The 55600-nt window shown below is 66.9% G+C and carries 58 protein-coding genes and 1 pseudogene (1 of these 59 only partly in view); 32 read left to right on the forward strand and 27 right to left on the reverse strand.

The window, feature by feature from the left end; translation table 11 throughout:
• Positions 1 to 350: the final stretch of a D-aminoacyl-tRNA deacylase gene (locus DU502_RS06800; protein ID WP_121920741.1), read on the forward strand. It extends 1000 nt beyond the left edge of the window; 350 of the gene's 1350 nt are visible here — the last part of the coding sequence; the start codon falls outside the window, past its left edge; its stop codon occupies positions 348 to 350.
• A 128-nt stretch (positions 351 to 478) separates the two neighbouring features.
• A complete protein-coding gene (gene ftsZ, locus DU502_RS06805; RefSeq protein WP_121920740.1) occupies positions 479 to 1636 on the forward strand; it encodes a cell division protein FtsZ in 1158 nt (385 codons plus the stop codon).
• A gap of 96 nt (positions 1637 to 1732) precedes the next feature.
• Here ftsZ and DU502_RS06810 read toward each other — a convergent pair whose 3' ends face one another.
• A complete protein-coding gene (locus DU502_RS06810; RefSeq protein ID WP_121920739.1) occupies positions 1733 to 3301 on the reverse strand; it encodes a pentapeptide repeat-containing protein in 1569 nt (522 codons plus the stop codon).
• Positions 3302 to 3447: 146 nt separating this feature from the next.
• On the opposite strand from DU502_RS06810, the gene DU502_RS06815 reads away from it, so the two are divergent.
• From DU502_RS06815 to DU502_RS06825, 3 genes are all read left to right on the forward strand, one after another.
• Positions 3448 to 3621: a protein translocase SEC61 complex subunit gamma gene (locus tag DU502_RS06815; RefSeq protein WP_121920738.1), complete on the forward strand. Its 174-nt coding sequence runs from the start codon at positions 3448 to 3450 to the stop codon at positions 3619 to 3621.
• 1 nt (position 3622) lies between these two features.
• Positions 3623 to 4060 (forward strand): transcription elongation factor Spt5, encoded by a 438-nt coding sequence (locus tag DU502_RS06820; RefSeq protein ID WP_121920737.1) that lies wholly within the window; start codon positions 3623 to 3625, stop codon positions 4058 to 4060.
• Between the two features lie 119 nt (positions 4061 to 4179).
• Positions 4180 to 4914, forward strand: coding sequence for a PHP-associated domain-containing protein (locus tag DU502_RS06825; protein WP_121920736.1), 735 nt, complete (start codon positions 4180 to 4182; stop codon positions 4912 to 4914).
• Here the strand turns inward: DU502_RS06825 and DU502_RS06830 are convergent.
• Positions 4911 to 5735, reverse strand: a complete 825-nt coding sequence (locus tag DU502_RS06830) for a hypothetical protein (RefSeq protein WP_121920735.1) — start codon at positions 5733 to 5735, stop codon at positions 4911 to 4913. The two genes, DU502_RS06825 and DU502_RS06830, sit on opposite strands and share 4 nt — an antisense overlap.
• A gap of 1 nt (position 5736) precedes the next feature.
• The gene (locus DU502_RS06835; protein WP_121920734.1) at positions 5737 to 6246 is read right to left on the reverse strand and encodes a metal-dependent hydrolase; all 510 of its coding nucleotides are present in this window, start codon (positions 6244 to 6246) and stop codon (positions 5737 to 5739) included.
• Positions 6247 to 6331: 85 nt separating this feature from the next.
• On the opposite strand from DU502_RS06835, the gene DU502_RS06840 reads away from it, so the two are divergent.
• Positions 6332 to 7429 (forward strand): pyridoxal phosphate-dependent aminotransferase, encoded by a 1098-nt coding sequence (locus DU502_RS06840; RefSeq protein ID WP_121920733.1) that lies wholly within the window; start codon positions 6332 to 6334, stop codon positions 7427 to 7429.
• Here DU502_RS06840 and DU502_RS06845 read toward each other — a convergent pair.
• Positions 7426 to 7785: a hypothetical protein gene (locus tag DU502_RS06845; RefSeq protein ID WP_121920732.1), complete on the reverse strand. Its 360-nt coding sequence runs from the start codon at positions 7783 to 7785 to the stop codon at positions 7426 to 7428. The two genes, DU502_RS06840 and DU502_RS06845, sit on opposite strands and share 4 nt — an antisense overlap.
• A 79-nt stretch (positions 7786 to 7864) precedes the next feature.
• On the opposite strand from DU502_RS06845, the gene DU502_RS06850 reads away from it, so the two are divergent.
• Positions 7865 to 9004, forward strand: a complete 1140-nt coding sequence (locus DU502_RS06850; RefSeq protein ID WP_121920731.1) for an ArsA family ATPase — start codon at positions 7865 to 7867, stop codon at positions 9002 to 9004.
• Positions 9005 to 9014: 10 nt separating this feature from the next.
• On the opposite strand, the gene DU502_RS06855 is transcribed toward DU502_RS06850, so the two are convergent.
• Complete coding sequence (locus DU502_RS06855) at positions 9015 to 9839, reverse strand: SDR family oxidoreductase (protein WP_121920730.1); 825 nt, start codon at positions 9837 to 9839, stop codon at positions 9015 to 9017.
• 25 nt (positions 9840 to 9864) lie between these two features.
• Entirely contained in the window at positions 9865 to 10350 is a 486-nt protein-coding gene (locus DU502_RS06860; protein WP_121920729.1) for a hypothetical protein, read from the reverse strand.
• Positions 10351 to 10603: 253 nt separating this feature from the next.
• On the opposite strand from DU502_RS06860, the gene DU502_RS06865 reads away from it, so the two are divergent.
• The gene (locus DU502_RS06865) at positions 10604 to 12529 is read left to right on the forward strand and encodes a beta-CASP ribonuclease aCPSF1 (protein WP_121920728.1); all 1926 of its coding nucleotides are present in this window, start codon (positions 10604 to 10606) and stop codon (positions 12527 to 12529) included.
• Positions 12530 to 12709: 180 nt separating this feature from the next.
• Positions 12710 to 13024: a HalOD1 output domain-containing protein gene (locus tag DU502_RS06870; protein WP_121920727.1), complete on the forward strand. Its 315-nt coding sequence runs from the start codon at positions 12710 to 12712 to the stop codon at positions 13022 to 13024.
• Positions 13025 to 13076: 52 nt separating this feature from the next.
• On the opposite strand, the gene DU502_RS06875 is transcribed toward DU502_RS06870, so the two are convergent.
• The 3 genes from DU502_RS06875 to DU502_RS18205 are packed head-to-tail and all read right to left on the reverse strand — an operon-like array spanning position 13077 to position 14592.
• A complete protein-coding gene (locus DU502_RS06875; protein WP_121920726.1) occupies positions 13077 to 13940 on the reverse strand; it encodes an endonuclease III domain-containing protein in 864 nt (287 codons plus the stop codon).
• 43 nt (positions 13941 to 13983) lie between these two features.
• Positions 13984 to 14397: a DUF371 domain-containing protein gene (locus DU502_RS06880; protein ID WP_121920725.1), complete on the reverse strand. Its 414-nt coding sequence runs from the start codon at positions 14395 to 14397 to the stop codon at positions 13984 to 13986.
• A 39-nt stretch (positions 14398 to 14436) separates the two neighbouring features.
• A complete protein-coding gene (locus DU502_RS18205; RefSeq protein ID WP_166033648.1) occupies positions 14437 to 14592 on the reverse strand; it encodes a hypothetical protein in 156 nt (51 codons plus the stop codon).
• Between the two features lie 348 nt (positions 14593 to 14940).
• Between DU502_RS18205 and DU502_RS06885 the strand changes: the two genes are divergently transcribed.
• From DU502_RS06885 to DU502_RS06895, 3 genes are all read left to right on the forward strand, one after another.
• Entirely contained in the window at positions 14941 to 15864 is a 924-nt protein-coding gene (locus tag DU502_RS06885; protein WP_121920724.1) for a coiled-coil protein, read from the forward strand.
• A 65-nt stretch (positions 15865 to 15929) separates the two neighbouring features.
• A complete protein-coding gene (gene sppA / locus DU502_RS06890) occupies positions 15930 to 16937 on the forward strand; it encodes a signal peptide peptidase SppA (protein ID WP_241966810.1) in 1008 nt (335 codons plus the stop codon).
• A gap of 82 nt (positions 16938 to 17019) precedes the next feature.
• Positions 17020 to 18147: a DUF373 family protein gene (locus tag DU502_RS06895; protein WP_121920723.1), complete on the forward strand. Its 1128-nt coding sequence runs from the start codon at positions 17020 to 17022 to the stop codon at positions 18145 to 18147.
• Positions 18148 to 18164: 17 nt separating this feature from the next.
• Here DU502_RS06895 and DU502_RS06900 read toward each other — a convergent pair whose 3' ends face one another.
• Both DU502_RS06900 and DU502_RS06905 read right to left on the reverse strand, forming a co-directional pair.
• Entirely contained in the window at positions 18165 to 18947 is a 783-nt protein-coding gene (locus DU502_RS06900) for an aldo/keto reductase (protein WP_121921011.1), read from the reverse strand.
• Positions 18948 to 19028: 81 nt separating this feature from the next.
• The gene (locus tag DU502_RS06905) at positions 19029 to 20267 is read right to left on the reverse strand and encodes a digeranylgeranylglycerophospholipid reductase (protein WP_121920722.1); all 1239 of its coding nucleotides are present in this window, start codon (positions 20265 to 20267) and stop codon (positions 19029 to 19031) included.
• A 94-nt stretch (positions 20268 to 20361) separates the two neighbouring features.
• On the opposite strand from DU502_RS06905, the gene DU502_RS06910 reads away from it, so the two are divergent.
• Positions 20362 to 21972: an SLC13 family permease gene (locus DU502_RS06910; protein WP_121920721.1), complete on the forward strand. Its 1611-nt coding sequence runs from the start codon at positions 20362 to 20364 to the stop codon at positions 21970 to 21972.
• Between the two features lie 3 nt (positions 21973 to 21975).
• Here the strand turns inward: DU502_RS06910 and DU502_RS06915 are convergent, their stop codons facing one another.
• Positions 21976 to 23376, reverse strand: a complete 1401-nt coding sequence (locus DU502_RS06915; protein WP_121920720.1) for an FAD-binding oxidoreductase — start codon at positions 23374 to 23376, stop codon at positions 21976 to 21978.
• Between the two features lie 146 nt (positions 23377 to 23522).
• Here DU502_RS06915 and DU502_RS06920 point away from each other — a divergent pair, with 146 nt between their 5' ends.
• On the forward strand, positions 23523 to 24404 hold the full coding sequence (locus tag DU502_RS06920; protein WP_121920719.1) for a helix-turn-helix transcriptional regulator: 882 nt from the start codon (positions 23523 to 23525) through the stop codon (positions 24402 to 24404).
• Here the strand turns inward: DU502_RS06920 and DU502_RS06925 are convergent.
• Complete coding sequence (locus DU502_RS06925) at positions 24401 to 25264, reverse strand: 2-oxoacid:ferredoxin oxidoreductase subunit beta (RefSeq protein WP_121920718.1); 864 nt, start codon at positions 25262 to 25264, stop codon at positions 24401 to 24403. The genes DU502_RS06920 and DU502_RS06925 overlap by 4 nt on opposite strands.
• On the reverse strand, positions 25261 to 27033 hold the full coding sequence (locus DU502_RS06930; RefSeq protein ID WP_121920717.1) for a 2-oxoacid:acceptor oxidoreductase subunit alpha: 1773 nt from the start codon (positions 27031 to 27033) through the stop codon (positions 25261 to 25263). The genes DU502_RS06925 and DU502_RS06930 overlap by 4 nt, the downstream gene beginning before the upstream one ends.
• 202 nt (positions 27034 to 27235) lie before the next feature.
• Between DU502_RS06930 and acs the strand changes: the two genes are divergently transcribed.
• A complete protein-coding gene (gene acs / locus DU502_RS06935; RefSeq protein ID WP_121920716.1) occupies positions 27236 to 29230 on the forward strand; it encodes an acetate--CoA ligase in 1995 nt (664 codons plus the stop codon).
• Positions 29231 to 29239: 9 nt separating this feature from the next.
• Here acs and DU502_RS18855 read toward each other — a convergent pair whose 3' ends face one another.
• From DU502_RS18855 to DU502_RS06945, 3 genes are all read right to left on the reverse strand, one after another.
• The gene (locus DU502_RS18855; protein WP_277872147.1) at positions 29240 to 29368 is read right to left on the reverse strand and encodes a hypothetical protein; all 129 of its coding nucleotides are present in this window, start codon (positions 29366 to 29368) and stop codon (positions 29240 to 29242) included.
• Positions 29365 to 30888 (reverse strand): sodium:solute symporter family transporter, encoded by a 1524-nt coding sequence (locus DU502_RS06940; RefSeq protein ID WP_121920715.1) that lies wholly within the window; start codon positions 30886 to 30888, stop codon positions 29365 to 29367. The genes DU502_RS18855 and DU502_RS06940 overlap by 4 nt, the downstream gene beginning before the upstream one ends.
• A gap of 97 nt (positions 30889 to 30985) precedes the next feature.
• Complete coding sequence (locus DU502_RS06945) at positions 30986 to 31741, reverse strand: GNAT family N-acetyltransferase (RefSeq protein ID WP_121920714.1); 756 nt, start codon at positions 31739 to 31741, stop codon at positions 30986 to 30988.
• A gap of 86 nt (positions 31742 to 31827) precedes the next feature.
• Here DU502_RS06945 and DU502_RS06950 point away from each other — a divergent pair, with 86 nt between their 5' ends.
• The 7 genes from DU502_RS06950 to DU502_RS06980 all read left to right on the forward strand — a co-directional run bounded on the left by DU502_RS06950 (position 31828) and on the right by DU502_RS06980 (position 38407).
• A complete protein-coding gene (locus DU502_RS06950; RefSeq protein WP_121920713.1) occupies positions 31828 to 32499 on the forward strand; it encodes a haloacid dehalogenase type II in 672 nt (223 codons plus the stop codon).
• Positions 32500 to 32657: 158 nt separating this feature from the next.
• Entirely contained in the window at positions 32658 to 33956 is a 1299-nt protein-coding gene (locus DU502_RS06955) for a substrate-binding protein (protein ID WP_241966817.1), read from the forward strand.
• 136 nt (positions 33957 to 34092) lie between these two features.
• On the forward strand, positions 34093 to 35034 hold the full coding sequence (locus DU502_RS06960) for a branched-chain amino acid ABC transporter permease (protein ID WP_121920711.1): 942 nt from the start codon (positions 34093 to 34095) through the stop codon (positions 35032 to 35034).
• The gene (locus DU502_RS06965) at positions 35031 to 36137 is read left to right on the forward strand and encodes a branched-chain amino acid ABC transporter permease (RefSeq protein ID WP_121920710.1); all 1107 of its coding nucleotides are present in this window, start codon (positions 35031 to 35033) and stop codon (positions 36135 to 36137) included. The genes DU502_RS06960 and DU502_RS06965 overlap by 4 nt, the downstream gene beginning before the upstream one ends.
• Complete coding sequence (locus tag DU502_RS06970) at positions 36137 to 36895, forward strand: ABC transporter ATP-binding protein (protein WP_121920709.1); 759 nt, start codon at positions 36137 to 36139, stop codon at positions 36893 to 36895. The genes DU502_RS06965 and DU502_RS06970 overlap by 1 nt, the downstream gene beginning before the upstream one ends.
• Entirely contained in the window at positions 36892 to 37635 is a 744-nt protein-coding gene (locus DU502_RS06975) for an ABC transporter ATP-binding protein (protein WP_121920708.1), read from the forward strand. The genes DU502_RS06970 and DU502_RS06975 overlap by 4 nt, the downstream gene beginning before the upstream one ends.
• A 1-nt stretch (position 37636) precedes the next feature.
• Positions 37637 to 38407: a thioredoxin family protein gene (locus DU502_RS06980; RefSeq protein ID WP_121920707.1), complete on the forward strand. Its 771-nt coding sequence runs from the start codon at positions 37637 to 37639 to the stop codon at positions 38405 to 38407.
• On the opposite strand, the gene DU502_RS06985 is transcribed toward DU502_RS06980, so the two are convergent.
• From DU502_RS06985 to DU502_RS07010, 6 genes are all read right to left on the reverse strand, one after another.
• Entirely contained in the window at positions 38404 to 38802 is a 399-nt protein-coding gene (locus DU502_RS06985; RefSeq protein ID WP_121920706.1) for a universal stress protein, read from the reverse strand. The two genes, DU502_RS06980 and DU502_RS06985, sit on opposite strands and share 4 nt — an antisense overlap.
• Positions 38803 to 38825: 23 nt before the next feature.
• Positions 38826 to 39092 carry a DUF7520 family protein gene (locus tag DU502_RS06990; RefSeq protein WP_199722714.1) on the reverse strand — a complete coding sequence of 89 codons (267 nt, stop codon included), beginning with the start codon at positions 39090 to 39092 and terminating at the stop codon, positions 38826 to 38828.
• Between the two features lie 202 nt (positions 39093 to 39294).
• Positions 39295 to 41016 (reverse strand): cbb3-type cytochrome c oxidase subunit I, encoded by a 1722-nt coding sequence (locus DU502_RS06995; RefSeq protein ID WP_121921009.1) that lies wholly within the window; start codon positions 41014 to 41016, stop codon positions 39295 to 39297.
• Positions 41017 to 41159: 143 nt separating this feature from the next.
• Entirely contained in the window at positions 41160 to 41456 is a 297-nt protein-coding gene (locus DU502_RS07000; protein WP_121920705.1) for a DUF6684 family protein, read from the reverse strand.
• Positions 41457 to 41503: 47 nt separating this feature from the next.
• Positions 41504 to 41863: a DUF7541 family protein gene (locus DU502_RS07005; protein WP_121920704.1), complete on the reverse strand. Its 360-nt coding sequence runs from the start codon at positions 41861 to 41863 to the stop codon at positions 41504 to 41506.
• Positions 41864 to 41944: 81 nt separating this feature from the next.
• Positions 41945 to 42148 carry a VNG_1110C family protein gene (locus DU502_RS07010; protein ID WP_121920703.1) on the reverse strand — a complete coding sequence of 68 codons (204 nt, stop codon included), beginning with the start codon at positions 42146 to 42148 and terminating at the stop codon, positions 41945 to 41947.
• A 116-nt stretch (positions 42149 to 42264) separates the two neighbouring features.
• Between DU502_RS07010 and DU502_RS07015 the strand changes: the two genes are divergently transcribed.
• The 4 genes from DU502_RS07015 to DU502_RS07030 all read left to right on the forward strand — a co-directional run bounded on the left by DU502_RS07015 (position 42265) and on the right by DU502_RS07030 (position 45578).
• Positions 42265 to 43377: an OBG GTPase family GTP-binding protein gene (locus tag DU502_RS07015; protein WP_121920702.1), complete on the forward strand. Its 1113-nt coding sequence runs from the start codon at positions 42265 to 42267 to the stop codon at positions 43375 to 43377.
• Complete coding sequence (locus tag DU502_RS07020; protein WP_121920701.1) at positions 43377 to 43805, forward strand: TIGR04206 family protein; 429 nt, start codon at positions 43377 to 43379, stop codon at positions 43803 to 43805. Before DU502_RS07015 ends, DU502_RS07020 begins: the two co-directional genes overlap by 1 nt.
• A gap of 80 nt (positions 43806 to 43885) precedes the next feature.
• A complete protein-coding gene (locus DU502_RS07025; protein WP_121920700.1) occupies positions 43886 to 44677 on the forward strand; it encodes a hypothetical protein in 792 nt (263 codons plus the stop codon).
• Positions 44678 to 44792: 115 nt separating this feature from the next.
• A complete protein-coding gene (locus DU502_RS07030) occupies positions 44793 to 45578 on the forward strand; it encodes a VOC family protein (RefSeq protein ID WP_121920699.1) in 786 nt (261 codons plus the stop codon).
• Here the strand turns inward: DU502_RS07030 and DU502_RS07035 are convergent, their stop codons facing one another.
• Positions 45579 to 46577: an NADP-dependent oxidoreductase gene (locus DU502_RS07035; protein ID WP_121920698.1), complete on the reverse strand. Its 999-nt coding sequence runs from the start codon at positions 46575 to 46577 to the stop codon at positions 45579 to 45581.
• 85 nt (positions 46578 to 46662) lie between these two features.
• Between DU502_RS07035 and DU502_RS07040 the strand changes: the two genes are divergently transcribed.
• A complete protein-coding gene (locus tag DU502_RS07040) occupies positions 46663 to 47214 on the forward strand; it encodes a helix-turn-helix domain-containing protein (protein ID WP_121920697.1) in 552 nt (183 codons plus the stop codon).
• 36 nt (positions 47215 to 47250) lie between these two features.
• Positions 47251 to 48438 (forward strand): alanyl-tRNA editing protein, encoded by a 1188-nt coding sequence (locus DU502_RS07045; protein WP_121920696.1) that lies wholly within the window; start codon positions 47251 to 47253, stop codon positions 48436 to 48438.
• Here DU502_RS07045 and DU502_RS07050 read toward each other — a convergent pair.
• Both DU502_RS07050 and cysE read right to left on the reverse strand, forming a co-directional pair.
• Positions 48435 to 49676 carry a carboxypeptidase-like regulatory domain-containing protein gene (locus tag DU502_RS07050; RefSeq protein WP_121920695.1) on the reverse strand — a complete coding sequence of 414 codons (1242 nt, stop codon included), beginning with the start codon at positions 49674 to 49676 and terminating at the stop codon, positions 48435 to 48437. The two genes, DU502_RS07045 and DU502_RS07050, sit on opposite strands and share 4 nt — an antisense overlap.
• 189 nt (positions 49677 to 49865) lie before the next feature.
• Positions 49866 to 50405, reverse strand: a pseudogene (gene cysE / locus DU502_RS07055) (serine O-acetyltransferase); the annotation flags it as partial.
• Positions 50406 to 50692: 287 nt separating this feature from the next.
• Here cysE and DU502_RS07060 point away from each other — a divergent pair.
• The 4 genes from DU502_RS07060 (at position 50693) to DU502_RS07075 (ending at position 54499) form a co-directional block, all read left to right on the forward strand.
• Complete coding sequence (locus tag DU502_RS07060; protein WP_394338932.1) at positions 50693 to 51244, forward strand: HAD family hydrolase; 552 nt, start codon at positions 50693 to 50695, stop codon at positions 51242 to 51244.
• A gap of 219 nt (positions 51245 to 51463) precedes the next feature.
• Positions 51464 to 52816 (forward strand): ribonuclease J, encoded by a 1353-nt coding sequence (locus DU502_RS07065; RefSeq protein WP_121920692.1) that lies wholly within the window; start codon positions 51464 to 51466, stop codon positions 52814 to 52816.
• Positions 52813 to 53859: a geranylfarnesyl diphosphate synthase gene (gene idsA3, locus DU502_RS07070; RefSeq protein WP_121920691.1), complete on the forward strand. Its 1047-nt coding sequence runs from the start codon at positions 52813 to 52815 to the stop codon at positions 53857 to 53859. Before DU502_RS07065 ends, idsA3 begins: the two co-directional genes overlap by 4 nt.
• A gap of 115 nt (positions 53860 to 53974) precedes the next feature.
• Positions 53975 to 54499, forward strand: coding sequence for a CHRD domain-containing protein (locus tag DU502_RS07075; protein WP_121920690.1), 525 nt, complete (start codon positions 53975 to 53977; stop codon positions 54497 to 54499).
• A 118-nt stretch (positions 54500 to 54617) separates the two neighbouring features.
• On the opposite strand, the gene DU502_RS07080 is transcribed toward DU502_RS07075, so the two are convergent.
• On the reverse strand, positions 54618 to 55571 hold the full coding sequence (locus tag DU502_RS07080; RefSeq protein ID WP_121920689.1) for a metal-dependent hydrolase: 954 nt from the start codon (positions 55569 to 55571) through the stop codon (positions 54618 to 54620).
• Positions 55572 to 55600 lie beyond the last annotated feature (29 nt).

The following is a 55600-nucleotide window of genomic DNA, read 5'->3' on the forward strand; positions in this document are numbered from 1 at the left end:
CCGTCGCCGGGGTGGCCGTCGCCTTCGAGACGACCGAGGGCGGCACCCGACCGCGCGGTCGGGTCGCCCTGCCGGCCGACGATCCGGTCGCCGCGGCTGACGCCCTGACCGACGGACTGGCGACCGTGCTCCGCGGCTCGTACGACGACGTGCGGCGCGAGGACGGCGAGGTGGTCGCCCGGACGGCGGCGTTCGACCCGGCGGCCGCCAGGGACCGCGGCGTGCCGGAGGGGCCGGCGTTCGGCCGTCTCGCCGAGGGGCAGGCGGTCGAGGTGGACGGCGAGCGAGTCGACCCCGAGTCGGTGCAGACGGAGCGGGTCGACCGGTTCCCGGCCACCACGACAGAATAGTCAAAAATAATATGATTGTCTGACGTGCGCATGACGCTGGCCAGCTCGCCATTCGCGAGGGCGTCAGACGCGCGCGTGACAACAGGCGGAAAGATAATGTGGTTGCCTTCGAAAGGCGTGGGCATACCATGGACTCCATCGTGGAGGATGCAATCGAGGATGCCGAGGAGCCGGGGGATGGGGCCGCGGCCGACATGGACGCTACCCGAGAACCTGCGCCCGACGCGTCGAACGACGGATCGAATCGCACCGGAAAGATGACCGACGAGGAACTTCAGGACGTACTGGAGGACCTCCAGACCGATATCACGGTCGTCGGCTGTGGGGGCGCCGGCGGCAACACGGTCAACCGCATGGCGGAAGAGGGGATCAAGGGGGCCAACCTCGTCGCCGCCAACACCGACGTGCAGCACTTGGTCGACGTGGAAGCGGACACCAAGATCCTGATGGGCGAGGAGAAGACCGGCGGCAGGGGAGCAGGTTCGCTCCCGCAAGTCGGTGAGGAAGCCGCCATCGAGAGTCAGGACGACATCTACGGCGCCATCGAGGGCTCGGACATGGTGTTCGTCACGGCCGGGCTGGGAGGAGGAACCGGCACCGGCTCCGCGCCCGTCGTCGCCGAGGCCGCTCGCGAGTCCGGCGCGCTCACCATCGCCATCGTAACCACGCCGTTCACCGCGGAGGGTGAAGTTCGGCGCACGAACGCGGAGGCCGGCCTCGAACGCCTGCGCGACGTGGCCGACACCGTCATCGTCGTGCCCAACGACCGCCTGCTCGACTCGGTCGGGAAACTCCCCGTCCGGCAGGCGTTCAAAGTGTCCGACGAGGTGCTGATGCGCTCGGTCAAAGGCATCACCGAACTCATCACCAAGCCTGGTCTCGTCAACCTCGACTTCGCCGACGTGAAGACGGTGATGGAGAAAGGCGGCGTGGCCATGATCGGCCTCGGCGAGAGCGACTCCGAGCAGAAGGCACAGGACTCGGTGCGCTCTGCCCTGCGGTCGCCCCTGCTCGACGTGGATATCTCCGGCGCCAACTCGGCGCTCGTCAACGTTACCGGCGGCACCGACATGGCCATCGAAGAGGCCGAGGGCGTCGTCGAGGAGATTTACGACCGGATCGACCCCGACGCCCGCATCATCTGGGGTACCTCCATCGACGAGGAACTCGACGGCACGATGCGGACGATGATCGTCGTCACGGGCGTCGAGTCGCCACAGATCTACGGCCGCGGCGAGGACGCCCCGGCGCCCGAACCGGCCGACGACATCGACTACGTCGAGTAGCGTCGTCGCTCACCAGTTTTTGCGGGACGCTCGTCACTCGTCGGTACGACCCCGGCGAGTTCGGGGTGTCGGACGTGTACGACGGTGGCCGATCACTCAGCGGTGGATGGACCGCGTGAGCGTGAAGACGAACAGCGCGATGAGGAAGGCGCCGACGAAGCCCTCTATCTGTGCGAGGAGTCTGATCCAGGGACTGCCCACGTCCTCGGCACCCCCGAGGACGAGCGTGATGAACGATTCGAGGCTGAGGATGAGATAGCCGATCGGCATCTCGTACGGGGGGATCGGCTGCGCGATCGCGAAGAGCCCGCTGAATACGAGGATCGTGCCCACGGACACCCCGATGACTCGGGAGGGACGTTCCCCGTACCCCGCCGTCAGGTTCAACAGCGTGTTGGCTCCCCATCGGCCCGCCGCGGCGATTCGCGCCGTGATCGGTTCCGACGGATCGAGCACGGTCGGCCAGTACTGTTCACGTCTGTAGAGCATTTCCCGCCGAAAGAACTCGGCTGCGGCTTTGGTGTCTCCAATCTCGTTGGCGCCGTTTTTCGCCTTGAGATACGTACTCTCCAGATCGCCATCGGACGGCGGCCGCGTGGCTTCGAGGCCCGGAATCTCGACTACGTCGTGGATACACCACTCGGCACTGTGGAGGGCCTCGCGGTAGCTCCCGAAATCGAACCCGTCGAAGGTCGTATGGAGCAGTCGGAAGTGATCGAAGAGAGCGGTTGGTGGCTCACCGTCGGCCAACTCCACATTTCCGAGGCGAGCGCTCGTGAGGTCGTACACGAGGGTTCCGTGCTCCGGGAGATAGAGTCGGCCGTCGGGGATCGCCGTCTCGCGCAGATCGATACAGCAACTGCCGTCAGCGAGGTCGAGGTCCTCGAACGACGCCGATGCTCCGATAACGGTTTTCTGGAGGTTCACGCGGTGGGGCACGGTCGCCTGATCGAAGTAGACACGATCCCCGAATCGGGACCCCGAGAACGTCGCGTGGGAAAACGTGGTGAGTTTGAATCTGACGACCGTCTCGAACTCCGCCTCGCGGAAGTGCGCCTTGTCGAAGGTGGCTTCGCTGAAGTCGACCGGGCCACCGAACCGGGCCATGTGGAAGTTCGCTTCGGCGAACGTCGTCTTGTACCCCCACACACCAGCCGCGAATTCGGCTTCGACGAACCGGACTGGCTCCGCGAACGTGGCCTTACTGAGATACACTTCGCCCTCGAACGTGACCTCGGTACAGATCGGCCGTTGCTGAAACAGCGCCCCTTCGAGCGAGAGGGGCTGGCGGACGATCGCGTACCGCAAGTTCGTCTCGCCCTCGAATCGCGCGTGCCGGAGGTCGATCTTGTGATTGTCTCCACACTCGATGATCCGGTGATCGAGGTCGAGCGTCCCGAACCGGGCACCGATGAACTGTTTCGGCTCTTTGCCGATCGTGTCTATCTTCGACAGCAACGCTTCCTCGACCGCCCGGTCGTCTTTGGCGTCGACCGGCTGGTGGAACAGACACCGGTCGGCTCCCTCCGGCGCGTCGTGCGGACAGCGCCACACCCCGTCCTCGTTCAGTAGCTTCCCATCGAGTGGGCTAGACTGTCCGTTTTCCGCTCGCCACTCCGCGGGGTCGAACGTGAACGGACACCGATCGCCGGACGCCTCGACCATTCGTTCTCTCGAACATTCTCGTCCCCCGCGTATTTAAACGTCCAGTACCCGGCCACCCCGGATGGGGTTGCTTGGACACCCGTCCACTTCCGCGTGGCTCATCTCCTTATCAATAGATAGAAAAAGCCGGCTGGTCTAGACCCCCTATGGACGTCAAGTACGACCTCGCAAGCTACGTCCGCGTGCTCAAGATGGCGAGCACGCCGTCGTGGAACGAGTTCTCGCAGATTGCCAAGGTCGCGGGGGCGGGTATCTTTCTCATCGGCCTCCTCGGCTTCGTCATCTTCGCTGTCATGACCTTCCTCCCCGGGGGCGCATAGCATGGGTATCTTCGCCGTCAAGACCACGGCCAGTCAGGAGCGCACCGTCGCGGACATGATCGCCAGCCGCGAGGAAGACGAGATTCACGCCGTCCTCGCGCCCGACTCGCTCACGAGTTACGTGATGGTCGAGGCCGACAACAGCGCCGTCCTCGAACGCGTGATGGACGAGATACCCCACGCTCGCTCGATCGTCCCCGGCACCTCCTCGCTGACCGAGGTGGAACACTTCCTCTCGCCGACGCCGGACGTGGAGGGCATCGCCGAGGGCGACATCGTCGAACTCATCGCCGGCCCGTTCAAGGGTGAGAAGGCCCGCGTCCAGCGCATCGACGAGGGGAAGGATCAGGTGACGGTCGAACTGTACGAGGCGACCGTCCCGATTCCCGTCACGGTCCGTGGCGATCAGATTCGCGTCCTCGACAGCGACGAACGGTAGGCTGTCGTCCCCGCGCGGTCTCTCTATTTCGCTGACAACAGTCCCTCGGAATAGCAACCCATAACTGCGCCGTCCGTGCAGAGTCGCCCGTGACGACGGGAGCATCGACCCGAGTGGACATGCACGTGAAAGTGCTCGACGAGCGTGTCGTCTCGCGGGCGAAGGCCCGCGGCCTCGACGCCCTCGTCTACGCCCCGCATTTCACGCGCTTACCGGACATCCGCGCCCGCGCCGCCCGCTTCTCGGACGACGACCTCCTCGTCGTACCCGCGCGCGAGGTGTTTACCGGGCCGTGGTACGACCGCCGCCACCTCCTCGCCATCGGCCTCTCCGATCCCGTCCCCGACTTCATCACGTTCCGCGGCGCGCTCTCGGCGTTCGACCGACAGGACGCGGCCGTCCTCGTCCCCCACCCGGAGATGCTGAACGTCAGCTGTTCCCGCGCCGACGTGGCGGCCGATTCCGACGCGTTCGACGCCGTCGAGACGTACAACGCGAAGTGTCTCCCCCACCAGAATCGCCGGGCGCGAGCGGTCGCCCGCGAGACCGGCCACCCCGGATTCGGGTCGTCGTACGCCCACCTCCGGCGGACGGTCGGCGAGGCGTGGACGACTTTCGAGGAGTCCATCGACTCCGAGGCCGACCTCGTCGCGGCGCTCCGGTCCGACGCTCCCCGGCAGGTCGTTCACCGACGCGGCGCCGGCCACCGCCTGCGCTGTCTCGCGGAGTTCGCCCACCTCGGCTACGAGAACTCGTGGGGGAAACTCGACCGCCTCTTTCTCTCGGGCACCGAACCGACCCACCCGAGCCACATCGCCTACGACGGCCGATTCGACGACGTGACGGCGTACTAGGCTACTAGGGCGTACCGCAGGAGCAGGATGCCGAAGGGTGCGCCGAGCAGGGTAAGATAGCCCGCCACGAGCGTTGCGTCGCCATCCGCGGGCAAGAGGACCCACGCCACCGGCCCGGCGAGGAGACAGCCGAGACCGAGCGACGCCGCGACGGCTCGCTCGATGCGGCCGGGGGTGTGATGGGCGCCCTCGCTCGCGGTTTCGTCCTCACTCGCGGCCGCCCGGTCGAGGGCCGCCCTGACCGCGCCGTCGACCCGTCGCGGCACCACGAGCGTCCGCGGCGCGCCGCTCCCGACCGATCCGTGTGCGAAGCCGAGCCAGTACGCCGTGACCGGGCCGAACGGGACGCGTCGAACCCGGATCAGCCCGTCGAGCGAGGTGGTCCGTAAGCCGTACGTGAGCGTCCCCGCCGCGGGATCGATCCGGCCGCACGTCAGGCAGACGCCCACCACGAACCACAGCACGCCCGCCCCGGCGAGCAGGGCGACGGCGACGAGCGGTCGCCACCGGACGACGACGGCAAGGACGATGGCCCACGCGCCGCCGGCGACGAGGAGCGGCCGACGCCGGAGCGAGTCGTCCGTCGGCGTGTCGGTCACGGCGATGCCGAGAAGCGCTCGGCCCGTGAACAGGGCCACCGCGAGGGCGACGACGACTGCGAACAGGCGGTCGTACGCGCCTGCACGGAACGCGCGCCAGATGAAACGGAGGACACCGGCAGCGAGGAGGAAGCCGGCGCCGACGACGGCGCCGACGGCGACGTGGCGGGCGGCGTCGAGTCGGGGGCCGGCGTCGTCGTCCCACTCGATTGGATCGGTCATGCTACCCGAGCAGCATGGCGCTCATCGCACCGTCGACGCTCGCGAGTGGCATCACGTAGACGTTGACGGCGCCGAGGGCGGCGAGTTCGAGTATCGTCACGACGACGGTCACCGGGTTGGCGTACTTGCTGCTGGTCGTGACGCCCAAGGGGAGGCCCCACTCCTGACTCGTCAGGGGGTAGAAGAAGGCGATGCCCCGACGACTCCCGACCACGTCGAGGAGATAGTGGGTGGCGACGCCGATCCAGACGAACCGGAGATTGTCGAAGAAGATGGGGTAGGCGGCGACGACGCCGAGGACGAACACGTTGTGCAGGGTCTTGCGATGCCTGCCGAAGGCGGTGTCCACGTCGGGGAAGAGCGCCCCGAGGACGATTGGTACCGTGAGTCGAGCGACCATTTCGAGGGTTTCGAGCACCGTCGCGACCGTGAGCGTCGTCGGCCACACGAGTACGACGCCGAGGCCGACGCTCAACAGCGCCGCGTTGAGGACGTGTCCTTCTTTGTTCATCTGGGCCGGACTTGGATTCAGTCCCTCAAAAGTGTCGGTCATCGGCGAGCGAAAGAGGGATTTGAGGGCCGTTCGGAGAACCACCATGGATTACGATACGCCACTCTTCTTTCACATCATGCAGTACGCGGCCGCGGCGGACCGCGACGTGATCGATCTGGTGAGCGGCGGGCCGGACTGGGAGCCACCGACTGCGCTCCGCGAGGGCCTCCATGACTACGCCGACGGCGACCCCGCCGAGTTCCAGTATCCGCCGAGCGACGGTCTGCGCGACCTTCGGGAAGAAATCGCTGCCCGTCGCGGCGTCGACGTGGACCGCGTCGTCATCACGAACGGCGCGGGCGAGGCGAACTACCTCGCCATAGCAGCAGCGCTCGAACGCGACGCAGGGAGTGAAATCATCCTGACCGACCCCGTCTACCCCTACTACCCCGGCAAGGCGCAGATGCTCGGCGCCGACGTGCGCCTCGTCCCCGTCGCCGACGACGGCGGCCTCGACGTGGCGGCGATGCAAGACGCCGCGAGCGAGGAGACGGCGGCCGTTCTCGTCAACTCCCCCAACAACCCGACCGGCGCGGTGTACGACGCGGAGACGATGGAGGCGATGGCCGACCTCGCCGAGGACCACGACGCCCTCCTCATCTCGGACGAGGTGTACGACCACTACGACTACTCCGGGCGGTTCGAGAGCGCCCTCGCCTTCGACTCCCCGCACGTCGTCGTCACCAACTCGTTCTCGAAGTCGATGGCTGTGACGGGCCTCCGCGTCGGCTACGCCGTCTTCCCGCCCCATCTCGTCGACGCCGCGCGCACGCGGCACATGCTCGTGAACGTCACCGGCGCCCGTCCCTCACAGGCCGCCGTGCTCCGCGCGCTTCGGGAGACTGGCCCCGACTATTACGAGGCGTCGCGTGACCTCCTCCGCGAACGCATCGACGCCTTCACCGACGCTCTCGACGCCGCGGGTGCGGAGTACATCGCGCCCGAGGGGGCCTTCTACGTCTTCGCGCGGTTCGAGGGCTTCCCCGGCACGCTGGACAACGTCGAACGCCTCGTCGACGAGGCGGGCGTCGCCTGCATGCCCGGCGACACCTTCGGAACGTACGACGAGTGGGTGCGGTTCGCGCTCGTCACGCCCCGGGCCGAGGAGGCCGCGCACCGATTGGCCGACTACGACTTCTAGCAGACGAGGATGCCCGTGTTGTAGTACCGACCCTCGTACTCGACGAGGTCGATGTCGCGCCACGCGTAGTCGAAGCCTTCGACGGCGGTTCCGTTGCGCGCGCGGTCGAACGTCGCCTGCTGGTCCGCGGTGAGGTTCGCGTAGGCGACGGCCGACTCGGTGTCGACCTGGTCGGCAGGCACTTCGGTGACGGTCAGGGCGGGCGGACAGTCGGTGTTGGGGGTGGTGGTCGGTGTCACCGTCGGCGTCTCGGTCGCCGAGGCACCCGGCCCCGCTCCGAGACACCCCGCACTCACGCCGAGCAGCGCCACGGCGAGAGCGGCGAGGACCGACCGACTGGAGGGACGCTCGGTCATGTGGGGCGGCTCGGTTGCCGTCGGTAAGTGCTTTCTCCGTATCGACGGGTACAGGTGTCCGGCCCGTCTCCCGTCGGATATGAGCGATATCGACGTGGAGCCGGTCGAGGAAGTCGACGACGAGGGCGAGACGACCGACCACGACGACGGCGGATCGGCCGAGATTCCCGTCGAGGCGACGACCGACCTCCCCGAGGGCGTCGACGCGCCGGAGTACGTCCTCTACGGCGGGAAGGGTGGCGTCGGCAAGACGACGATGGCAGCGGCGACGGCGCTCTCCTCCGCGGCCGACGGCACGTCGACCCTCGTCGTCTCGACCGACCCCGCCCACTCCCTGTCGGACACCCTCGACACCGACATCCCGCCGCGGCCGACGCGAATCCGCGAGGAGATGCCGCTGTGGGCCGCCGAAATCGACCCCGAGGCGGCGATGGAGGAGGGGATGTTCGGGCACGGTGGCATCGGCGTTGATGGGGAGGACGACGCTGGCCCCGGTGGTGCTCCTCTCGGTGGCCTCGGCGAACTCGGCGACATGCTGGGCGAGGACGCCGTCGACCCGCTGATGGGCGGGTCGATGCCCGGTGCCGACGAGGCGGCCGCGATGCGGCAACTGCTGGAGTATCTGGACGACCCGCGGTTCGACCGCGTGGTCATCGACACGGCGCCGACGGGCCACACCCTCCGACTGCTCGAACTCCCGGAGATGCTCGACTCGATGGTTGGCCGCCTGCTCTCCATGCGCGAGAAGTTCTCGGGGATGATGGAGGGGTTCAAGGGCATGTTCGGCGTCGGCGGCGACGACGACGCCGAGGCGCCGGACCTCGACGAACTCCGCGACCGGATCGAACGCCTGCGGGCCGTGTTGCAGGACCCCTCTCGCACCGACTTCCGCGTCGTCATGGTGCCCGAGGAGATGAGCGTCGTCGAGTCCGAGCGACTGGTGGCCCGCCTCGACGAGTTCTCGATTCCGGTCACCACCGTCGTCGTCAACCGCGTGATGGAGAACCTCGCGGACGTGGCCGACGTGGACCCCGAGTGGGTCGTCTCTCCCAACCTCGACGACTGCGAGTTCTGCCAGCGCCGGTGGGACGTACAACAGCGTGCCCTGCGCCGGGCGACCGACCTGTTCCGCGGACACGACGTGAAACGCGTGCCGCTGCTCGCCGACGAGGTACGGGGCGAGCGGGCGTTGCGGGTCGTCGCGGCCTGTCTGGCGTAGCCGTCGTCGCCTACTGCAGCCGATCCATCAGCCCGAACAGCCGGTCGCGGAGGCGGTCGGGGACGAACCGCCCGAGGACGGTCACCCGCGCGAGCGTCCCGACCGGCACGCGACTCGCCGGCTTGGTCGAACTCGCGGCGTTCACCACGTCTTCGGCGACTCGCTCGGGCGACACCGCACCCGGGCCGCCGCCGCCGATGGCCTGCGTGTCCTCGAAGACGGCGTAGAACGACTCGTAGGCGCCCGAGCGCTCGACGCCCTCGATTTCCTCCTCGGCGCGCCGGGTGAACGCGGTGTCGACGGGGCCGGGTTCGATCAGGACGGCGTCGATGCCGTACTCGTCGACTTCGGCGCGGAGGGCGTCGGTCATGGCTTCGAGGGCGAACTTCGAGCCACAGTAGACGCCGCCCCCGGGGAAGGCGACCCGCCCGGCGGCGCTGGAGATGTTGACGATAGTACCCTCGCGCCGCCGGCGCATGTGGGGGAGGACGGCCCGCGTGAGACGGTGGGGACCGTAGACGTTCACGTCGAACTGCTGGTGGACGGCGTCGGTGGGCACGTCCTCGATCGGGCCGAACTGGGCGTAGCCGGCGTTGTTGACGAGGCAGTCGATCCGGCCCTGTTCCTCCAGAATCCGGTCGACGACTCGCTCCACGTCGTCGTCCTCGGTCACGTCGAGTGTCGCGATGGTACAGCCTTTGTCCCCGAGCGTCTCCACGTCGGCGGGGTTGCGGGCCGTGGCGTACACCTCCCACTCCTCGTCGAGGAAGGCTTCGGCGGTCGCACGACCGATACCGGACGAACAGCCCGTGATGAGGACGGTCTTCGGTTGCACACCGACTCCCTCGGCCCGCCGCCAGTTAATCGTCCCGCTCGACGGCGAACGGGCTCTCCCGCTCGGTCCAGGCCCATCCCGGCAACCGAGTCTGGAAGCCCGCCGCGAGGGCGGCGTCGAGGTCGTCCGCGCCCGCGACGCCCTCGGTGTGGGTCATCACGTCCGCGATGTGGAACGTCGCCTGCGCGAGGAGGGAGAAGGGCTGACCGCCCGCGACGGTCGCGGCGAGTTCCCGACCGAGCACCTCGTCGACGACGAACCCCGGGTAGTCCGCGGTCACGTCGAGATCACGGAGGAGGGCGACGTAGCCGGCGACATTGACCGCGCGAGCGCCGTCCGCGAAGACGACCGTGACCTCGTCACGGTAAGCGTCCTCGCTCACCGTGCCGACTTCGACGCCGAAGCAATCGCCCAGTCGGTCGCGCGTCTCGTTGATCAGCGGGACCACGACGGGCGCCCGGTCGCGCACCCACTCGTACTCCGCCTCGACCGCCGCCGGGGTGAGTTCCATACGCGCCGTCCGCTTCCCAGCGCCTTCGATTTTGCGAAGGCTTTTATAATACTGGCCTGATAGGGTGACTCAAGCGGGTTTTCGCTGCCTCTTCCCGCAGTCGAGCACCTCCCGTACAGGGCCGTTCACCTATGCTCCCACACGGCACGACAGTGACGCACGACCGTCGGCAGTCGATATCATCGACTCCCCCGGTCAACACGTCCGGGATCCAATCGAGAACGACCGTACGGAGGGCTCTCCACCGGCACATATGAGCTCCGTAGACAAGCAACTCGAGGACCTGAAAGCAGAGATCGAAGACGAGCTACCGCCCGGCATCTCGGTGTCGGACGTGAAATACGAGGGCCCGGAACTGGTCGTCTACACGCGCGATCCGAAGGACTTCGCCAGCAACGGCGACCTGATTCGCAAACTGGCGAGCAAACTCCGCAAACGGATCACGGTCCGTCCCGACCCCGACGTGTTGATGGACGTGACGGAGGCCCGTGAGAAGATTCGGGAGGTCATCCCCGACGACGCCGGCGTCACCGATCTGGATTTCCACGTCGACACCGGCGAAGTCGTCATCGAAGCCGAGAAACCGGGTATGGTCATCGGCCGTCACGGGTCGACGCTCCGCGAGATCACGAAGGCTATCGGCTGGACGCCCGAGGTGGTCCGGACGCCGCCCATCGAATCCTCCACCGTCTCGAACGTCCGCAACTTCCTCAAACAGGAACGCGAGGAGCGCCGCGACATCCTCGAACGCGTGGGCCGGCAGATCCACCGCGAGGAGATGGCCGACGAGCAGTGGGTCCGCATCACGACGCTCGGCTGTTGCCGCGAGGTCGGGCGCGCGAGCTTCATCCTCTCTACCGCGGAGACGCGCATCCTCATCGACTGTGGCGACAAACCCGGCGCCGAAGGCGAGGTACCCTACCTCCAGGTGCCGGAGGCCGCTCCGCTCAACTCCATCGACGCCGTCGTTCTGACGCACGCCCACCTCGACCACTCCGCGCTCATCCCGCTCCTGTTCAAGTACGGCTACGACGGTCCCATCTACTGTACGGAACCGACGCGCGACCTGATGGGCCTGCTCACGCTCGACTACCTCGACGTGGCCGCCAAAGAGGGTCGGACGCCGCCCTACGAGAGCGAGATGGTCCGCGAGGCGATCAAACACACCGTCCCCCTCGAGTACGGCGACGTGACCGACATCGCGCCGGACGTGAAGCTCACGTTCCACAACGCCGGCCACATCCTCGGCTCCGCCGTCTCCCACTTCCACATCGGCGACGGCCTCTACAACGTCGCCTTCTCGGGCGACATTCACTACGAGGACACGCGACTCTTCAACGGTGCCGTCAACGACTTCCCGCGGGTCGAGACGCTCGTCCTCGAATCCACCTACGGCGGGCGCAACGACTACCAGACCGACCAGGAGGACTCCGAGCGAAACCTGCTGGATATCATCAGCGACACCCACGAGAACGGTGGCAAGGTCGTCATCCCGGCGTTCGCCGTCGGGCGCTCACAGGAGATCATGCTCGTACTCGAGGAGGCGATGCGCTCCGGGAAGATTCCGCGAATGCCCGTCCACCTCGACGGGATGATCTGGGAGGCGACGGCCATCCACACCACCTATCCCGAGTATCTCCGTGACGACCTCCGCGACCGCATCTTCCACGAGGACGAGAACCCCTTCCTCGCGGAGGAGTTCAACCACATCGACGCCGGCGAGGATGAACGCCAGGAGGTCGCGGACGGCGACCCGGCGATCATCCTCTCTACCTCCGGGATGGTCACCGGCGGGCCGATCATGTCGTGGCTCCGCCACCTCGGTCCCGACCCGGACTCGACGCTCGTCTTCGTCGGGTACCAGGCACAGGGAACGCTCGGCCGCCGCATCCAGAACGGCTGGGACGAGATTCCGATGAACGACCGCGGCAACGGCCGCGGCGGGCGCGGCAACACCCTCTCGCTGAAGATGGACGTCGAAACCGTCGACGGCTTCTCCGGTCACGCCGACCGGCAGGGCCTCGAGAACTTCGTCAAGACGATGAACCCCCGCCCCGAGAAGGTACTCTGTGTCCACGGTGACGAACGCTCCGTGCAGGACCTCTCCTCGGCGCTCTACCACGACTACAACATGCGGACGTTCGCGCCGAAGAATCTGGAGACGTTCCGGTTCAAGTAATCACCCACCCCGGCCACGGGGGTCGTCGACGACGCAATTGTACAACGGTCTTTCACTTTTGGCGTCCCAAATCGGCGATAATTTGCGAAAAATCCATCACAGTCCACTGCGTCCCCCTGCTATGGACTCGGACGGGACCGGCCGTTCCGCTCGGCCCTCAAGTCGTGGAGGCGAACGTGCGTGAGTAACTTACCACAGGACGATGTCGTTTCGGTCAGCTACGATGCGGACGCCGAGACGTATCTGGCGCGGTTCGACGACGACGCCATCGCACCGAGCATGGCGATCATCGAAGCGATGGCGAGCGTCTGCGACACCCCACCGACGGAACTCGATCCGCTGGTCGACACGGTCGATCCGATGGCCATCGACCGGCTGGTGAAAGGGGCGGACGGCGCCGAGGACCGTGCCCTCGAATTCCACTATCTCGATCACGTCGTGACCGTCTACGGACACGGCATCGTCGAGATTTGCCCCCCGTCGCACGACGAGTGATGGCTCCGTCGTCGGTCCGCCACCCGATCGCCGGCGCGGACTAGTTACAGTACTACCACTTGGCGGGGTCGACGACCACCTTCTCGTTCGCGTCGACACCCACGCGGTCACACAACTCGTAGAGCGGACACGCCTCGGGACCGTCGAGACAGGCTGGTTTCCGAGCCGTGCAGTATTCCCGTCCGAACTGGATCGTGGCCGTGTGGCCGAAGCCACATTTCTCGCTCGGCACCGACGCTTCCAGTGCCTCGCGCACGCCCTCGTGGTCGGCGTCGGGTGGCGCCAACCCCATCCGGCGAGCGATGCGGTGGACGTGGGTGTCGACGGGGAAGACACCGTCGCGGCCGCCCGCGAAGAGGAGGACGCAGTCGGCCGTCTTCGGGCCGACGCCGTGGATGTCGAGGAGGCGATCACGCACCTCGGAGGGGTCGCCCTCGCGGACGAAGTCGTGGAACGCCGCGGCGCCGCCGAAGTCGGCGACGATCTCCTCGGCGGCCTCGACGATGACGCGCGATTTCTGGTTGTACAGGCCCGCGGACGCGATGGTGTCGGCGAGCGTCTCGCGGTCGGCGGCCGCGAGCGTCGCCGCCAGATCCCCGCCGTCGCCGGACTGTGTCCGGCTGTCGTCGGCCTCCGGCCGATTGCCCGAGGACCGTGGGTCCTCGCCACCGTCGTATCGCTCCAGCAAGGCGTCGAAGGCCGGCTGGCTGGCGGTGTCGCTCGTGTTCTGGCTCAGGATCGTACGGACCAGACAGGGGAAGGCCTCGCGCCCGCCGTACGCCTTCTGCCAGTAGAGGCCACCGAGGGCGTCGACGACGGCTTCGGCCCGGGTGTCCGGCGAGCCGGTCGCAAAGCGAGCCTCGACGCCGCCCCCGTCCGTGCCGCCACTGACGTTCTCCGCGGGTTCGTCGGGCATGGGCGGCGGTTGGGAGAGAATGGACAAAAGCGCGGCGTCCCGCTCACTCCACGGACAGCGTGACCGTGAGAGCCGCGCCGTCGGCGAGCGCGTCGACGAGGTCGCGGTCGAGGTCGGCCGCGGCGGCATCGGCGCCGACGGCGACGGTCCGGTCGTCGACGTACGTACTGGTGCGGACGACGGCGCTCCGGTCGCTCTCGAAGGTGAGGTCGGGGTGACCGCGGGCACGGACCTGTTGGCTCACGTCAGCGGTTTCGAGCGTCAGCGTGATCGTCGCCCCGGGGTCGCGACAGGCGGCGACGAAGTCATCGTCGAAGTCCGTGGGGGCGCGGTCGGCCTCGATGCCGACGATGCAGTCGCCGGCTGGCGTCAACCAGTCGTCAGTCGTCACTTCGAACGTGCTCTCGTGAGTCGCGGCGACGTGTTCGTGGCCGTGCGCGTGAACGACCTCTTCCATGCAGGGGCCTCGCCACCGGGCTCCGATAGCGGTGCCGATTTACGACCGGGCGACGGTTACCGTCACCGCACCGCAGGCACACTCGTAGGCGCGCCGCTCGCCCGCCTCGGTTCGCATCGCAAGCATGAGGGTGCCCTCGTCCAGCGGACGGTCACACCCGGCCGCCTCGCACGTGCAGGTGAGGTTTTCGAGCATACCTTCCCATCGTCGTCCGACCGACATGAACCCGTGCCAACCCCGGAGTGAAAGTGAAAGTGGTGCCGCGGCGTGCGTATTGATAGCCAATTGACGCATGTTCGTTTATATACTGTCTCCCAAAGGTGTGAACCCTTCACACGGCCGTTATCGGGGTCCTTGGTACCGTTTCGCAGTGGTTCGCCCACCGAAGTATTTATGTGCATGTCTACTGTATTCGGTAGTACCAACGCGCCTCCGGCGCTTTGGCGGCATCGCACGCAGAATGATCGGGAATTCTTATACACGGCCGGTCGCACTACGCTTAGCCGCCACTACGCACGGAGCGGTGGTATCGAGGTTTCAACAATGGTAACAACAGAAGAAGTACTCAACGAATTCGACGTTGCTCCCCTCAAAGGCGAGAACAATGTCGACCTCACCGACGAACAGCTCGAAAACGACTCGAAGGGACAGCTCATCAAACTCGCGGGCCAGCTTCGTGACCGACGCAACGAACTCAACCAGATGGCGTCGGAGCGAGCCTCCAAGCGCGACGACCTGAACGCCGAGACGCGCGAGAAGGTCGACGAGGCGCAGGAACACCGCGAGAAGCGGGACGAACTCAACGAGAAAGTTCAGGAGCACAAGGAGAGCCGGAACGAGCTCAACGCGAAGGCCAACGAGCTCTTCGACGAGGTCGAGGAGATGAAACAGGACCTCGAACTCGGCGACGGCAAGGATCTTGAAGAGCTCGAAGAGGAGATCGAGCAGCTCGAATTTCGGCAGCAGACCGAAGTCCTGAGCGCCGAGGACGAGCGCGAACTCATCGAGAAAATCGAGGAGAAGCGCGAGGAGTACCAGCAGCGCAAGGAAAAACTCGACGACGCGAGCGAACTCGACGAACTCGTCGAGGAGGCCGAGGAGGTCCGCTCCGAAGCGTCCCAGCACCACCAGAAGGTCACGGAACTCGCGGACAAGGCCCAGGAACATCACAACCAGATGATCGAGGCCTATCGCGAGGCCGACGAGATCCGTGACAAGGCCGACGAGATGCACGAACTCTTCGTCGAAGCCCAGGAAGCGGCCGACCGCCACCACGAGGACTTCGTCCGCGTCCAGAAGCGCCTGCGCGAACTCGACAAGGAAGAGGAGCAGGAACAGCAGGACGAGCGCGAGGCCGAACGCGAGGCCGCCAAGGAAGAGGCCGAAGAGATCTACCAGAAGTTCAAGGAAGGCGAGACCCTCGACACCGAGGACCTGATGAAGCTCCAGAAGACGGGGCTCCTGTAGACCGGCCGACGACGCACGTGTTTTTATGCTAATCCGCCTCCCAGCGACGGGTATGGTGATCGAGTGTGAGTGAGGACGGCGACAACGACCTCGCTCGATTCGGAATCGTCGTCGGAGGTGGACTGCTCGCGGCCGTCTTCGGCATCGTGATCTTCGTGGTCGTACCGGGATCGCTGGCTGAGCTCCTCGGCGTGCTGGTGACTATCGGCGTCGTGATCCTCGGATCGCGCGCCGCGCGGGACTACGCCGACTCGGCGTATCCCGACTACAACGTGGCGGAAGTCGCCGTCGAGGGGCCGATCACCCGCGATGGCTCGACGCCCGGGCCGATCCCCGGCGGCGCCCTCGGCGCCACCGCCGACGACGTGGTCGAACAGATTGAACGCGCCGACGAGGACGACGTCGTCGACGCCCTGTTAGTAAAACTCGACACGCCCGGTGGACAGGTCGTCCCCAGCGACGACATCCGGAACGCCGCGGCCGACTTCGACGGCCCGACCGTCGCGTACGCCACCGACGTCTGCGCCAGCGGCGGCTACTGGATCGCGAGCGGCTGTGACGAACTCTGGGCGCGCCGCGGGAGCATCGTCGGCAGTATCGGCGTCATCGGTTCCCGGGTGAACGTCTCGGAACTGGCCGAGGAGCTAGGCATCTCCTACGAGCGCTTCGCCGCCGGCAAGTACAAGGACGCCGGGATGCCGCTGAAAGACCTCTCCGAGGACGAACGCGAGTACCTGCAGGGCATCATCGACGGCTTCTACGACGACTTCGTGGAGCGAGTGGCCGAGGGGCGCGACATGGAGCCCGCGGCCGTCCGCGACACGGAGGCTCGCGTCTACCTCGGCGACGAGGCACACGAACTGGGGCTGGTCGACGATATCGGGGATCGCTCGGCCGTCGAGGCGCACGTCGAGGACCTGCTCGACGCCGAGGTGTCGGTCCGCGAGTTCGAACCGGAGAAGGGGCTAGCGGCTCGCCTTCGCGGCGGCGCGACGGCCGTCGCCTACGCGGCCGGTGCCGGCGCCGCGAGCGTCTTCGTCGACGACGACCACGACTTCCGGCTTCGGTACTGAGCGGTTCGACGCGACTGCTCGACGACCGCCGGACGAGCCGTTCGCCGGGGAATATTTATTCCCGTGGATAGTTCTCACGAGCGTGACTACGCTGGTGCTGTGCGTCGACCGAGCCGACGACATCGGCCGGACCGTCGGCGTGTCGATGCCAGTCGATGGGTGGGACGCGGTGCGGTCGCTGGTGACGGAGGTCGGGCTGGCAGACCCCGAGGACTCGACGGTGAACTGCCTGCTCGAAGCGCTCCGGGTCACCCGCGACCTCCGGAGCGACGGCGAGGAGGCCATCGTCGCCGTCGTCTCCGGCTCCGGCGACTCCCCCGTCGACGCCGACCGGTCGGTCGCCGCGCAGGTCGACGCCCTCCTCGATCAGCACGCTCCCGACTCGACGATCATCGTCACCGATAGTGCCGACGACGAGCGGCTGGTCCCCATCATCGAGAGTCGGCTGCCCGTCGACTCCGTCGACCGCGTGGTCGTCCGGCAGGCCCGCGACATCGAGTCGACGTACTACCTCCTCAAGCAGTTCCTGGCCGACGAGGAACTCCGGTCGACCGTCCTCGTACCGCTGGGAATCGGCCTGCTGCTCCTGCCGGTGTTGCTGATTCGCTTCTCGCTCGGCGTGGCGCTCGCCGGCCTCGCCTCGCTGCTCGGCGCGGCGGTGCTGTACAAGGGGCTGGCTATCGATGTCTACCTCGCGCGCTTACCCGACCAGATTCGGGACGCGCTCTACTCCGGGCAGGTGTCGGTCGTCACCTACGCCGTCGCGGGTGGCCTCGCACTCGTCGGCATCTTCCTCGGTGGCCTCGCCGTCTCGCCCGTCTCCGACGGCGTCATCCTCGTCACCGTCATGCAGTTTTTCTACAGTAGCATCCCGTGGCTGGCGCTGGCGGCGCTCACTGCGAGTGCCGGTCGACTGCTCGACGAACTCATCGAAGCGGATCGTATCCCGCGGCCCTATCTGAACCTTCCCTTCGGCGTCGTCGCCCTCGGACTCGTCGTCCGCGGGTTCGCCGGCTACTTCCTCGAACGCGAGAACGTCCTGCCGCATCTCCAACTGTTCGAGGTCACGATCCAGCCGACGGAGCGACTCGCCCTCTTCGTGGTGTCGGCCATCGTCGTCTCGCTGGTCGGCGTCCAGGTGGCCGCGAAAGTTTCGCACGACTACCCGGACGACGAGTCAGAGACCGACCCCGACGCGGTCGATCCGTAGGTATACTGCCGACGGTATCACCAGGGGGCGAAGCCGGGGTCGACCTCGCGTTCGCGGCGCTCGATACCGTCGATCGTCGCCACGTCGTCGTCGTCGAGGTCGAGCGTCAGCGACTCCCAGTTGTCGCGGATGTGGCCCTCGCTCGTCGCCTTCGGGATAGCTGTGACGCCTTTCTCCCGGAGCCACGCGAGCGACACCTGTGCCTCGCTGACGCCGTGTTTCTCGGCCACCTCCTGAATCTCCGGGACGTCGAACACCTCGCCGCGGGCCAGCGGTGAGTACGCCACCACCTCCACGTCGCGGTCGGCACAGTGGGCGCGCAGTTCCTCCTGTGGGAGCAGCGGGTGACATTCGATCTGGTTGGCGAAGATGGGCGCGTCGGCCGTCTCGATGGCCTCGTCCACCTGGTCGGGTTCGAAGTTGCTGATGCCGATCCGCTCGATCAGCCCTTCGTCGTAGAGTTCGTCGAAGGCGGCGAGGGTGTCTTCGGGGTCGTACTCGCGCGCGGGCCAGTGGACGTAGAGGAGGTCGACGTAGTCGACGCCGAGTTTCTCCAGACTCTCCTGGGTCGTGGCCAGTACGTCGTCGTACGCCAGTTCGTCGATCCAGACTTTCGTCGCGAGGAACACGTCTTCGCGGGGCACGTCCGCCCGTGCCAGACCCTCGCCGACCGACGCCTCGTTGTCGTACGCCTGCGCGGTGTCGACGTGGCGATACCCCATCTCCAGCGCCGTCGCCACGGCGTTCGCACACGCTTCCGGATCCGTGTTCTGCCACGTGCCGATACCGAGGCTCGGCATCTCGTCGATCGGGGACTGAGACATAGTCCGAACGAGACACGAGACGCCAAAAGGCGTTGCGAAAGGGCCGGTTCGTGCCGGTTACCGCTTGTTCCACTGTTCCCGCGCGAACTTCGCGAGCAGGGGCACGTCGCGGAGGTGGAGGAGGCGGAGCATCGCCTGCACGTTGCCGGCGTTGGCCTTCGCCAGCAGGTCGCTGTCGGCCTCGCGCAGATCCGCCATCAGCGTGTCGTAGCGCTCGTTGGGTGCGAGATAGAGGAGTTCCGTCATCAGCAACCGTTCGCGCATCCGGGGAGCGACCTTGCTGTGCCAGAGTTTGCTGTAGACCGACATCGCCTCCGCCGAGGTGTCGGGATCGCCGTTCGTGAAACACCGGTCGGCAGTGATGGCGGCCATCCGCCCCGACTTCATCCCCTTGTGGATGCCTTCGCCCCAGAGCGGGTCGATGGTCGGTACCGTGTCGCCGATGGCCATGAAGCCGTCCGTGACGAGTTTGCCGGGCATCTGGATGTGCGCCGAGCCGCGGTGTTGCTGTTTGTCGCTGATGCGCTCGGCGTCGGCAAAGCGCGGATCGGTCGCCAGCCAGTGATGGAGGTAGTCGTCGATGCTCGTCCCCTCGCGGCCGTACTGCTCGTGGCTCTCGTTCTGGATGTAACAGAGGCCGACCTTCGCGGTGTCGCCGCCGGTGTGGAAGATCCACGAGTAGCCGCCGGGGGCGTAGTCGTGATCCAGCCGGAGCATCATCGCGTTGCTGAGGTCGGCGTAGTCGGGGTGGTCGACCGTGACGCCTTCCATCTCCCACTCGACGCCGATGGCCTGATGATCGCGTTGCAGGTCGCTCACTCCCAGTTTCTTCGCGAGCGGTGCCGCCGGCCCCGTCGCGTCGACGACGATGTCGGCGTACACTTCCTCGGCGCCCGCGTAGCGGACGCCGGCGATCTGATCGTCCTCCATGATCGGCGCGTTCGCGCGGGCGTCGAACCGGTAGGTCGCGCCCTCCGCTCGGCCCTCCTCGACCAGCCACCGCTTGAAGTCCGCGAACTCCAGAACGGCACCGGGCTGGTGCTGGACGTAGTGGTCGTTCGGTGACTCCAACACCACGTCGTTGGTGTAGTTCATCACCACCTCGTCCGGCACGCCGAAGGAGGCCATCATGGAGGGGAAGGTGCCGGCGGTAGACTTGTTGCTCTGGCGGGGGAAGTCCTCTTCCGCTTCCGCTTCGAGGACGACGACGTCGTACCCCCGCTGAGCGAGGTCGCGGGCGCACTGGGCTCCGGCGGGCCCCGCGCCGGCGACGATCACGTCGAAACGGTCGGACATATCTTTCCCTACCGGGTGAGCGTAATCAGTCTTGCTGAACCGGGACGAAGACAGACTCTTGGGGCTCGGCGACGCGTTGCGATTCGATGCAACGATGACCGGAGCACGCGGCGCCGCCGTGTTCGTCCTTGCCCTGGCAAGCGCCCTCGCCGTCGGCGTCGCCGCCGGTCCCGTCGCTGCCCTCTCCCCCGCTGCCGGCTACGCCCTCGGCGTCACCGTCTTCGCCGCCGTTCTCTGGCTCACGGGTGCGATTCCGCTCTCCCTGACCGCGCTCGCGATTCCCGTTCTCCTCACCGTGTTCGGCGTCGTCACCGACTTCGCCGACGCCGTCACCGGCTTCGCCGACCCCGTCGTCTTCCTCCTGCTCGCCGGGTTCGTGCTGGCCGAGGCGCTCCAGAGCCACGGCGTCGACCGACGGGTCGCCTACCACGTCCTCCTGCGACTCGGCACCTCGCCGCGCCGACTCGTCCTCGCGGTCATGGTCGTCACCGCCTTCCTCTCGATGGTCATCTCCAACACCGCGACGACGGCGATGATGGTCCCCATCGCCGTCGGCCTCGTGGGGGAGGTGACGGACGTGTGGGCGGTCGACGACGGTGCGGGCGCGGGTGAGAGGGACGGCGACGCCGACGCTGCTGCCGGCGTGTCACCCCACGCCGCGACCCTCGACACCGATCCCTCGAACTTCCAACTCGCCATGCTCCTCGGCGTCGCCTACGCCGCCAGCCTCGGCGGCGTCGGCACCCTCGTCGGGACGCCTCCGAACGCCATCGTCGTGGGGCAGTTGCGCGAACTCCTCGACTACCACGTCTCCTTCCTCGACTGGTTGCTCGTCGGCCTGCCCATGGTCGTGGTCACCCTCCCCGTCGCGTGGGTGCTCCTGACGTTCGTCGTCTACCCGCCACAGGTTGGCGACGTGAGCGACGCCCGCGAGAGCGCCCGTCGGAGCCTCGCGGCGGCCGGCGAGCTGGACGCCGACGCTCGCCGGACCGTCCTCATCTTCGCCGTCACGGCGGCACTCTGGCTCCTCGGTGGCCTCGGCTTCCTCTTCGAACCGTACCTCCCAACCGCCGTCTACACCACCCTGTTCGGCGGCGCGGGCGTCTCCGTCTTCGGCACGACGGGGCACGAGGGTCTCCTCTACTACGTGGTGGTGGGGCTGGCGGCCGTCGTCGCGCTAGTCGTCACGGACGCCGCGGCGTGGGACGACCTGCTCGACATCGACTGGAGGACGCTCGTCCTTCTCGGGGGCGGCATCTCGCTCGCCAACGCGCTCGTCGCCACCGGTGCGACGGAGTGGCTGGCGTCGGTGACGCTCGGTGCCCTCGGCCCTGCACCGCTCCCCGTCGTCGTCCTCGTCGTCGTGACGCTCGTGGTCGTCGTGGGCGAACTCGCGTCGAACACGGCGATGGCAGCCATCCTCGCCCCCCTGCTAGTGGGCATCGGCCCCGCATACGCCGACGTACTGGGTACGTCGACGACGACGGCGGCCGCCTTCCTCGCCCTCGTCGGCGCCGTCGCCGCGAGTTACGGCTTCGCGCTCCCGGTGGCGACGCCGCCGAACGCCATCGCCTACGGCGCGGGCTACATGGACAAAGACGACATGCTCCGGGCGGGCCTGCCGCTCGACGCCGTGGTGATCCTCCTCGCGACGGGCGTGCTCACCCTGTTGCTCCGGTTCGTCTGGCCGGTGGTATTGGCGTAGGCGTCACTCGCTCCCCGCCGCTCGACTCCCCTGCCGACCGAACACCCCCGCCGGATCGTACGACTCCTCCACCTCGACCAGTCGCTCGTACGCCGACCCGAAGGTCGTTCGGCGCATCGCCTCGCCCTCCTCGAAGAAGCCGGGGAAGTTGAGATACGTCGCTCCGTCGGAGAACTGGCGCATGTCGTCGAGACAGTCCCGCACCCACGCGACGTTGTCGTCGTCGGCCGCGGGGTCCTCCCAGTTCGCTTCGACGCCGAGGAGGAAGGGCGCATGGCGCCCGGCGAAGGCGCTGTCGTCGGCGTCGACTCGCTCGATTTCGCCGCCGAGATGCCACACGTCGACCGTCGAGAGCGGCGACGGCGCCGCCTCGGCCCAGTACGCGATGCGGTCGATAGCCGACTCGGGCAGGCCGTCGAGGTAGAGCGACTTCCAGTAGTAGCGCATCCCTTCGGGGTAGTCGTCGTCGAGGATACGCTGGAAGTCGGCGTACCGTCGCACCTCGCTGTAGTCGACGATGGGGTCGGCTAGCTCTCGAAGCGGAGCCAGCGCTCGCTCGCCCGCCGACGGCGGCCCCGCGTAACAGCCCATGACGGCGAACTTGCAGTCGTCGACCACCGCGGCCGGAAACAGGTCGGGATCGTACATCACGCCGGTCGAGGTGAGGGTGCTGACCTCGTCCGGCGCCGTCGCGACGAACTCGCGGTACGCGCGCAGGCAGTCTTTCGCCCGGTCGCCCGGATAGAACACGAGGCAGGTCGCCACCTCGGGGCCGACCGGGTGGCAGTCGAACTCGAACGCGGTGACGACGCCGAACGCGCCGGCCCCGCCCTGGAGCGCCCAGAACAGATCCGGGTTCTCGTCGGCGCTCGTGGTCACGAACTCGCCCTCGGCCGTGACGACGTCGACCGACCGAAGGTTGTCACAGCTCAGCCCGTACTTTCGGCGGAGGTGGCCGATGCCACCGCCGAGGGTCAACCCCGCGACACCGGTGTCGGAGACGACGCCCCCGGGCGTCGCCAGCCCGAACGCCTGCGTCTCGTGATCCACGTCGGCCCACCGGGCGCCGGCCTGCACCCACGCCGTCCGTCGCTCCGGGTCGACGCTGACGGCCGTCATCTCCGAGCAGTCGATCACGAGGCCGTCGTCGCAGACGGCGTTCCCGGAGACGTTGTGCCCACCGCCGCGAACCGACACCGGACACGACGCCTCGCGGGCGAGCGTCACCGCTTCGATCACGTCGGCGACGCCCGCACACCGGGCGATCACTGCCGGATACCGGTCGATCATCCCGTTCCAGACCGCGCGGGCGTCGTCGTACACGTCGTCGTCGGGGCGGATCACGTCGCCGTGTAACGCCGCCTCGAACCGGCCGAGACGGTCGTCGGTCAGTGTGGCTGCCATACCGAATCGAACGAGGCGACGGGGCTTGGCCTCACCCGTCGAGATGGGTTCGACGAGGCGAACGCCGTCTCACGCCGTGAGACGTGGTTCGGCGCGTGGAGATAGAGTTAGTAGCCGTGGCAACGATTTGCTAGGGGGTGATTCACATGGGTGACCACGACGAGGACGCCGACGCCGCGGACGTGTCGCCCGGATCGCCGGTGCTGGAGGCGTTGCTGGAGAACGAGCGGAACCGCCGCTATCTGGGGCAGCGACTCGACGCCGCGGACGACCGGGTGGAGACGGCGCTCCTCGGCGACATCGTCCGCCACGGGCCGGTGCTGGAGGCGCTCCGAGAGGGCCCGCTTGATCGTCGGGAGATCGAGACCCGTCTCGACGTATCTCGCGCGACGAGCCATCGACTGACCCAGTGGCTCGATCAGCGGGAGTACGTCGAGAAAGTCGACGGTCGCTTCCGACTGACCGGACGCGGCGAGGCCGTCGCCGACGAAGTGCTTCGCTTCGAGGCGAACGTCCGCACGGTGGAGCGTCTCGCGCCGCTTCTGGACCGCATCTGTGACGACCATCAGGAGTTCGTCGTCGAACCGTTCGTGGACGCGACGGTCACCGTCGCGCAACCGGACGATCCGTACCGACCGGTCGAACGCGTCCGATCGTTGCTCCGCGAATCCGAGACGTTCCGGGGGTTCAACACGACGCCGATGGTTCCGCCAGCTCTCGGCGAGTTTCACCGACGCCTGTTCGAGGACGTCGACGCCGAACTCGTCTACCGTCCGGCCACCGTCGAGACCCTCTTCGAGACGTATCCCGAGCGAGCGACGACGGCCGTCGAGCGCGGGCACCTGACCCTGCGGACCCGAGACGACTTCCCCTACGGTCTCGCCATCTTCGACGACCGGGTGGGGATCGGCGGCTACGACGAGGAGACGGGACTGCTGCCGGTGTTCGTCGATACGGGCTCGCCTATCGCTCGGGAGTGGGCGGAACGCGTCTACGCGTCGATCAGAGCGGATTCCGACCCGCTCTAGTAGAACTCGCGGACCAGATCCATCGCGTCGTCGGGAGCGCCGTCGGGAATCTCCGACATGTTGGCGTCGACGCCGTGTTTCTTCTCGTAAGGCACCGAGTCCTCGTCGCGGTAGAGGACGCCCTGATACTCCGACCCGGGGTCGAGGATGCGCGAGCGGGCGTCCTCGTAGTCGGTCGGATCGTGATCCACCTCCGCGAGGTCGACGATGTGGTCGCGGAAGTAGTCGTAGGTGTCGACGTCGTTGAACGTCACGCAGGGGGAGAACACGTTGACGAAGCCGAAGCCGTCGTGTTCGACCGCTTCCTTGACGATTTCGGCGTGGCGCTGGGCGTCCGTCGAGAACGACTGTGCGATGAACGTGCCGCTGGCGGCGAAGGCGAGGGCGAGGGGATTGACCGGTGGCTGTTGCGGGCCTTCCGGCGTCGTCGAGGTTTCGAAGTCCTCGCGGCTGGTCGGCGAGGCCTGTCCCTTCGTCAGGCCGTAGATGCGGTTGTCCATGACGACGTAGGTCATGTCGATGTTGCGGCGGACGGCGTGGACGAAGTGGCCGGCGCCGATGGAGTAGCCGTCACCGTCGCCGCCCGCGACCATCACCTCGATGTCGGGGTTGGCGAGTTTGACGCCCGCGCCGACCGGGAGCGCGCGCCCGTGGACGCCGTGGAGGGCGTAGGAGCGCATATACGTCCCGATCTTGCCGGAACAGCCGATGCCGGCGACGATGAACGTTTCGTCGGGGCTGTTGCCGGTCTCGGCGAGGGCTTTCATCATCCCGTTCATAGTGCCGAAGTCGCCACAACCCGGGCACCACGTCGGCTGTGCGTCTGATTTGAAGTCGGTGAAGCGAACGTCTGAGCTCATGCGGTGGCCTCCTCTTCTTCGCCGTCGCCAGCGAGCATCGCGGCGATCCGCTCGGCGAGTTCGTCCGCCTTGAAGCGGACGCCGTCGTACTTGTTCAGCCGTTTCACCCGCGTCAGCGTGTCGTGCTCGATCAGGTCGGCGAACTGTCCCGTCGCGTTACACTCGACGAGGATCACCTCGTCGGCGGCCTCGACGTCGTCGGTCAGGTCCGGACGCGGGAAGACGTAGGGCACCGAGAGGAAACGCACGTCGATGCCGTCCTCCTCGAGGAAGACCATCGCCTCCCGCATCGCCCCCTCGTTCGACCCCCACGAGATGACGAGCGTCTCGGAATCGGGGTCGCCGAACTCGCGGGCTTCGAACGGCTCGCGCGCTTTCGCCGTCTCGACCTTTCGGCTCCGTTTGTCCACCTGCTGGACGCGCATGCCGGTGTCTTCGGTCCGGCGCCCGAGTTCGTCGTGTTCGAGGCCGGTGGACATGTGGACGCCACCCTCGGTCCCCGGGAAGGCGCGCGGACTGATGCCGTCCTCGGTGATGGCGTGGGGTTTGAACCGTCCCTGATCGTCCTGCCACTCGCCGACGGTCTCCTCGTCAACGACGTTCCCACGCTCGATTTCGACGGCGTCCATGTCGAACTCCTCTGGCGGGTAGGTCTGTTCCGTGACCGCGAGCGAGAGGTCGGCGGTCAGGTAGACCGGCAACTGGTACTTCTCGGCGAGGTTGAACGCCTCGACGGTCTTGTGGAAACACTCGGCGATGGTCGTTGGCGCGAGGACGAACCGCGGCACCTCGCCGTGACCGCCGTAGAGCATGGCGTTCAGGTCGCCCTGTTCCTGTTTGGTGGGCATCCCCGTCGACGGGCCGGAGCGCATCACGTTACAGATGACCAGCGGCGTCTCGCTGGTGGCGACGAGGCCGAACGTCTCGGCCATGAGGTCGATACCGGGGCCGGACGTGGCGGTCATGGATCTGGCGCCCGCGCGGGCGGCGCCGAGGGCCATGTTGATCGCCGAGAGTTCGTCCTCCGCCTGGACGACGTGACCGCCGTAGCGCTCGATCCGGCCCGTCAGGTACTCCATCACGTTGGTCGCGGGCGTGATGGGGTAGCCGGCGTAGAACCGACAGCCGCCGGCGATGGCGCCCATGCCGATGGCCTCGTCGCCGTTCAGGAGAACGTAGTTCTCGTCGGTACACTCCAGATCGTACCCGAACTCCTGATCGTAATGTTCGTGAACGTAGTCCCGGCCCTTGCGGGCGGCGGTCATGTTGTTCTCGACGATGGCGGACCCCTTGTCGCCGAAGCGCTTCTCGAGGGCGCTGTTGAGATTCTCGATGGGGAAGTCGCTGACGGCGCAGGCGGCGCCGAGGGCGACGACGTTGCGCATGATGGCGCCGCCGGCGTCCTCCGCGAGACTCTTCAGCGGCACGTCGAGACCGACCATCTCGTCGGGGATCTCCACGTCCTGCATCGTCGTCCGCTCCCCGTCGTAGATGATGACGCTCCCCTCGTGGAGTTCGTCGAGATTCTCGTCGATGGTGCGCTGGGTGAGTGCGATGAGCACGTCCAGCCGGTCGACGACGCTCTGTACCTGTTCTACCGACGTGCGGACTTTGTACGCCGTGTAGCCGCCGCGAATACGCGACGCGAAGTCCTTGGACGTGAACACGTGCCGACCGGCCCTCGAAAGCGCCTGAGCGAAGATTTTTCCGGTGGAGTCGATGCCGTCCCCGGCTTCACCACCGATCGCCCAGTTGAAGTCCGCAGGCATACTGTGTGGAGAGCTATCGCCGGACCGCTCAAAAGCCTTCTGTATGCTTCGGGTTCCCGCAAATACGGACGGCCGAGATGTGTCGACATCGCCGAATCGGGCGCACAGCTCTGCCAGAAATCGACGGATGTAACCGACCCTACCGCTACGATACCGTATGGCGTAGGTTTATCACGAATGATTGGAAAGTCTATCTTGAGTTATGTCCGACGACGATATCGAACTGGAGGCGCGCCTCGAGGAGCAGGAAGTGTTCGAGCCCTCGGACGCGTTCGTCGAGCAGGCGAACGTTTCGGACCCTGATATCTATCAGGAGTTCGAGGAGAACTGGCCCAACTGCTGGCAGGCGGCGGCCGAACTCCTCGACTGGGACGAGGAGTACGAGCAGGTGCTCGACGACTCGAATCCGCCGTTCTACAAGTGGTTCACGGACGGCAAGCTGAACGCGTCGGCGAACTGTCTCGACCGACACCTCGACGAACGGGGCGACGAGGTGGCGATCGAGTGGGTCGGGGAGCCGGTCGACGAGGACGACCGCTCGTTCACCTACGAGGAACTCCACCGCGAGGTCAACGAGTGCGCGGCGGCGCTCCGCGACATGGGCGTCGGCGAGGACGACGTGGTGACGATGTACATGCCGATGATCCCGGAACTGCCCATCGCCATGCTGGCGTGTGCGCGCATCGGCGCTCCGCACAGCGTGGTGTTCGCGGGCTTCTCCGCGGACGCGCTGGCGACCCGCATGAACGCCGCCGACTCCGAGTATCTGGTCACGTGTGACGGCTACTACCGCCGCGGCGACCCGCTCGACCACCTCTCGAAGGCCAACGAGGGCCTCGCGGGCGTCGATCACGAGGTGTCCGACGTCGTCGTGGCCGAACGGCTCCGTGACGGCGACGGCTTCGGCCACGACCTCGCGGACAACCAGCACGCCTACGCCGACCTCGTCGCGGATCACGCGGGCGCCGAGGTGGCCCCGGTCCAGCGCGACGCCGAGGATATGCTGTTCCTGATGTACACCTCGGGGACGACGGGCCAACCCAAGGGCGTCAAGCACACCACGGGTGGCTACCTCGCGTGGGCGTCGTGGACCAGTCAGGCCGTCCTCGACATCAAGCCCGAGGACACCTACTTCTGCTCGGCCGACATCGGCTGGATCACGGGCCACTCCTACATCGTCTACGGGCCGCTCGCGCTCGGGACGACGACGATGATGTACGAGGGAACGCCGGACTACCCGGACCGCGACCGCCTCTGGCAGATCATCGAGGAGTACGAGGCCAACCAGCTCTACACCGCGCCGACCGCGATCCGCGCGTTCATGAAGTGGGGTTCGGAGTACCCCGAACGGAACGACCTCTCCAGCCTCCGTCTGCTGGGGACGGTCGGCGAACCCATCAACCCGCGCGCCTGGAAGTGGTACTACAAGCACATCGGCAACGAGGAGTGCCCCATCGTCGACACGTGGTGGCAGACCGAGACGGGCGGCATGATGGTCACCACGCTGCCCGGCGTCAAGGACATGAAACCCGGCTCCGCCGGCCCGCCGCTCCCCGGCGTCGACGCCCAGATCGTCGACACCAACGGCGACGAGGTGGATGCCGGCCGCGCTGGCTATCTCACCGTCCAGAAGCCGTGGCCCGGCATGCTCCGCACGCTCTACAAGAACGACGAGCGCTACATCGAGGAGTACTGGGCCGAGTACTCCGACACGGACAGCGACGACCCGGACGACTGGGTCTACTTCCCCGAGGACGGCGCGAAGATCGACGACGACGGCTACATCACCGTCCTCGGCCGCGTCGACGACGTGATCAACGTCTCCGGCCACCGGCTGGGGACGATGGAGATCGAATCCGCCATCGTCGGCGTCGAGGGCGTCGCGGAAGCGGCCGTCGTCGGCGGCGACCACGAAGTGAAAGGCGAGGCTGTCTACGCCTACGTCATCACCGAGGAGGGCTACGACGAGGACGACGACCTCCGCCAGCGCATCATCCAGGGCGTCGAGGACGCCATCGGGCCCATCGCCCGACCGGAGCGCGTCATCTTCTCGCCGGACCTGCCCAAGACGCGCTCGGGCAAGATCATGCGGCGCCTGCTGGAAGACATCGCCAACGAGGCCGAACTGGGTGACACCTCGACGCTGCGCAACCCCGAAATCGTCGAGGACATTCAGGGCAAGATCAGCGGCGACTGAGCGGACGGCTCAGCGGTCGAGCACGCGGTTTCTCTTTCGTTCCTGCCACACCGCCAGCAGTTCGTACAGGAAGATGGCGCCGACGAGCGCGAGCGATCCCCAGACCAGCACGGCGAATCCGAGCGCGGAGAGGGTCATCGACGCTCACCTCCGCCGCCGCTCCCGTCGGCCATCGCGTCGGCATCGCTGCCGCCCTCGTCGAGACGACGCACGTCCCGGCCGAGACGGTCCAGATCGTACCGCCGGTTACCGAGTCGCGCGGTCACGACGGCCAGCCCCGTCGAAACGGCGGCGGCGCCGAGGAAGGAGACGAAGTAGGAGGCGGCGGGCAGCGCCGAGAGCGGGAGGACGCCCCGCGCTGGCGGGAAAAAGGCGAGGCCGACGACGAGGCCCGCGGCGCTCGCGACGAGGACGCCCCCGGACCACGCCCGCTGCGAGTAGAGGCCGTACAGGAGGGGAATGAACGTCGCCGCGGCCAGCAGGTCTGCCAGCAGGAACAGGGTGAGCACGGAGTAGCCTTGCGCGCCGACGACGGTGGCGGCGGCGGCGACGAGGACGGTCACCGCGCGCGCCGCGGCCGTGAGTCGGTCGTCGGAGAGGTCGGCCACGCGTGGCAGGTCGACGGTGACGACGCTCGCGATGGCGTTGAAGAGCGTGTCGGCGCTGGAGACGACGAGGAGGACGGCGAGGACGGCCACCGCGAGGACGGCCGGATCGGGGAGTACGTCGGTCACGACGAGGAAGAAGGAGACGCTGGCGTCGGCGGGCGCCTCGACGAGGCCGAGGCCGACGGCGATGGGGCCGAAGATACCGGCGAGAAAGATCATTGGGACCACCGCGACGGCGGCGACGAGGAAGGAGCGCCGGAGCGTCTCCTCGTCGCTCGCGGCGTAGACGCGTTGCCACCACGCCTGATTCAGCATCTCCGCGCCGACGATGGCGACGACGACGTACGCGCCGAACTCCAGGCCACTGGGGGACCCGACGGCGAGGAGGTTCGGGGCGTTGTCGACGACGGCGGCGTGGGCGGCGTTCGTCCCACCGAGTGCGAGGAGGGTGACGACGACGCTCACGATCAGGAGCGGGAGGATGAGCACCGTCTGGACGGTGTCAGTGACGATGCTCGCGCGGAGGCCGCCGTAGCCGGTGTAGGCGAGGACGGTGACGCCGACGACAGTCGCCGTCTGCCACCCCGGCACGCCAGCGATCAGCGAGAGCGCACTCGCGATGCCGGTGAACTCCGCCGCGAGGAAGACGAACATGTAGGCGACGCTCACGAGGAGGACGTAGGCGTACATCGCCGACCCGTAGCGGGCGTAGGCGTACTCCGTGAGGCTGTGTCCCTCGGGGAGCAGGTCGCGGATGCGCGGCCCGACGACGGCGAAGGCGGCGAGCGCGAGCGCCGACCCCGCGGCGTAGCCAGCGACGGCAGTGATGCCGCCGAACGCCGCCCCCGCCTCCGCCGGGCTGAACAGGATCCACGCGCCCATGCTGGAGGCGACGATGGTCGCCGTCAGCGCCCCGCCACCCGTCGAGTTGCGGGCGGTGATGTAGTCCTCGACGGTTTCGATCCGTCCCCGTGCGTACCACGCGCCGAGCGCCGCGAACGCGACGAGGACGACGCCGACGAGTCCGAGCAGTACCGCCGCCGTCACCACGGCCGGTCACCTCCGAGTCGAGCGTGCATGTGCGTCGCTCCGCGGTGGACGTTGTAATAGTTTGTGTTATAACCGGGTAATCACGAGCGTGGGCCGCTCAGAGGTAGCTGGCGTCCCAGCGGGTCGGCTTGCGGCGGTTCTCGCAGTCCTTGCAGACGACGCGGCCCATGGTGTCCATCGAGATGCCGAAGCCGTCGCAGTTGCCACAGAGGTAGCCGTATCGCTCGGTCCGGTCACGGTCGAGGTAGACGGCGTAGAAGGGGCCGTTGGAGCCACGGACGCTCTCGTCGAGGGCGACGTACACCTGCCGGCCGTCGGGGAGGGTCGCGGCCTCGGTGAGCACCTGCCGCCCCCCGGCCTCGGGGAACTTGGAGTAGAGTTTCTCGACGAAGGGTTCGCCGCCGATTTCGACGGTGCGCTCGCCGATCGCCTCGAAGTTCTCGCGCTCGAAGAAGCCGGCACCGGCCTCGTTGGCTTCGAGGACGCGCCCCTCGATGCGCGAGACGCCGTGGTCCAACAGGCGACGTTCGAGCGCCGCAAGCAGGCCGTCACCGATCCCGCTGCCGCGGCTCTGCGGTTCGACGTGGAGCCAGTCGATCTCCCCGACCGTCTCGCGCCGCTCGACGACGTAGCTCTGGGCGAAGCCGACGATACGGTCCTCGTCGATGGCGACGAGGAACTCGGTGTTCGGGTCGTCGAGGTCGTCGGTCAGCGTCTCCTCGTCGTACCACCGCTCGACGGCCTGTGCGATGATGTCGTCCTCCAGCGCGTGTCCGTACGACGCGGCGAGGGAGTCGTGGGCGACCGTTCGGATGCCCTCGATATCCGCCGCCGTTGCCTCGCGGATGTCCATGTGTGAGAGTGTGCGGTGCCGCTCCTTAAAGGGTCGCGGTGGAGGCGCGGGGAACGTACAAGGGCGTGACGCCCGTGGACTCTCGCATGGCCGGACTCTGTTTCGACATGTACGGGACGCTCTGTGACACGAGTAGCGTGCGGACGCGGCTCGGGGAGGAGCTGGGTGTTTCCGACTGCCTCGTCGCCGCCGTCGACGAGACGTGGCGGCGCAAACAGCTCCAGTACTCCTACCAGAGCGCGCAGATGGACGCGTACGAACCGTTCTGGGAGATCACGAGCCACGCCCTCGACTACGCACTCGCGCAGTACGATCTCGATCCGGACGACGACACACGGACCCGTCTCCTGCACGCCTACGACCATCTCGATCCCTTCCCCGGCGCGGTGGAAGCGCTCGACCGTCTCTCCGCTGCCGGGCACGATGTGGTCGTTCTCTCGAACGGGAATCCCGAGATGCTCGAACGCCTCGCGGACGATGCGGGGCTTTCACCTCATCTCGATGATATTCTGAGTGCTCACGCGGTCCGGACGTTCAAACCCGACCCGGCCGTCTACGAACACGCGGCCGAGACGCTCGACCGTCCCCTTGGCGACTGCCGCTTGATTTCCTCGAACGCGTGGGACGTGGCAGGGGCTGGCAACGCGGGAATGGCGACGACGTGGGTGAACCGCGCGCGCGACCCGCCGGAGGCTATCGGCGCCCGCCCCGACCGCGAAGTCGACACCCTCCCGGCCGTCGCGGACGATTTATGTTAGCGATAGTTCACTAGCGCCCATCGTCTTGCCCGAACGTTACCGTATGAACAGAAACTATTATTAGCATTCTGGCTACCCGTTTGTGCATGGGTAGCAATGATGGCCTTATTGATCGGCGTGACGTGATTAAAGCAGCCGGCGCTGCCGGCACTGCTGGACTGGTCGGCCTCGCCGGCTGTTCCGGCGGTGGTGGTGGTGGCGGTGGCGGCGGTGGCGGCGAGTCGGAGTATCCCGAACTCGGTAACTATCCCATCGAAGGTGACACGGCGACGCTCGGGTTCAACGTGCCGCAGTCCGGTCCGTACGCCTCCGAGGGGGAGGACGAACTCCGCGCGTACGAACTCGCGGTCAAGCACCTGAACAACGGCGGTGGCTGGGTCGACTCCCAGTTCGACGACCTCTCCGGCGACGGCGTGCTCGACTACCAGATCGACTCGGTGAGCGGCGACACGGCGACCGACGCCGACACCGCGCGCCAGTCCGCCTCCCGGATGATCCAGCGGGACGACGTGATCATGGTGAGCGGCGGGTCGTCCTCCGCCGTCGCCATCGCGGTCCAGGAGCTGTGTCAGCGTGAGAAAACCCTGTTCATGGCCTGTCTGACTCACTCCAACGACACCACCGGCGCGAACTGCGTGCGCTACGGCTTCCGCGAGATGTTCAACGCCTACATGACGGGACAGGCACTCGCGCCGGTCGTGCGCGACGAGTACGGCGAGGACCTAGAGTTCTACCAGCTCTACGCCGATTACAGCTGGGGTCAGACCCAGCAGGAGTCGATGAACCAGTTCCTGACCGAGACGGCCGGCTGGGAACAGGTCGACTCCGTCGCGACGCCGCTCGGCACCAGCGACTACTCCTCCTACCTCTCGGAGGCGTCGAACTCCGGGGCCGACGTGCTCGTGCTCAACCACTACGGGCTCGACGGTGCAACCTCGGCCAGCCAGGCGGTCGACGCCGGCCTCGACGAGGGCATGGAGATTCTCGTCCCGCTGTACAATCGACCGATGGCCGAGGCCGCCGGCTCGGCCATCGAGGGCATCTTCGGCACCGTCGCCTGGGACTCCCAGATCGACAATACGCCCTCTCAGGAATTCCTGCAAGCGTTCCAGGACGAGTACGACCGCATCCCCTCCGGTCCGGCACAACTCGCCTACGCGCAGACGCTCCAGTATGCGGCGGCCGTCGAGCGCGCGGGCACGTTCTACCCGCCCGAAGTCATCCGACAGCTGGAAGGCTTCGAGTACGACAACATCGGGATGGGCGCGGAGACGATGCGCGCCTGCGACCACCAGGCCCAGCGCGACGTGCCCGTCGTTCGTGGGCTCCCCGAGTCCGAGCAGTCCGAGGGGCAGTACTTCGAGATCATCAACGTCACGAGCCGCGACGACCTCGGCTACGGCTGTGACGAAGGTCCGGCCGCCGAGTGTGAACTCGGCGAGTACGGCGACGAGTAACTGCGACTCGTTGGCGCGGCCCCGTTTCGCGCCGTAGCACAAAATTATAGTCACTAATGTTCAACTACACGGATATGACACTATCGACCAGAGCACCTCGTCGATCCGCCGACCCGGACGACGGCGAGGTGAGACCATGAGCTTCCACATCGAGGCGATCACCGTCCTCCTCAACGGCCTCCAGCAGGGCGCCATCTACGTCCTGCTCGCCGTGGGTCTGTCGATCATCCTCGGCACGCTGAAGTTCGTCAACTTCGCCCACGGCGCCCTGTACCTCATCGGCACCTACTCGGGGCTGCTGTTGGCGCTCGAAATCAACCTGACGAGCGGCCAACTCCAGGAGTGGGGGTACGGACAGCTCGGCCTCGGCCTCGGCTACATTCCCGCGCTGATCATCGTCCCCTTCGTCGTCTTCGTCGTCGGGCTGGCGATGGAACGCTGGGTCGTCGAACCGTTCAAGGATCGCCCCGACACCGACCAGATCCTCGTCACGTTCGGACTGGCGATCATCGTACAGGAGCTCTTTCGGGCCTTCTTCGGGTCCAGCAGCCTCCCGTTCAGCCAGCCCGCTTGGGCACAGGGACCGCCGCAGGTCCCCTTCCTGACGGCGATCCCCATCTCCTCGTGGCGGTACTACGTCATCGGCATCACGGCCGTGCTGGTGCTCATCGTCTATCTCCTCGTGGAGTACACCGACTTCGGCCTGATCGTCCGTGCCGGCACTCGCGACCCGGAGATGGTCGAACTGCTCGGCATCCGACTGAGCCGGCCGTACATCGTCGTCTTCGGCATCGGGGCGGCGCTCGCCGGTGTCGCCGGCGTCGTCGGCGGTCCGCTCAACCCCGTCAACCCGACCATCGGCAACGAGATCCTCGTGCCCGCGTTCCTGACCGTCGTCATCGGCGGCGTGGGGTCGATCGCCGGCGCCGTCCTCGGCGGCGTCCTGTTCGGTCTCACCCAGGCCATCCTCGTGGCGACGTACTCCGCGTGGGCACAGGTGGGACTCTACGCCATCGCCGCGGTCGTGCTGCTGGTGCGGCCACAGGGTCTCCTCGGTGAAGCGGAGGTGGCGCCATGAGCGACGAACCGGCAGCGGCCGGCGAGACGGACGCGGACGCCGGCAACTCCGTCGCCGATATGATCGGCGTCTGGGCACCCCGCGGAAACGAAGTGCGCGTAGTCGCCGGCACCGCGGTCGTCATCGCCCTGTTCCCCTTCGTCTTCTCGCGGATGCCCGTGGTGAGCGACCTGTTGCAGGGGTATCAGAGCCTCGCGACGCTCATCCTCATCTGGGGGATATTCGCCCTCGGGTTCGACCTCCTGCTCGGCTACACCGGACTGCTGTCGTTCGGTCACGCCGCGTTCTGGGGCGGCGCCGCCTACACGGCGGGCGTGTTCAGCCAGCAGGTGTCCGGCTCACCGGTCCTGATGGTGCTCGCCGGGACGGCGTTCGCCGTCCTGCTCGCGTGGGCACTCGGGTTCCTCTCGCTTCGCCGCGGCGGCATCTACTTCGCCATCCTCACGCTCGCGTTCGCGCAGATGCTGTTCTACATGTCCTCCTCGCCGCTGGCGTTCATCACCGGCGGGGAGAACGGCTTCACTGGCGTCGAGACGGCCGAGTTGTTCGGTATGTTCGGGCTCGAATCCGAACTGCCGTCCGTGCTCGGACTGCTGCTCGGCACGTGGCTGTACGCCTTCGTGGCTATCATCACGGTCCTGTGTGTCGCGCTCGCCTACCGCATCCTCCAGTCGCCGTACGGCATGGTGTTCCGGGCGATCCGTGAGAACGAACAGCGCGCGGAGTTCGTCGGCCTGAACGTCTGGCGCTACCGGCTGATGTCCTTTATCCTCTCCGGCCTCTTCGCCGGTATCGCCGGGAGTCTCTTCACGATCCACGGCTCCTACGTCCCGCTCGCGTCCTTCTACTGGACGACCAGCGGCGAGGTGGTCATCATGACCGTCCTCGGCGGGACGGGGTCGCTGTTCGGCCCCATGGTGGGCGCCGGCGTCTACCTCTACGTCGAGAACATCGTCAGCGGCGGGCACCCGTTCGACTTCATCGCCCCGTTCTGGCACCTGATCCTCGGCCTCGTGTTCGTCGTCACCATCTGGGTGTTCCCCCGCGGAATCTGGGGGTTCGTTCGCGACGTGCGCGACATGGTCACGGGAGGTGAAGACTGATGGCGCTGCTCGAAACGGAGAACCTCGTCAAGGAGTTCGGTGGTCTCGTCGCCACCGACGACGTGAACCTGACCGTCGAGGAGGACGAACGCGTCTCGATCATCGGCCCGAACGGCGCCGGCAAATCGACGCTGATCAACCTCATCACGCGCCGACTCGACCCCACGTCGGGAGACATCCGATTCAAAGGCGAGTCCATCGTCAACCGGAAACCCCACGAAGTCGTGCAGATGGGCGTCAGCAAGTCGTTCCAGACGGCGTCGATCTTCTCGAACCTCACGGTGCGCGAGAACGCCGAAATTGCCGCACTCGCCGCCGAACACGGCTCGTTCGGGTTCAAATTCCTCGAACACCGGGACAGTCTCACCGACGTTCACGAGGTGGCGCGGGACACCCTCGACGCCGTCGGTCTCCTGAGCCAGGCCGATCGCAAAGCCTCCGAACTCCCCTACGGCGACAAGCGCCGCCTCGAAATCGGCATCGCGCTGGCTGCCGAGCCCGATCTCCTCCTGATGGACGAACCCACGGCGGGGATGTCCCCCGAGGAGACCGAGGCGACGGTCGACCTCGTCGAGGAGGTCAAACAGGAACTCGGTCTCACCTTCGTCCTCATCGAACACGACATGGAGATCGTCTTCAGCATCTCGGATCGCATCGTCGTCCTCAACCGCGGGCGAGTCATCGCCGAAGGGACACCGGACGAGATCAGGGGCAATCCCGAAGTGCAGGAGGCGTATCTCGGAGGTGTCGACCTGTGAGCCTGCTCGAAGTCGACGCCATCGACGCGTACTACGGCGAGAGCCACATCCTGCGCGACCTCTCGCTCACCGTCGAGGAGGGCGAAATCTGTGCGCTGCTGGGACGTAACGGCGCGGGCAAGACGACGACGCTGCGCTCGATTTCTGGCGCGAAACCGCCGGACGTGCGCGACGGCTCGGTACGGTTCAAGGGCGACGACATCACGTCGATGCCCGCGGACGACGTGGCGATGCAGGGCATCTCGCTGGTGCCCGAGGAACGCCGCGTCTTCGCCAACCTCACCGTCGCGGAGAACCTCCGCATCGCGGAGGTGTCGCGCAACGCCTCGAACACGTGGCGACGGCCGCTCACCGCGACCGGGCAGGCCATGTCGACCGAGCAGGTGTACGACGACTTCCCCCGCCTCCGCGAGCGCAAGACTCAGAAGGCCGGCACGCTCTCCGGCGGCGAACAGCAGATGCTCGCCATCGCCCGCGCGCTCAAACAGAGCACCGACCTCCTGCTCCTCGACGAACCGTACGAGGGCCTCGCCCCCAAGATCGTCGAGGACGTGGAGGCAGCCGTCGAGCGCATCAGCGATCAGGGTGTGACGATCCTGCTGGTCGAACAGAACGCCGCGGCCGCGATCAAGATCGCCGACCGCGCGTACGTCGTCGACCAGGGCGAAATCGTCTTCGACGGCACCGCCGACGAACTCCGCGAGGACGAAGAGACCCGCGAGCGCTATCTCGGTGTCTGAGATGTCCGGCCCATCGAACGCCGCGCTCGAAGCCGCGCTCGACTCGCTGATCGACACCGGCCTCGTCGACGAACGCGACGACGGAAGCCTCGTCACGACCGAGGAGTTCGAGGCGACCCGCCGCATCTATCGCGACACCTACGGATCGGCCGACGACGCCGCCTTCCGGCAGACGGTCGCCGACGTGTTCGGCGTCGACGAGGCGACGGCCGGCGAGCGGATCGACGCCGGGGCGATCACCCGCGAGGATCTGGTCGCCTACCTCTCGCTTCGGTCGGCGCTAGACAACGAGGCGTCGGAGACGCCTCGGGAAACCGGCGAAGCCGGTGACAGCGAGGAGCTACGCTCCTCGGGCAGTCGGTCGGAGACCGACGACGACGACGACGTCGACGACGAGCGACTGGCGACGATGGCGTCGCTCGTTGCGGAGATTTCGCCCGGATCGCCGGTGCCCGAACGGGTCGAGGAACTCGACGACGAGTCGTGGCGCGCTTTCCTCGACGACCACCCGGACGCCGTCGTGACGGTGTGGCGCCACGACTGCGCACCCTGTGAAGCGTTGAAAGAAGACCTCGACGCGGTGTTGTCCGAACTCCCGGACGGCGTCGCCGTCGCGGGCGTCGACGGCGAGTCGGTGCCGAACTTCCGACGCACGTTCGACGTCGACAGCGCGCCCGCAGTCTGTTGTTTCTGCGGGGGCGACCTCGCAGACACGCTGACGGGTCGGCAGTCGACCGACACCTACGCGGACCGGTTCGCGGAGCTGTACTAGTCGTCGGTGTCGCCCGCGACCATCACCGGTCGCTTGGCGTTCAGAATCACCGTCTGTGTGACGCTCCCGAACAGCGCCTTGCCCGTCGGCGACCGCTTTCGCCCGGAGACGACGATGAGATCAGCGCCCATTTCCTCGGCCGCGTCGAGGATCTGATCGGCGGGGTCGCCGCTCGATTCGGTCACCTCGACGTCGACACCCCGGTCTTCGAAGAAGTCGACGACGTCGCGGACGGACGCGATCTGTGACGCGGAGGCGCCGCTCGGATTGTCGGTGAAGCTGTGGAGCACCGTCACGCGTTTCTCGGCCGCGTCACCCGGCAGGTCGGCGACCGCTCGTGCACATGCCATCGCTCGCTCCTCGTTGTCGTCGACACCGATTACGACGTTGTACATACAGCTCTCTCCGCCAGCCAGGGCTAAGTGTCTTTATCAACCTCCTCGAGCCCGCGGGAGACGTAGACGACGAGCGCCAGCGGAATCCCGAGGCCGACGGCGACGGTCACCACGCCGAACGTCGCGAAGCCGAGCGCCGTCGCCGGTAGGTCGATCAGGAAGAACAGCTCCGGCCCTTCGCCCTCGAAGATGTACTCGCCGAGGACGAGGCCGAGAACACCAGCGATACCCACGATGATGGCGTAGAGGAGCACCATCAGTCGCCGGCCATCCCACCGTGTCGCAGTCACAGCCGATGGTAGGGGTGCGGACTGATTAGGGTTTGCCATCCGGACCGATGGGCCTTTGACGACGCCGCCCGTCGGCTCACACATGACAAATCAGGATATCCTCGGGATCATCCTCGGGAGCGTCGCGCTCCTGATGTTCGTCACTGGGATTCTGCTGGCGACCTGACGCGACGCGAGAAAAAAACGAGTCGAACCCGACCGCTTATTCGTCGATCGGCTCGCCGCCGTCCGTGGCGACGTCTTCCTCACCGCCGTCCGCGAGTGCCGTCTCGCGCTGGTGTTCGAACCACTGCCACTCGTTGGTGTACATGCCGTCCTCGCGGAGGTTCCACGGGTCGCCGTCCTGCACTTTCGGACCCTCGAGCCACGAGACGACGAAGTTGTACGTCCAGATGAGGCCGCCGATAAACATCAGCACGGCGCCGAGCGTGGCGAGCTGGTGGAAGGTCGCGAACTGGGGCAGGTAGGTGGCGTACCGCCGGGGCATGCCGCCGTAGCCGAGGACGAGCATCGCGATGAACGTGATGTTCGAACCGATCATCCAGAGCCAGAAGTGGGCCTTGCCGAGACTACGCTGGTACATCCGGCCGGTGAACATCGGGAACCAGTAGTAGAGCCCGGCGAAGCCGGCGAAGGCGATGGCGCCCATGACGACGTAGTGGAAGTGCCCGACGACGTAGTAGGTGTCGTGAAGCACGAGGTCGACGGGGATGGAGGCGTTGAAGACGCCGGTGACGCCGCCAATGATGAAGTTAGAGACGAAGCCGATACAGAAGAGCATCGGCGTCGTCAGGCGGAGTTTCCCGTTCCACATCGTCGTGATCCAGTTGAACGTCTTCACGGCCGAGGGGATGGCGATCGCGAGCGACACCGCCATGAACGACGCGCGCAGGCGCGGGTCCATGCCGGTGGCGAACATGTGGTGGGCCCAGACGCCGAACGAGAGCACGCCGATGGCGAGCGTGGAGTAGACGACGAACTTGAACCCGAACAGCTGTCGCCCCGAGAACCGCGGGATGACGTAGCTGACGATGCCCATCGGCGGCAACACGAGGATGTACACTTCGGGGTGGCCGAAGAACCAGAACAGGTGTTGCCAGAGCATCGTCCCGCCTGCTTCGATGGCGAAGAAGGTCGTCCCGAGGTTGCGGTCGAGCAGGAGCATGATGAGCGCGCTTCCCAGCAGCGGGAACGCGAAGAGGATCAGTCCCGACTGCGTGAGGATGGTCCACGAGAAGATGTCGAGGTTGGCCCACGTCACTTCCTCCGCGCGCTCGGTGAGGATGGTCGCGATGAAGTTGATCGACCCCATCGTCGCCGAGACGCCGGTGAGGTGGAGCCCGAGGATCATGAGGTCGACGCCGGCGTTGCCCTGACTGCCGCCGCCGACGCCCGCCGAGAGCGGCGTGTAGAGCGTCCAGGCGGTCTGGGCCGGGACCACGTCACCGAGCGGGAAGAAGCCCGCCCAGATGAGGAGCGCGCCCGGCGGAAGCAGCCAGAACGCAATGGCGTTGATCCGTGGGAACGCCATGTCGTCCGCGCCGATCAGGAGCGGAACGAGGTAGTTCGCGAACGCCGCGATGATGGGCGTCCCGAACAGGAACAGCATGGTGATCCCGTGACTCGTCAATAGGGAGTTGTAAAACGAGTTCGAGATCAGCGTCATGCCGGGATCGATCAACTCGATCCGCATGATCATGATCATCAGGCCGCCGACGACGAAGGCGATGACGCCGTAGGCGCCGTACAGCATGCCGATGTCCTTGTGGTCCACTGTCGTCAGCCAGCGGCTGATGCCGGCTGGCTTCTCCTCCGAAACGTACCCCGACTCGCCGGCCGCACCGCCACTGCCGAGTGGGGTGTACGACCGCCAGTCTTCGATCCGCGCGAGCCACGCGGCGATGATCACGAGGAAGAGCCCCATGAGCACCGTCAACGCTAACTGTCCGGTGATCTGCATGGACGTTGCTCAGGAACCCAGGGTTAAGAAATATTCGGGTGCGCGTCGGCCGATATCAGCTTGGACGCACGGCTCTCGGAGGCGGCATCACGCGCCGCCATTTCCGCTCACTCCTCGTGGTGTTCTTCGACCGGTTCGGCGTCGTCGATCGTCGCCCCACCCGGCATGTACACCGGCGCCGTCTTCTCGGCCGTCGAGATGGCCTTCCCCGACAGGTACGTCAGGAGCGCCAGCAGGACGAAGGGGGCGATCAACAGCGCATACTGGATGATACGCGACACCGAGTCGACGCCGAACGGGTTCCACACGGCGTATCCGACGATGAAGAAAAGGATGATGAACAGCGGAATGAAGTTCACCGTCAGATCGAGGAGGGTGTCCCGATCGAACACTTTCGTCGCCATATCCCACCCATAACACACCCCGGACAAATAGGTTTCTATCGGGGGACTCAGATCGTCTCGCGTTTGGGCACGAGCAGTTCGCCGCCGATGCCCGCGGCCGCGAGGAGCGCCCCGGCGGTGATGATGGCGTAGCCCCGCGTGACCAGGTTCACGTCGGTGAACGCGAGGATGCCACCGGCGACGAACAGGAGGCCAGCGAAGACGACAAGCGGCCGCCACACCGTCTTCGCGTAGCCGGCTTCCTTGAGCATCCCCGTCACGCTGCCACAGAACAGGAGCAACCCGCCGACGGCGATCACGAACACGTCGAACAGGATACCGAGTTCCGCGATGGGAATGCCCAGCGCCACGAAGATAGGCCAGGGGCTCGCCATCCGATACTGATCGCTCAGTCCCGTCTCATCCATACACGCCGTAGATACCGGACTGTAGAAAACGCTTCGACCGCCGTCGATAGGAACTGCTGTGTGTCAGTCCCGCAGATCCTCTCAGGCGACGTTGATCCCGTGGCGGGCGAGAAACTGACCGACTTCTTTGATTTCGACCGGACTGCCGACGATCCGACACGTCGTCTCCCCGGCCGAGAACACGGAGACCGCGAAGTCGGCTTCGAGGTCCTCCCGAATCCCCGTCAGCGACTCGCACGGCACGACGATCTGCGTGCTGTCTCGCAACCGCTCGGGACTCGGCATCGCTACCTTACATGTTTCCGTACCCCGGTATAACCGTGTCGAACGTCTATCACTTGTGTGCGGCCGGCGACTCGGAAGGAACAGGTTTTTCGACGCCGACGGCCGAGGATCGGGTGATGGGTCTGGAGGAGGAAATCGAGGACCTCCGCGAGGAGATTTCCAACACGCCGTACAACAAGTCGACCGAACAGCACATCGGCCGGCTGAAGGCGAAGCTCGCGGAGAAAAAGGAGAAACTCGAGCGACAGGCCTCCTCGGGCGGCGGCCAGGGCTACGCCGTCGAGAAGACTGGCGACGCCACCGTCGGCTTGGTCGGCTTCCCCAGCGTCGGCAAGTCGACCCTGCTCAACGCCCTCACGAACGCCGAAAGCGAGGTCGGCGCCTACGAGTTCACCACCCTCGACGTGAACCCGGGGATGCTCAAGTACAACGGCGCGAACATCCAGATGCTCGACGTGCCCGGCCTGATCGAGGGGGCGGCCGGCGGCCGCGGCGGCGGGCAGGAAGTCCTGTCGGTCGTCCGGACGACCGACCTCGTCGTCTTCATGCTCTCGGTCTTCGAGATTCAGCAGTACGACCGCCTCCGCGAGGAACTCTACGCCAACAAGGTACGGCTGGATACGTCGCCTCCCAACCTCTCCATCTCGAAGACGGGCAAGGGTGGTCTCCGTGTCACCACCACCGACGACGTGGAGCTCGACGAGGGGACGATCAAGAGCGTCCTGCGCGAACACGGCTACGTCAACGCCGACGTGACCGTTCGCGGCGACTGCACCATCGACGAACTTATCGACGGCATCCAGGACAACCGCGTCTACCTCCCCTCCATCGTCGCGGTCAACAAGGCCGACCTGATCGACAAGGACTACCTCCCGACGGTGAAAGAGAACCTCCGCGACCACGGTCTCGATCCCGACGAGGTGGTGTTCATCAGCGCCGAGGAGGAACGCGGCCTCGACGCCCTCAAGGAGAAAATCTGGGACGCGCTCGGAATGATCCGCATCTACATGGACAAGCCGGGCCGCGGCGTCGACTACGAGGAACCGCTCGTCCTGCGCGAGGGGGAAAACACCGTCGACGACGCGCTCCGAAAGCTGGGCGGGACGCTCGACGAGCGCTTCCGTTTCGCGCGCGTCACCGGGCCGAGCGCGAAACACGACGAACAGCAGGTGGGCCGTGACCACGAACTGCAAGACGAGGACGTGATGCGCGTCGTCGCGCGGCGATAGTGTCCCGTTCCCGGTCGTCGCTGCTCCCGCTTCTCGCACTTCTCGCGGTCCCGTGGTCCGTCCAGACGTTCGCTGGCACGCGTCCGCCCGGGTTCGTCTTCGCGTGGGGACTGCTCAACGTCGATCCCGTCTCGGTCACCTTCCTCTGGGATTTCCTCTTCCGGTACACGATGGGCCTGCCGGACTACATCCTCGCGTGGCCGCTGTCGGTCGCGTGTTACGGTGCCGCGCTCGCGAGCGCGTTCGCCGGGCACCTGCTCGATCGCGATGACCCGCGCGTGACGGCCGGCCTCCTCGCCGCTGCGGGCGTGGCGCAACTGTCGCTCGCCCGCGGCTTCTCGTTCCAACCCGGCCGGACCGCGTGGCCTCTGGGGACGCTCGCGTGCTGGCTCGTCGCGTGGTGGGTGTACCGCCAGCGCGGCGCGTAGCCCCGAATCCCTCCGCAACTCCTTAGAATAATAACATTAATTGTTTATTATGTCAAATAGCTAAGCGGAGGAGATACTGGATGGGAGACGACATCGACGACCTGATCGAACAGTTGGGGGAACTCGATTCCGAGGAGCGCCGGGAGCTCTCGCGTCGGATGCAGGCCGACTGGGCTCGTCGCATCGGTGACGCGCAACGGGCGTATCTCGAGCGTCTCGAGGAGGAGAATCTGGTCGGTGGGGGTGGCTCGGTGTTCCAGCCAATCCCCGGCGAGGAAGAGGAGTGGATCGAGTACTGCCGCGAACATCCGAACGACCCGATGTGTCTGCTCGGTGCCCCGGCGGTGGGGGACCGGCTCTCGGATTTCCTCGACATCCGTGAGGAGTACATTTCACATCTGGAGGAGGAGGGACTGCTCGACATCGAGGCGGCGTCGCCGGGCGGCGGCTTCGAACCAGTCGCGCGCAGTCGGGGTGATCCGAGCCCACAGCCCAGTCTCGGTGGCGGTGGGTCGCCAGTGGGGCTCACCCCGCTACCCGACCCGTGGCCGTGGCCGCCCGAGTGGCCGCCGTGGCCGTGGCCTTGGCCGGGCCCCGGTCCACGACCGGGTCCGTGGCCGTACGCCGACAACGGCGACCCGGTGCCGCTCCCGATGGACCGGATGCGCCGTGGGACTGCAATCGATCCACGGCGCTCCACGCCCGGAAGCGGGGCCGCCCTGTCACGGGAGGGACTCACGTTCCCGCCCGACACGTGGCCGGTACCGCCGTGGCCGTGGCCATGGCCGTGGCCCGGTCCGCGCCCCGATCCGTTCCCGTTCGGGGGCGACCCGATCCCGTTCCCGGCGAATCCAGGCCAGCGCCGCTGGTAACGACCGCCAGAGCGTCCGACACGGCGCCGCGGAGTGGACCGTCGCCTCCCGGTTTCGGGGGCGACGGCCCTCTGCGAGCGGTACGCTTTTCGGCGTCCCTGCCGTCCCCCCGTTCATGGACGGAATCCTCGATCACGTCATGATGCGAGTCGCGGACCTCGACGACTCACTGGAGTGGTATCAGTCGCACCTCGACTACGAGGAGAAGGACCGCTGGGAGGCGGACACGTTCACCATCGTCTACCTCGGTCCCGAGGATATGCACGAGGAGGGCGCGATGCTGGAACTCACGCACAACCACGACGGCGCCCCCGAGGAGATGGGCGACGCATGGGGGCACATCGCCGTCCGCGTCGAGGACGTGTACGACGCCTACGAGGAACTGATGGACGAGGGCGTCGAGGACTACCGCGACCCCGACTCCTGTGGGGGAAGCTACGCGTTCGTCAAGGACCCCGACGGTCACGAGGTGGAGATCGTCGAACGCGACCACGGCGCGCGCTGGAGCCTCGATCACACCATGATCCGCGTCGAGGACGCCGACGAGGCCCTCGGCTTCTGGACCCGGAAGTTCGAACACGCCCCGACGGGCCGATGGGAGGCCGACACCTTCTCGAACTACTTCACGAAGCCCCGAGACGCCGCACCCGAGGCGATGGCGGTCGAACTCACCTACAACTACGACGGCCGGACCTACACGATGGGCGACGCATGGGGCCACCTCTGTGTCCGCGTCGACGACCTCCACGACGACTGGGAGCAACTGATGGTCCGCGAAGCGGCGGACTACCGCGATCCCGCCTCCTGTGACGACATGTACGCGTTCACGACAGATCAGGACGGCCACGAGATCGAACTCATCGAGCGCGAGGGTCTGGAACCGCCGCTGTTCCCCGAGTAATTACTCCGCGACGCGGACGACCTGTTTGCCGATGTTGTCACCCGAGAAGAGCCCGAGGAAGGCGTCGGGCGCGTTCTCCAGTCCCTCGACCACCGTCTCGCGGTGGTCGATGGCGCCGGACGCCACCCACCGTTCGAGTCGTTCACGCGCCACGTCAAAGCGCGGCGCGTAGTCCCTGACGAGCAACCCCTCCACCTTCGCCCGCGACGCGATGAGCAGGGGGAGCTTTCGGGGGCCGGTCGGGACCTCCTCGTCGTTGTAGTGGGCGATCTGGCCACAGACGGCGACGCGGGCGTCGAGGTTCAGTTTCGTGAACACCGCGTCCGTGATCGGGCCGCCGACGTTGTCGAAGTAGACGTCGACGCCCTCGGGGGCGGCGTCGTCGAGTGCCGCGCGGTAGTCGTCGGTCTGCTTGTAGTTGATCGCCGCGTCGAAGCCGAGGTCGTCGGTGAGCCACGACGTCTTCTCCTCCGTCCCGGCGAAGCCGACGACACGGCAGCCGTTCAGTTTCGCGATCTGACCGACCGTCGAGCCGACGGCGCCCGCCGCCCCCGAGACGACGACGGTGTCGCCCGGTTGCGGGTCGCCCACGTCGAGCAAGCCGAAGTAGGCCGTGCGCCCGGGCATCCCGAGGATACCGAGATACGCCGGGAGGTCGGCCACGTCCGGGTCCACGCGGGCCGCCTCGTCGGCGTCGAGGACGCTGTATTCGGCCCACGTCCCCCGACCGGTGACGAGGTCGCCCGCCGCGTACCCGTCGTGCTCGCTCTCGACGACTTCGCCGACGACGCCGCCTCGGAGCACGTCGCCCACGTCCCACGGGTCGGCGTACGACTCGCTGTCGCGCATCCGGCCTCGCATGTAGGGATCGACCGAGAGGTAGCGGACGCGCACGAGGAGTTCGCCGTGTCGTGGCGTCGGCCGTTCGGTCTCCCGCAGGTCGAAGCTATCCAGTGTTGGCTCTCCCTCGGGTCGCTCCGCGAAGTGCCACGCTCGCATACCCGCCGTTCGGCGTCGGGACGTAGATGCCTTCCGACCGCGCGCCGGACCGGACGTTGAAATAGGACGACCGGGTAGGTGTAGTATGACGAAATATTCGACCGGATCGGACCGAGGCGGCGGCGACGGCGACGCCTGCGAACTCTGCGGCCGCGAGACGACGAACCTCGAACGCGCGAACGTCGCAGGCGCCAACCTCCTCGTCTGCTCGAACTGTGCGCCCCACGGCGACTCCGGGGGACGGGGCGGCGGATCGGGACGTGGCGGCGGGTCGGGGTCCGGGTCCGGCGCCAGTTCCGGGTCGCGCGACGGCGACGAACCCAGCCGCAAGAAGCGCGCCGCGCAGAACACGGCCCGCATCTACGACGCCGCCCAGAGCAACACGAAACGCTGGGAGGAGGAAGGAACGGATTACGAGGCAGACCGCCTTCCCTACCTCGTCTCGGGCTACGGCGAGCGTGTCGAGACGGCCCGGCAGGACGCGGGGCTGACGGTGGAAGAACTCGCGGCCGACCTCGACGCCGACGAGGACGACGTACTCGCCCTCGAACAGGGGCGGGCCACCCGCGCCGGCGTCGGGGGGTCGCTCGTCCGCGCCGTCGAGGAGCGACTCGGCATCGACCTCGTCGACGAGTAGGGGAATTTTTACTCACCCCGCGTCCGACTGGGGGGTATGCAGACGCTCGCCCCCGCCGAACCGGACGTACGGGAGTTCGAGGCGACCGTCGAGCGCGTCGACGGTGCCGACGTAGTGCTCGACCACACTTACTTCTACGCCGAGAGCGGCGGCCAGCCAGCCGACAGAGGCACGCTCGCCGGGATTCCGGTGACGGACGTGCAGAAGCGGGGCGACACCGTCGTCCACACCGTCGCGGACGAGGTCGACCTCGCTCCCGGTGACGACGTGGTCGGCGTGATCGACGACGACTTCCGCACCTACTGCATGCGCGCGCACACCGCGAGCCACGTCCTCTACGGCGCCGGACGGCGCTTGCTGGACGACCTCGGCTACGGCGGGTTCGGTATCGACGCCGAGAAGGTCCGCGTCGACTTCGCCACCGCGACCGACATCGACGACGCGGTCCTCGTGGAACTCGAACGCTTGGCCAACCGCGCCGTGTGGGACTCCCGGGCCGTCTCGTGGGAGCAGGTCCCCGTCGACGAGGCGCGGGCCCGCGACGACGTGGCCTTCAACACCAAGACCGAGGAGGGTGTGATGGCCGACGCCGACACGGTCCGCCTCGTCGACATCGAAGACTGGGACGTGGCGGCCTGTGGCGGCACGCACGTCTCGAACACCCGCGAAATCGGCCCCGTCGAGGTGCTGTCCCGCTCCAACCCCGGCGAAGGGCTGACCCGGGTCGAGTTCGCCGTCGGGCCACCGGCTATCGACCGCCGGGCGACCGTCCGGCAGGCCGCCCTCGACGCCGCGCGTGACCTCGGCACCAGTCTCGACGCCCTCGACGACGCCGTCGCGGAGCTGCGGGCCGAACGCGACGACCTCGAAGCAGAGGTGCGGTCGTACAAATCCGAGGTCCTCGGCGCGCGCCTCGCCGCCCTCCCGACGACCGAACGTGACGGCACCGTCTGGCGGATCGGCACCGTCGCGGACTTCGGCCCGAACGAGGTGGGTGAGGCGGCGCAGGACCGCGTCGGCGACGACGCCGACGTGATCGCCGTCGTCGGCGAGGGGCCGGCGCCGCACGTGGTGATCGCGACGACTGGCGCCGTCGACGCCGGTGACCTCGTTGCCGATCTGACCGACGAGTTCGGCGGCGGTGGGGGCGGTGGATCGACGTTCGCACAGGGTGGCGGTCTCGACGCCGACCCGGACGCCGTGGTCGCGTCGCTGCGGGACTAATCCCTGCGACGGGCCGCGAGACCGCCGAGGACGAGGAGGGCGAGGACGACGAGTGGCGGCGCGAAGCCGGGACTGGTGCCGGCCGTCTCAGACGGTGTCGGCGTCGCGGACGGCGTCGCGGACGGCGTCTCGGTGAGCGTGTGTACGTCCGTCGGCGTCGCCGTCGCCCCGTCACCGGCGGCGATGGCTTCGACCGTCACCTCGTTCGACCGCACACCGTCCTTGGTGACGTAGAGCGTGTGCGTCCCGGGTTCGCGGACCCGAACCGCGGCCTCGCCCTCGCCGTCGGTGGTGCCGACGCGTTCGCCGTCGAGGTAGACCGTCGCGACCGTCGCGGGGTCGCCGTACGCGTCCGTCGCCCTGAGGAGGACTCGCTCGCCGGCCACGACGCGTTCGTTGGTGGATTCGAGCGTGACCGACCGCGTCCGCGAGAACTGGACCGAGACGCTCGTCGGTTCCTCGCCGACCTCCAGATCACGCTCGACAGTTCGGTAGCCGTCTTTCGTCACGCGCAGCGTCGGTTCGGTGTTGACGGGGAGGGTGGCGCTGAAGTTCCCGCCCACGTCCGTTCGCCCGCTCACCGTATCACCGAGTTCGACGCCGGCGTTGGTGACGGGCCGCGGCGGATCGAAGTGCGAGTCGACGACCCTGACGGTGACCGAGATGGATCCGCGTCTCATCGCCACGCGGTTCGTGATGTCGCCCTCGATTTCGAGGGGTTTCTGCCGGGTGTAGTAGCCGGGTTTGCTGATGGTGATGGAGTAGCGACCCGCCTGGAGGACGCCGGACTCGAACACGCCGTTCTGATTGGTCGTCCCGGTCACCACGTCGAGTCCTCCTCGTTCGATCAGCACTCTCGCGTCGGCCACGGAGCCGTCGTCGTCGCTGACTTCGAGACGGACCGTACTCTTGCGGAACACGTCCACTTCGACCTCGCGTTCGGACGCCGAGGAGATGGTGTAGGGGCTGTTTCGGACGTACCGTGGGTGAGACACGCTGATCGTGACCTCGGCGCCCGCGGGCACGTCGACGAACGCCTTGCCGTTGCTGGCGGTCGTGGCCGTCGTCGATCCGTCCTCCCACTCCACGTCGAGTTCGGCGTTACTGATTGGGTTGTCCGCCTGATCGTGGACGGCGACGGTGACCGTGACCGTCTCGGACGACTGTGCGACGCTCGCGCCGGACGCGACCAGTGACAGAACGAGGACCACACACAGGGTGGTGACAATCCGTGTCATGGTTCCATGTACGTCAGCGATCTGTAAAATACTCGTGGGCGAGATCGCCTCGTCTCAGCCGGCGCCGCGCGGCGGGTCGCAGGGGTCGAAGTCGGTCTCCGTGTCCTCCTGTCCCCGGCCGTCGCAGACGATCCGGTCGATCTGCGCGTCGGCGTCGACCGGTTGCCCGTCGTTCAACACCGGCACCTTGTCGACCGGTTTGGCGGGATTCCCCACGACCGTCTCGCCCGGTTCGACGGGCCTGACGACGACGGCGGCGCCACCGACGGTCGCGCCGTCACCCACTTCGATGGGGCCGAGGATCGTCGCGTTCGCGCCGAGTAGTACGTCGTCGCCGATGGTGGGGTGACGTTTGCCGTCGACGGGTCGGCGGTTGCCGAGGGTGACGCCGTGATAGACGAGTACGTCGTCGCCGATTTCGGCCGTCGAGCCGACGACGACGCCGATGCCGTGATCGATGACGACGCGGCGGCCGATTTCGGCGGCCGGGTGGATTTCGACGCCGGTGACGAGGCGAGCGACCTGCGAGAGCAGGCGTGCTGCCGTCTCGTGGCCGTTCGTCCAGCACAGGTGGGCGATGCGGTAGGTCCACAGGGCGTGCAGTCCGGGGTAACAGGTGAGGAGGACGAGCAGGCTCCCCGCTGCGGGGTCGCGTTCCCGGATCGCGGCGATGTCTTCGCTGACGCGGCGACGCGCGGCCGCCAGCAGTCGTCTACCGCGCGCGAACATGGGATACAGATCGCCCGCGGTCGCTCGAAGCGACCGGCGGACGCGTTGCCACGTGGGCCGAGGTCCGGGCGGACGATTCCGTCGGTCGGCGGGATGGGAGACAACAGCACCTCGCGCGCGACAGCGTGCGCTCGAAGGCTATCCGGCCGCCTGAGTGACCGACGGTCGTCGGCATGGAGAGACGTATCTCGTACGCCAGTAAAAACGTTCTGTCGAACGGTCGACGGCGCGCACGACCGATGCTCCGGACCGAAGCCCCCATTATCCGTGCGACCCTACCGGCGAGCGTGAGCATCGAATCCGCCGACTACGGCGCCGTCGTGTACGACCTCGACGGCACGCTCGTCCGGTTGGTCGTCGACTGGGACGCCGCCGCCAGCGACGCGACGGCCGCGTTCGCCGAGGCGGGTGTCGACGTGGCCGACGCGGACCTCTGGTCGCTGTTCGAGACGGCCCCGGAACACGGGCTAGCCGAGGATCTGGAGTCGATCCTCGCGGCACACGAACGTCGCGGGGCGGAGCAGGCGATCCGCCTCCCCCACGCCGACCGCGTCCCCGAGTGGAGCGTCCCCGTCGGCGTCTGCTCGCTCAACGCGGAGGCGGCCTGTCGCCGGGCGCTGGAGCGCCACGATCTGCTCGACCACGTCGAGACCGTCGTCGGTCGGGACTCGGTGGCGACGCACAAACCCGACCCCGAACCTCTCCTGACGGCGATCGACCGTCTCGGAGCCGACCCGTCGTCGGCGCTATTCGTCGGTGACACCGAACGCGACCGCCTGACGGCCGAACGCGCGGGCGTCGCCTTCGAATACGTCGACGACGGCCCGGCCGACGGGTAGCGACCGTGTGACGGCGTCGCTCGGCGCCACCGACCCACGTCCTTTTTATCACCTGGGTGTGTAGACGGTTGTACCAGCGACCCGCGGGCAAATGCGGCGCGCGCCGCATGCGGGGACCAGCGACCGACGTGCTGTAAGACGCCGGGGCCGGTGGCCCCCAGACGGGATTTGCGTGAGCACCCCTGCCACAGTTGTGGCGTTTCAATGCTCGGACCAACCATGGAAATCGAAATCGCAACCATTGGCGGCTACGAGGAAGTCGGACGGCAGATGACTGCCGTCCGCGCCGGTAACGACGTCGTCATCTTCGACATGGGTCTGAACCTCTCGCAGGTTCTGATCCACGACAACGTCGAAACCGAACAGATGCACAGTCTCGACCTGATCGACATGGGCGCCATCCCCGACGACCGGGTGATGAGCGACCTCGAAGGGGACGTACAGGCGATCGTTCCCACGCACGGTCACCTCGACCACATCGGCGCCATCTCGAAACTGGCCCACCGCTACGACGCCCCTGTCGTCGCGACGCCCTTTACCATCGAACTGGTGAAACAGCAGGTGCAGGGCGAAGACAAGTTCAACGTCGGCAACGACCTCGTGAAGATGGACGCCGGCGAGACCATGTCCATCGGCGACTCGGGCAAGGTCGACCTCGAATTCGTCAACGTCACGCACTCGATCATCGACGCGATCAACCCCGTCCTCCACACGCCGGAGGGCGCGGTCGTCTACGGCCTCGACAAGCGGATGGACCACACGCCGGTCATCGGCGACCCCATCGACATGGACCGCTTCCGCGAAATCGCTCGCGAGGGGGAGGGCGTCCTATGTTACATTGAGGACTGCACCAACGCGGGACGGAAGGGCCGCACGCCCAGCGAGTCCGTCGCGCGCAAACACCTCCGCGACGTGATGTACTCCGTCGAGGACTACGACGGCGGCATCGTCGCCACCACGTTCAGTTCGCACATCGCCCGCGTGACGAGCCTCGTCGAGTTCGCGAAGGACATCGGCCGTCAGCCCGTCCTTCTCGGTCGCTCGATGGAGAAGTACTCGGGCACCGCCGAACGCCTGGACTTCGTCGACTTCCCCGACGATCTGGGGATGTACGGTCACCGCAAGTCCGTCGACCGCACGTTCAAGCGGATCATGAAGGAGGGCAAGGAGAACTTCCTGCCCATCGTCACGGGTCACCAGGGCGAACCGCGCGCGATGCTGACGCGGATGGGTCGCGGCGAGACGCCGTACGAACTGGAAAACGGCGACAAGGTGCTGTTCTCGGCCCGCGTGATTCCGGAGCCGACGAACGAGGGCCAGCGCTACCAGTCCGAGCGCCTGCTTCGGATGCAGGGCGCTCGTATCTACGACGACATCCACGTCTCCGGCCACCTGCGCGAGGAAGGCCACTACGAGATGCTGGACGCGTTACAGCCGCAGCACGTCATCCCGGCTCACCAGGACCTCAAAGGGTTCGCGCCCTACGTCGACCTGTGTGAGAGTCAGGGCTACGCGCTGGGCCGTGACCTGCACGTCACGCGCAACGGCAACATGATTCAACTGGTGGAATGACGCCCGATTCGACGGAAGAGCAGGTGCTCGCGGCGGTTCGCGAGCGCCGCGAGCGGGTCAACGCGGCCATCGACGAGGATCTCCCCCTCAAAGAGCCAGAACGGTTGTGGGAAGCTTCGCGCTACCTGCTGAAGGCTGGCGGCAAGCGCCTCCGCCCGACCGTCTCCCTGCTCGCGGCGGAGGCCGTCGCCGACGTGCCGCCGCTCTCCGTCGACTACCGAACCTTCCCCGCCCTCGATGGCGGCGAGGTGGACGTGATGGCCGGGGCGCTCAGCCTCGAAGTCATCCAGTCGTTCACCCTCATCCACGACGACATCATGGACGACGACGCGCTCCGCCGGGGTGTCCCGGCCGTCCACAAGGCGTACGACGTGGACACCGCCATCCTCGCGGGCGACACGCTCTACTCGACCGCCTTCGAGATCATGGCGGATACGGGTGCTGCCCCCGAGAACGGCTTGGAGGCGATGCGGATGCTCGCCGAGACCTGTACCCGAATCTGTGAGGGGCAGGCACTCGACGTGGAATTCGAGGGCCGGACCGAAGTCTTGCCCGAGGAGTATCTGGAGATGGTGGAGTCGAAGACGGCCGTCCTCTACGGCGATGCGGCCGCAACGCCCGCCGTCCTCCTCGGCGCCGACGACGCGGTGGTCGACGCGCTCTACTCCTACGGCATCAACTCCGGATCGGCGTTCCAGATTCAGGACGACGTGCTCGATCTGACCGTCCCCTCGGAGCAACTCGGCAAGCAGCGCGGGTCGGACCTCGTCGAGAACAAGGAGACGCTCATCACGCTCCACGCCCGCCAGCAGGGCGTCGACGTGGACGGACTGGTCGACGCCGACTCCGCCGAGGAGTTGACCGACGCGGAAGTCGAAGCGGCAGTCGAGACCCTGAACGAGGCGGGGAGCATCGAGTACGCCCGCGAGAAGGCCCGCTCCCTCGTCGACCAGAGTAAGGCGGACCTCGGGGTTCTCCCGGACAACGAGGCCCGGTCACTGCTGGAAGCCATCGCGGAGTACCTCATCTCCCGGGGCTACTAGCCGACCGGTACCCCCGTCGCGACTTGCAGCGGAATCGAGTGCCGAACAGCTGCAAATTACTGCTGGCAAATTTGTCATCTAGTTTATCATCTTCGAAGAACAATACTGTGTGGCAATGTCACACAGATCGAACTGGAGTCGACGGGAGACGCTCAGGACGGGGGCAATCGTCTCGGGTGGACTGCTGTCCGGAGCGAGTGCAGCAGGTATCGCCGTAGCCAAAGAAAAGCGCAACTTCCGGACGCATCTCTCGGGTGACGAGGAGGTCGACGCCGTCGAGACGGATGCGCAAGGACAGGCCACGTTCCAACTCGACAAGGCCGGTGACGAACTCCGATACCGGCTGATCGTCGCAAATATCGACGACGTGTCCATGGCTCACATCCACAGCGCTCCTGCTGGATCGAACGGCCCGGCCGTCGCCTGGCTGTACCCGGAAGGTGGGTCGTCACCGGAGCTGATCCCCGGGCGATTCGATGGGGTACTCGCCGAAGCGACACTCACGGCCGACGACCTCGTCGGACCACTGGATGGTGGAACGATGAACGACCTCGTCGCGCTCCTTCGAGCGGGCGGCGCGTACGTCAACGTGCACACCGAGGCGCACCCGGGTGGTGAAGTTCGCGGACAGATCCGCTAAACACGCTCGCGCGCCGCTTTGACTGCGTTCGTACCGCGCCCCTGTCTCGACGTGGCTTCGTCGAATCACGTCAGCACCGGGTGTCGACGATGCGTCCTCGCCCGACACAGCCCGTGCGTTAGCCGACCACGACGTACGCGACGGCGTAGGCCAGCCACGCGACCGTAATCGCGGAAAGTCCCGTCAGCGCGGCGGTGAGCCAGTCCGGCGGTTCGACGGTCGGGCCACGCGAACGGATCAGCCGAACCTGCGGGAGGACACCCAGCAGGCCGACGCCGAGGACCGAGAACACGAACGGGTAGGAGAGATCGAGCGTCGGCGCCGGGATGAGGAGGACGCTCGCGGCGTAGCCGGCACCGAGGCTGGCCCGTCGCGTCACGGCAGCGGTTGGACGCAGGCCGGTCGCGAGGCAGACGACGGCGACGGCGGCCCAGATCGTCGCCAGTTCGACCCCGAACGCGGCGAGCAGGTGGAGCGTCGGGTCGGCCGCGAGGGCGACCCGCTCGGTCACGAGCGCCGCGTCGAAGGGGTAGAGCATCGCCGGCGGTTCCCCGGTGAACAGGTCGCCGAAGGGGTGGGTCGCGAGTCCGACGAGGGCGGCGACGAACACCCCGGTGGCCGTGAGATCGGTGTATCGGTCGACGACGGCGCCGACAGCGACGGCGCCGACGACGAACAGGAGCGTCACGAACGCGGCCAGCGCGCCGCCGACGGTGGCGATCAGCGCGACCAGCAGGGTGGCGACGAGGGCCGAGACCGCCCGGACGCGACGAGTGGCGGTCACGGCTTGGAGCGCGGCCAGCAGAGCCACCGGTAGCGCGAGGACGAGCGAATGGGTGACGGCGCGGTGGACGACGTTCCCGGTCGACCAGAACGCGCCTGCGAGCGCGAGCGCGTCGCTCCCGGAGGCCCCCGCGATGCCGACGAGCGCGTACACCATGTCCACGTCGGGGAGGGCGGCGAAGGCGCCGGCGACGACGCCGATAGCGAGTGCGCGCTCGCTCGACCATCCGCTGGCGATGGCGACGCCGCCGACGATGGCGAAGGCTAGTGCGGCGTGGCCGACGAACATGCCTTACATTCTCGGCCAGTGAGCATAAA

Source organism: Haloplanus aerogenes (assembly GCF_003856835.1).
Taxonomy (GTDB): Archaea; Halobacteriota; Halobacteria; order Halobacteriales; family Haloferacaceae; genus Haloplanus; species Haloplanus aerogenes.

Bases quoted from the DNA above. Each gene is read 5' to 3' on its own strand.
- DU502_RS07050 (WP_121920695.1), bottom strand. From the start codon at position 49,676: ATGACACGGATTGTCACCACCCTGTGTGTGGTCCTCGTTCTGTCACTG.
- DU502_RS06845 (WP_121920732.1), bottom strand. From the start codon at position 7,785: ATGACCGAGCGTCCCTCCAGTCGGTCGGTCCTCGCCGCTCTCGCCGTG.
- DU502_RS06980 (WP_121920707.1), top strand. From the start codon at position 37,637: ATGTCCGGCCCATCGAACGCCGCGCTCGAAGCCGCGCTCGACTCGCTG.
- DU502_RS07015 (WP_121920702.1), top strand. From the start codon at position 42,265: ATGGGTCTGGAGGAGGAAATCGAGGACCTCCGCGAGGAGATTTCCAAC.
- acs (WP_121920716.1), top strand. From the start codon at position 27,236: ATGTCCGACGACGATATCGAACTGGAGGCGCGCCTCGAGGAGCAGGAA.
- DU502_RS06865 (WP_121920728.1), top strand. From the start codon at position 10,604: ATGAGCTCCGTAGACAAGCAACTCGAGGACCTGAAAGCAGAGATCGAA.
- DU502_RS07075 (WP_121920690.1), top strand. From the start codon at position 53,975: ATGTCACACAGATCGAACTGGAGTCGACGGGAGACGCTCAGGACGGGG.
- DU502_RS06825 (WP_121920736.1), top strand. From the start codon at position 4,180: ATGCACGTGAAAGTGCTCGACGAGCGTGTCGTCTCGCGGGCGAAGGCC.
- DU502_RS07010 (WP_121920703.1), bottom strand. From the start codon at position 42,148: ATGCCGAGTCCCGAGCGGTTGCGAGACAGCACGCAGATCGTCGTGCCG.
- DU502_RS06900 (WP_121921011.1), bottom strand. From the start codon at position 18,947: ATGCCGAGCCTCGGTATCGGCACGTGGCAGAACACGGATCCGGAAGCG.
- DU502_RS06860 (WP_121920729.1), bottom strand. From the start codon at position 10,350: ATGGAACTCACCCCGGCGGCGGTCGAGGCGGAGTACGAGTGGGTGCGC.
- DU502_RS07040 (WP_121920697.1), top strand. From the start codon at position 46,663: ATGACGAAATATTCGACCGGATCGGACCGAGGCGGCGGCGACGGCGAC.
- DU502_RS06965 (WP_121920710.1), top strand. From the start codon at position 35,031: ATGAGCGACGAACCGGCAGCGGCCGGCGAGACGGACGCGGACGCCGGC.
- DU502_RS07005 (WP_121920704.1), bottom strand. From the start codon at position 41,863: ATGGATGAGACGGGACTGAGCGATCAGTATCGGATGGCGAGCCCCTGG.
- DU502_RS06840 (WP_121920733.1), top strand. From the start codon at position 6,332: ATGGATTACGATACGCCACTCTTCTTTCACATCATGCAGTACGCGGCC.
- DU502_RS06915 (WP_121920720.1), bottom strand. From the start codon at position 23,376: ATGGCAGCCACACTGACCGACGACCGTCTCGGCCGGTTCGAGGCGGCG.
- DU502_RS07035 (WP_121920698.1), bottom strand. From the start codon at position 46,577: ATGCGAGCGTGGCACTTCGCGGAGCGACCCGAGGGAGAGCCAACACTG.
- DU502_RS06815 (WP_121920738.1), top strand. From the start codon at position 3,448: ATGGACGTCAAGTACGACCTCGCAAGCTACGTCCGCGTGCTCAAGATG.
- DU502_RS06905 (WP_121920722.1), bottom strand. From the start codon at position 20,267: ATGTCCGACCGTTTCGACGTGATCGTCGCCGGCGCGGGGCCCGCCGGA.
- DU502_RS18205 (WP_166033648.1), bottom strand. From the start codon at position 14,592: ATGCTCGAAAACCTCACCTGCACGTGCGAGGCGGCCGGGTGTGACCGT.
- DU502_RS07045 (WP_121920696.1), top strand. From the start codon at position 47,251: ATGCAGACGCTCGCCCCCGCCGAACCGGACGTACGGGAGTTCGAGGCG.
- DU502_RS06985 (WP_121920706.1), bottom strand. From the start codon at position 38,802: ATGTACAACGTCGTAATCGGTGTCGACGACAACGAGGAGCGAGCGATG.
- DU502_RS06970 (WP_121920709.1), top strand. From the start codon at position 36,137: ATGGCGCTGCTCGAAACGGAGAACCTCGTCAAGGAGTTCGGTGGTCTC.
- DU502_RS06910 (WP_121920721.1), top strand. From the start codon at position 20,362: ATGACCGGAGCACGCGGCGCCGCCGTGTTCGTCCTTGCCCTGGCAAGC.
- DU502_RS06945 (WP_121920714.1), bottom strand. From the start codon at position 31,741: ATGGACATCCGCGAGGCAACGGCGGCGGATATCGAGGGCATCCGAACG.
- DU502_RS07065 (WP_121920692.1), top strand. From the start codon at position 51,464: ATGGAAATCGAAATCGCAACCATTGGCGGCTACGAGGAAGTCGGACGG.
- ftsZ (WP_121920740.1), top strand. From the start codon at position 479: ATGGACTCCATCGTGGAGGATGCAATCGAGGATGCCGAGGAGCCGGGG.
- DU502_RS06925 (WP_121920718.1), bottom strand. From the start codon at position 25,264: ATGAGCTCAGACGTTCGCTTCACCGACTTCAAATCAGACGCACAGCCG.
- DU502_RS06850 (WP_121920731.1), top strand. From the start codon at position 7,865: ATGAGCGATATCGACGTGGAGCCGGTCGAGGAAGTCGACGACGAGGGC.
- DU502_RS06885 (WP_121920724.1), top strand. From the start codon at position 14,941: ATGGTAACAACAGAAGAAGTACTCAACGAATTCGACGTTGCTCCCCTC.
- DU502_RS06835 (WP_121920734.1), bottom strand. From the start codon at position 6,246: ATGAACAAAGAAGGACACGTCCTCAACGCGGCGCTGTTGAGCGTCGGC.
- DU502_RS06995 (WP_121921009.1), bottom strand. From the start codon at position 41,016: ATGGGGCTCTTCCTCGTGATCATCGCCGCGTGGCTCGCGCGGATCGAA.
- DU502_RS07000 (WP_121920705.1), bottom strand. From the start codon at position 41,456: ATGGCGACGAAAGTGTTCGATCGGGACACCCTCCTCGATCTGACGGTG.
- DU502_RS06810 (WP_121920739.1), bottom strand. From the start codon at position 3,301: ATGGTCGAGGCGTCCGGCGATCGGTGTCCGTTCACGTTCGACCCCGCG.
- DU502_RS07080 (WP_121920689.1), bottom strand. From the start codon at position 55,571: ATGTTCGTCGGCCACGCCGCACTAGCCTTCGCCATCGTCGGCGGCGTC.
- idsA3 (WP_121920691.1), top strand. From the start codon at position 52,813: ATGACGCCCGATTCGACGGAAGAGCAGGTGCTCGCGGCGGTTCGCGAG.
- DU502_RS06950 (WP_121920713.1), top strand. From the start codon at position 31,828: ATGGCCGGACTCTGTTTCGACATGTACGGGACGCTCTGTGACACGAGT.
- DU502_RS06920 (WP_121920719.1), top strand. From the start codon at position 23,523: ATGGGTGACCACGACGAGGACGCCGACGCCGCGGACGTGTCGCCCGGA.
- DU502_RS06830 (WP_121920735.1), bottom strand. From the start codon at position 5,735: ATGACCGATCCAATCGAGTGGGACGACGACGCCGGCCCCCGACTCGAC.
- DU502_RS06875 (WP_121920726.1), bottom strand. From the start codon at position 13,940: ATGCCCGACGAACCCGCGGAGAACGTCAGTGGCGGCACGGACGGGGGC.
- DU502_RS07025 (WP_121920700.1), top strand. From the start codon at position 43,886: ATGGGAGACGACATCGACGACCTGATCGAACAGTTGGGGGAACTCGAT.
- DU502_RS06880 (WP_121920725.1), bottom strand. From the start codon at position 14,397: ATGGAAGAGGTCGTTCACGCGCACGGCCACGAACACGTCGCCGCGACT.
- DU502_RS18855 (WP_277872147.1), bottom strand. From the start codon at position 29,368: ATGACCCTCTCCGCGCTCGGATTCGCCGTGCTGGTCTGGGGATCGCTC.
- DU502_RS06960 (WP_121920711.1), top strand. From the start codon at position 34,093: ATGAGCTTCCACATCGAGGCGATCACCGTCCTCCTCAACGGCCTCCAG.
- DU502_RS06820 (WP_121920737.1), top strand. From the start codon at position 3,623: ATGGGTATCTTCGCCGTCAAGACCACGGCCAGTCAGGAGCGCACCGTC.
- DU502_RS06930 (WP_121920717.1), bottom strand. From the start codon at position 27,033: ATGCCTGCGGACTTCAACTGGGCGATCGGTGGTGAAGCCGGGGACGGC.
- DU502_RS07030 (WP_121920699.1), top strand. From the start codon at position 44,793: ATGGACGGAATCCTCGATCACGTCATGATGCGAGTCGCGGACCTCGAC.